Source organism: Sphingomonas sp. Leaf257 (assembly GCF_001422185.1).
GTDB lineage: Bacteria > Pseudomonadota > Alphaproteobacteria > Sphingomonadales > Sphingomonadaceae > Sphingomonas > Sphingomonas yabuuchiae.
Map to the genome: position 1 here is coordinate 110,128 of NZ_LMMH01000023.1, position 57,430 is coordinate 167,557.

At 65.3% G+C, this 57,430-nt stretch carries 53 protein-coding genes (2 of these 53 running past the window's edge); 32 read left to right on the forward strand and 21 right to left on the reverse strand.

All coding sequences use genetic code 11. From position 1 onward, the window contains the following. From ASF14_RS11405 to ASF14_RS11445, 9 genes are all read left to right on the forward strand, one after another. Positions 1–854: the 3' portion of a patatin-like protein gene (locus ASF14_RS11405; RefSeq protein ID WP_056434906.1), read on the forward strand. 1,429 nt of this gene lie to the left of the window's left edge; 854 of the gene's 2,283 nt are visible here — the last part of the coding sequence; the start codon falls outside the window, past its left edge; the stop codon is at positions 852–854. A 65-nt stretch (positions 855–919) separates the two neighbouring features. Then, positions 920–1,231, forward strand: a complete 312-nt coding sequence (locus tag ASF14_RS11410; protein WP_056434907.1) for a lipopolysaccharide assembly protein LapA domain-containing protein — start codon at positions 920–922, stop codon at positions 1,229–1,231. 7 nt (positions 1,232–1,238) lie between these two features. After that, entirely contained in the window at positions 1,239–1,913 is a 675-nt protein-coding gene (gene pyrF, locus ASF14_RS11415; protein WP_056434908.1) for an orotidine-5'-phosphate decarboxylase, read from the forward strand. A 36-nt stretch (positions 1,914–1,949) separates the two neighbouring features. Continuing rightward, positions 1,950–2,591 carry a phosphoribosylanthranilate isomerase gene (locus tag ASF14_RS11420; protein ID WP_056434909.1) on the forward strand — a complete coding sequence of 214 codons (642 nt, stop codon included), beginning with the start codon at positions 1,950–1,952 and terminating at the stop codon, positions 2,589–2,591. A gap of 47 nt (positions 2,592–2,638) precedes the next feature. After that, positions 2,639–3,871 carry a tryptophan synthase subunit beta gene (trpB, locus tag ASF14_RS11425; protein WP_056435346.1) on the forward strand — a complete coding sequence of 411 codons (1,233 nt, stop codon included), beginning with the start codon at positions 2,639–2,641 and terminating at the stop codon, positions 3,869–3,871. Beyond that, positions 3,868–4,680, forward strand: coding sequence for a tryptophan synthase subunit alpha (gene trpA, locus ASF14_RS11430; protein ID WP_056434910.1), 813 nt, complete (start codon positions 3,868–3,870; stop codon positions 4,678–4,680). The genes trpB and trpA overlap by 4 nt, the downstream gene beginning before the upstream one ends. Further along, complete coding sequence (accD, locus tag ASF14_RS11435; protein ID WP_056434911.1) at positions 4,677–5,531, forward strand: acetyl-CoA carboxylase, carboxyltransferase subunit beta; 855 nt, start codon at positions 4,677–4,679, stop codon at positions 5,529–5,531. Before trpA ends, accD begins: the two co-directional genes overlap by 4 nt. Positions 5,532–5,616: 85 nt before the next feature. Beyond that, positions 5,617–6,936 carry a bifunctional folylpolyglutamate synthase/dihydrofolate synthase gene (locus ASF14_RS11440; protein ID WP_056434912.1) on the forward strand — a complete coding sequence of 440 codons (1,320 nt, stop codon included), beginning with the start codon at positions 5,617–5,619 and terminating at the stop codon, positions 6,934–6,936. Positions 6,937–7,030: 94 nt separating this feature from the next. After that, positions 7,031–7,459: a DUF6628 family protein gene (locus ASF14_RS11445; protein ID WP_056434913.1), complete on the forward strand. Its 429-nt coding sequence runs from the start codon at positions 7,031–7,033 to the stop codon at positions 7,457–7,459. On the opposite strand, the gene ASF14_RS11450 is transcribed toward ASF14_RS11445, so the two are convergent. Both ASF14_RS11450 and ASF14_RS11455 read right to left on the reverse strand, forming a co-directional pair. Further along, entirely contained in the window at positions 7,449–8,777 is a 1,329-nt protein-coding gene (locus ASF14_RS11450; protein WP_056434914.1) for an AmpG family muropeptide MFS transporter, read from the reverse strand. The two genes, ASF14_RS11445 and ASF14_RS11450, sit on opposite strands and share 11 nt — an antisense overlap. 32 nt (positions 8,778–8,809) lie before the next feature. After that, entirely contained in the window at positions 8,810–9,280 is a 471-nt protein-coding gene (locus tag ASF14_RS11455; protein ID WP_056434915.1) for a response regulator, read from the reverse strand. Between the two features lie 108 nt (positions 9,281–9,388). On the opposite strand from ASF14_RS11455, the gene ASF14_RS20845 reads away from it, so the two are divergent. Beyond that, positions 9,389–10,954 carry a pseudouridine synthase gene (locus ASF14_RS20845; RefSeq protein WP_082442203.1) on the forward strand — a complete coding sequence of 522 codons (1,566 nt, stop codon included), beginning with the start codon at positions 9,389–9,391 and terminating at the stop codon, positions 10,952–10,954. Beyond that, positions 10,954–11,490 carry a 16S rRNA (guanine(966)-N(2))-methyltransferase RsmD gene (gene rsmD / locus ASF14_RS11465; RefSeq protein ID WP_056434916.1) on the forward strand — a complete coding sequence of 179 codons (537 nt, stop codon included), beginning with the start codon at positions 10,954–10,956 and terminating at the stop codon, positions 11,488–11,490. The genes ASF14_RS20845 and rsmD overlap by 1 nt, the downstream gene beginning before the upstream one ends. Here the strand turns inward: rsmD and ASF14_RS11470 are convergent. The 3 genes from ASF14_RS11470 to ASF14_RS11480 all read right to left on the reverse strand — a co-directional run bounded on the left by ASF14_RS11470 (position 11,481) and on the right by ASF14_RS11480 (position 14,882). Next, positions 11,481–12,755, reverse strand: coding sequence for an MFS transporter (locus ASF14_RS11470; RefSeq protein ID WP_056434917.1), 1,275 nt, complete (start codon positions 12,753–12,755; stop codon positions 11,481–11,483). The two genes, rsmD and ASF14_RS11470, sit on opposite strands and share 10 nt — an antisense overlap. 46 nt (positions 12,756–12,801) lie before the next feature. Next, the gene (locus ASF14_RS11475) at positions 12,802–14,442 is read right to left on the reverse strand and encodes an inorganic phosphate transporter (protein ID WP_056434918.1); all 1,641 of its coding nucleotides are present in this window, start codon (positions 14,440–14,442) and stop codon (positions 12,802–12,804) included. A 131-nt stretch (positions 14,443–14,573) separates the two neighbouring features. Next, positions 14,574–14,882, reverse strand: coding sequence for a UrcA family protein (locus ASF14_RS11480; protein ID WP_168371521.1), 309 nt, complete (start codon positions 14,880–14,882; stop codon positions 14,574–14,576). 213 nt (positions 14,883–15,095) lie between these two features. Here ASF14_RS11480 and ASF14_RS11485 point away from each other — a divergent pair, with 213 nt between their 5' ends. After that, the gene (locus tag ASF14_RS11485; protein ID WP_056434920.1) at positions 15,096–17,387 is read left to right on the forward strand and encodes an ATP-dependent helicase; all 2,292 of its coding nucleotides are present in this window, start codon (positions 15,096–15,098) and stop codon (positions 17,385–17,387) included. Positions 17,388–17,621: 234 nt separating this feature from the next. Continuing rightward, positions 17,622–18,182, forward strand: coding sequence for a glycine zipper 2TM domain-containing protein (locus ASF14_RS11490; RefSeq protein ID WP_056434921.1), 561 nt, complete (start codon positions 17,622–17,624; stop codon positions 18,180–18,182). Positions 18,183–18,233: 51 nt separating this feature from the next. Here ASF14_RS11490 and ASF14_RS11495 read toward each other — a convergent pair whose 3' ends face one another. Beyond that, on the reverse strand, positions 18,234–18,575 hold the full coding sequence (locus tag ASF14_RS11495; protein WP_056435349.1) for a hypothetical protein: 342 nt from the start codon (positions 18,573–18,575) through the stop codon (positions 18,234–18,236). 106 nt (positions 18,576–18,681) lie between these two features. Then, the gene (locus ASF14_RS11500; RefSeq protein WP_056434922.1) at positions 18,682–20,799 is read right to left on the reverse strand and encodes a prolyl oligopeptidase family serine peptidase; all 2,118 of its coding nucleotides are present in this window, start codon (positions 20,797–20,799) and stop codon (positions 18,682–18,684) included. Between the two features lie 219 nt (positions 20,800–21,018). On the opposite strand from ASF14_RS11500, the gene ASF14_RS11505 reads away from it, so the two are divergent. Continuing rightward, complete coding sequence (locus tag ASF14_RS11505; RefSeq protein ID WP_056434923.1) at positions 21,019–21,843, forward strand: alpha/beta fold hydrolase; 825 nt, start codon at positions 21,019–21,021, stop codon at positions 21,841–21,843. Positions 21,844–21,878: 35 nt separating this feature from the next. Here ASF14_RS11505 and ASF14_RS11510 read toward each other — a convergent pair whose 3' ends face one another. Continuing rightward, positions 21,879–22,160, reverse strand: a complete 282-nt coding sequence (locus tag ASF14_RS11510) for an FtsB family cell division protein (protein ID WP_089413591.1) — start codon at positions 22,158–22,160, stop codon at positions 21,879–21,881. Between the two features lie 65 nt (positions 22,161–22,225). Continuing rightward, positions 22,226–23,506, reverse strand: coding sequence for a phosphopyruvate hydratase (eno, locus tag ASF14_RS11515; protein WP_056434924.1), 1,281 nt, complete (start codon positions 23,504–23,506; stop codon positions 22,226–22,228). A 157-nt stretch (positions 23,507–23,663) separates the two neighbouring features. Between eno and ASF14_RS11520 the strand changes: the two genes are divergently transcribed. The 5 genes from ASF14_RS11520 (at position 23,664) to ASF14_RS11540 (ending at position 27,295) form a co-directional block, all read left to right on the forward strand. Beyond that, entirely contained in the window at positions 23,664–24,197 is a 534-nt protein-coding gene (locus ASF14_RS11520; RefSeq protein WP_156361157.1) for a hypothetical protein, read from the forward strand. Next, the gene (locus ASF14_RS11525) at positions 24,194–24,550 is read left to right on the forward strand and encodes a phage holin family protein (protein ID WP_056434925.1); all 357 of its coding nucleotides are present in this window, start codon (positions 24,194–24,196) and stop codon (positions 24,548–24,550) included. The genes ASF14_RS11520 and ASF14_RS11525 overlap by 4 nt, the downstream gene beginning before the upstream one ends. After that, positions 24,547–24,798, forward strand: a complete 252-nt coding sequence (locus ASF14_RS11530) for a hypothetical protein (RefSeq protein ID WP_056434926.1) — start codon at positions 24,547–24,549, stop codon at positions 24,796–24,798. Before ASF14_RS11525 ends, ASF14_RS11530 begins: the two co-directional genes overlap by 4 nt. A 52-nt stretch (positions 24,799–24,850) precedes the next feature. Then, on the forward strand, positions 24,851–25,324 hold the full coding sequence (locus ASF14_RS11535; RefSeq protein WP_236697029.1) for a hypothetical protein: 474 nt from the start codon (positions 24,851–24,853) through the stop codon (positions 25,322–25,324). A gap of 141 nt (positions 25,325–25,465) precedes the next feature. Next, entirely contained in the window at positions 25,466–27,295 is a 1,830-nt protein-coding gene (locus ASF14_RS11540; RefSeq protein ID WP_443025797.1) for a DUF885 domain-containing protein, read from the forward strand. Positions 27,296–27,312: 17 nt separating this feature from the next. Here the strand turns inward: ASF14_RS11540 and ASF14_RS11545 are convergent, their stop codons facing one another. From ASF14_RS11545 to cyoA, 7 genes are read right to left on the reverse strand one after another with little or no spacing between them, the layout of a single operon-like run. Further along, entirely contained in the window at positions 27,313–27,846 is a 534-nt protein-coding gene (locus ASF14_RS11545) for a response regulator transcription factor (RefSeq protein ID WP_056434929.1), read from the reverse strand. A 2-nt stretch (positions 27,847–27,848) separates the two neighbouring features. After that, entirely contained in the window at positions 27,849–29,159 is a 1,311-nt protein-coding gene (locus ASF14_RS11550; RefSeq protein ID WP_056434930.1) for an ATP-binding protein, read from the reverse strand. Next, complete coding sequence (locus ASF14_RS11555; protein ID WP_056434931.1) at positions 29,156–29,866, reverse strand: SURF1 family protein; 711 nt, start codon at positions 29,864–29,866, stop codon at positions 29,156–29,158. Before ASF14_RS11555 ends, ASF14_RS11550 begins: the two co-directional genes overlap by 4 nt. Beyond that, on the reverse strand, positions 29,866–30,273 hold the full coding sequence (gene cyoD, locus ASF14_RS11560; protein ID WP_076716231.1) for a cytochrome o ubiquinol oxidase subunit IV: 408 nt from the start codon (positions 30,271–30,273) through the stop codon (positions 29,866–29,868). Before cyoD ends, ASF14_RS11555 begins: the two co-directional genes overlap by 1 nt. Beyond that, on the reverse strand, positions 30,270–30,908 hold the full coding sequence (cyoC, locus tag ASF14_RS11565; protein ID WP_007403230.1) for a cytochrome o ubiquinol oxidase subunit III: 639 nt from the start codon (positions 30,906–30,908) through the stop codon (positions 30,270–30,272). Before cyoC ends, cyoD begins: the two co-directional genes overlap by 4 nt. A gap of 3 nt (positions 30,909–30,911) precedes the next feature. Then, the gene (cyoB, locus tag ASF14_RS11570; protein WP_056434932.1) at positions 30,912–32,906 is read right to left on the reverse strand and encodes a cytochrome o ubiquinol oxidase subunit I; all 1,995 of its coding nucleotides are present in this window, start codon (positions 32,904–32,906) and stop codon (positions 30,912–30,914) included. A gap of 11 nt (positions 32,907–32,917) precedes the next feature. Beyond that, positions 32,918–34,129 (reverse strand): ubiquinol oxidase subunit II, encoded by a 1,212-nt coding sequence (gene cyoA / locus ASF14_RS11575; protein WP_056434933.1) that lies wholly within the window; start codon positions 34,127–34,129, stop codon positions 32,918–32,920. Between the two features lie 171 nt (positions 34,130–34,300). Here cyoA and ASF14_RS11580 point away from each other — a divergent pair, with 171 nt between their 5' ends. The 3 genes from ASF14_RS11580 to ASF14_RS11590 all read left to right on the forward strand — a co-directional run bounded on the left by ASF14_RS11580 (position 34,301) and on the right by ASF14_RS11590 (position 36,530). Beyond that, positions 34,301–35,635, forward strand: coding sequence for an MFS transporter (locus tag ASF14_RS11580; protein ID WP_056434934.1), 1,335 nt, complete (start codon positions 34,301–34,303; stop codon positions 35,633–35,635). A 122-nt stretch (positions 35,636–35,757) separates the two neighbouring features. Next, complete coding sequence (locus tag ASF14_RS11585; RefSeq protein WP_236697030.1) at positions 35,758–36,189, forward strand: DUF2147 domain-containing protein; 432 nt, start codon at positions 35,758–35,760, stop codon at positions 36,187–36,189. Between the two features lie 68 nt (positions 36,190–36,257). Beyond that, complete coding sequence (locus tag ASF14_RS11590; protein WP_056434935.1) at positions 36,258–36,530, forward strand: DUF1488 family protein; 273 nt, start codon at positions 36,258–36,260, stop codon at positions 36,528–36,530. A gap of 99 nt (positions 36,531–36,629) precedes the next feature. On the opposite strand, the gene ASF14_RS11595 is transcribed toward ASF14_RS11590, so the two are convergent. Beyond that, positions 36,630–38,435, reverse strand: a complete 1,806-nt coding sequence (locus ASF14_RS11595) for a glycoside hydrolase family 15 protein (protein WP_056434936.1) — start codon at positions 38,433–38,435, stop codon at positions 36,630–36,632. A gap of 136 nt (positions 38,436–38,571) precedes the next feature. On the opposite strand from ASF14_RS11595, the gene ASF14_RS11600 reads away from it, so the two are divergent. The 10 genes from ASF14_RS11600 to ASF14_RS11645 all read left to right on the forward strand — a co-directional run bounded on the left by ASF14_RS11600 (position 38,572) and on the right by ASF14_RS11645 (position 53,019). Next, positions 38,572–39,705 (forward strand): Gfo/Idh/MocA family protein, encoded by a 1,134-nt coding sequence (locus tag ASF14_RS11600; RefSeq protein ID WP_056434937.1) that lies wholly within the window; start codon positions 38,572–38,574, stop codon positions 39,703–39,705. A 91-nt stretch (positions 39,706–39,796) separates the two neighbouring features. Beyond that, on the forward strand, positions 39,797–40,045 hold the full coding sequence (locus ASF14_RS11605) for a DUF2934 domain-containing protein (protein WP_056434938.1): 249 nt from the start codon (positions 39,797–39,799) through the stop codon (positions 40,043–40,045). Between the two features lie 107 nt (positions 40,046–40,152). Beyond that, positions 40,153–42,255, forward strand: a complete 2,103-nt coding sequence (glgX, locus tag ASF14_RS11610) for a glycogen debranching protein GlgX (protein WP_056434939.1) — start codon at positions 40,153–40,155, stop codon at positions 42,253–42,255. Next, the gene (gene treZ / locus ASF14_RS11615; protein WP_056434940.1) at positions 42,252–43,946 is read left to right on the forward strand and encodes a malto-oligosyltrehalose trehalohydrolase; all 1,695 of its coding nucleotides are present in this window, start codon (positions 42,252–42,254) and stop codon (positions 43,944–43,946) included. Before glgX ends, treZ begins: the two co-directional genes overlap by 4 nt. Then, the gene (gene malQ, locus ASF14_RS11620) at positions 43,943–45,829 is read left to right on the forward strand and encodes a 4-alpha-glucanotransferase (RefSeq protein WP_056434941.1); all 1,887 of its coding nucleotides are present in this window, start codon (positions 43,943–43,945) and stop codon (positions 45,827–45,829) included. The genes treZ and malQ overlap by 4 nt, the downstream gene beginning before the upstream one ends. Before the next feature lie 25 nt (positions 45,830–45,854). After that, the gene (gene treY / locus ASF14_RS11625) at positions 45,855–48,254 is read left to right on the forward strand and encodes a malto-oligosyltrehalose synthase (RefSeq protein ID WP_056434942.1); all 2,400 of its coding nucleotides are present in this window, start codon (positions 45,855–45,857) and stop codon (positions 48,252–48,254) included. Beyond that, positions 48,251–48,814 carry a DNA-3-methyladenine glycosylase gene (locus ASF14_RS11630; RefSeq protein WP_056434943.1) on the forward strand — a complete coding sequence of 188 codons (564 nt, stop codon included), beginning with the start codon at positions 48,251–48,253 and terminating at the stop codon, positions 48,812–48,814. Before treY ends, ASF14_RS11630 begins: the two co-directional genes overlap by 4 nt. A gap of 104 nt (positions 48,815–48,918) precedes the next feature. After that, the gene (locus ASF14_RS11635; protein WP_056434944.1) at positions 48,919–49,107 is read left to right on the forward strand and encodes a hypothetical protein; all 189 of its coding nucleotides are present in this window, start codon (positions 48,919–48,921) and stop codon (positions 49,105–49,107) included. Positions 49,108–49,196: 89 nt separating this feature from the next. Then, positions 49,197–49,823: a retropepsin-like aspartic protease family protein gene (locus ASF14_RS11640; RefSeq protein ID WP_056434945.1), complete on the forward strand. Its 627-nt coding sequence runs from the start codon at positions 49,197–49,199 to the stop codon at positions 49,821–49,823. Positions 49,824–49,911: 88 nt separating this feature from the next. Then, entirely contained in the window at positions 49,912–53,019 is a 3,108-nt protein-coding gene (locus tag ASF14_RS11645) for a PAS domain-containing protein (protein WP_236697031.1), read from the forward strand. A 318-nt stretch (positions 53,020–53,337) separates the two neighbouring features. Here the strand turns inward: ASF14_RS11645 and ASF14_RS11650 are convergent, their stop codons facing one another. The 4 genes in view from ASF14_RS11650 to ASF14_RS11665 are tightly spaced (at most 9 nt apart) and all read right to left on the reverse strand, a layout consistent with a single transcriptional unit that may run on beyond the window. Continuing rightward, entirely contained in the window at positions 53,338–54,666 is a 1,329-nt protein-coding gene (locus ASF14_RS11650) for an ATP-binding protein (RefSeq protein WP_201780579.1), read from the reverse strand. Beyond that, the gene (locus ASF14_RS11655; protein WP_056434946.1) at positions 54,663–55,373 is read right to left on the reverse strand and encodes a response regulator; all 711 of its coding nucleotides are present in this window, start codon (positions 55,371–55,373) and stop codon (positions 54,663–54,665) included. The genes ASF14_RS11650 and ASF14_RS11655 overlap by 4 nt, the downstream gene beginning before the upstream one ends. A 9-nt stretch (positions 55,374–55,382) precedes the next feature. Beyond that, on the reverse strand, positions 55,383–55,952 hold the full coding sequence (locus tag ASF14_RS11660) for a gamma carbonic anhydrase family protein (protein WP_056434947.1): 570 nt from the start codon (positions 55,950–55,952) through the stop codon (positions 55,383–55,385). Beyond that, positions 55,952–57,430, reverse strand: the 3' portion of a protein-coding gene (locus ASF14_RS11665; protein WP_236697032.1) for a malate synthase G. Its footprint extends 579 nt past the window's final position; the window shows 1,479 of its 2,058 coding nt (coding positions 580–2,058); its start codon lies beyond the right edge, outside the window — the gene reads right to left on this strand; its stop codon occupies positions 55,952–55,954. Before ASF14_RS11665 ends, ASF14_RS11660 begins: the two co-directional genes overlap by 1 nt.

Consider the following 57,430-nt stretch of genomic DNA (forward strand, 5'->3'; position numbering starts at 1 on the left):
ATGGCCAGCCGAGCCGCCACCGCCTCCGCGCGATGATCGAGCGGACCGTCGCGACCCGCCATGTCGGTGGCGAGGCGATCAGCTTCACCGGCGGATCGAGCAACGGCGCGCGGACCTTCCTGCGTGCCTTCGACCTCGGCTATCGCATCCGTCGTCTTCGGTTGCTCGCCCGGCGGCTCACCGAGCTCGAGGCGGATCATAGCGAGACGGAACTCGCGCCTGTCCGCGACGCCATCTACGAATCGCTGGCCGAGTTTCTGGAGCGCCAGAGCGGTATCGGTCTGACCGAATGGGCGGAGGATATCCGCGCGGTTCGCGACGATGGTGCCCCGATGCTCGATCGACTGGAGGCCCGGCTCGACCTGATCCGGCTGGACGGAGAGACCGACGACCGGCTGGCGGCGGCCTTTTCGGGGCTGCCGCGTGCCGCCCGGCGCACGTTACTGCTCACCTATCTGGGTTTCCCCTATTTCGACGTGGCGACGCTGCCATTGCTACAGGGCGAAGGGCTGGACGAGTTCGACCCGATCAAGGTCGACCGCATCTCCCCCGACGATGCCACCGCCATTCGGGCAGGCGGTGCCGAAGCGACGCTAAAGGGCATCCAGTTCCTAACCTTCGGCGCGTTCTTCAGCCGTAGCTACCGCGAGAATGACTATCTCTGGGGTCGCCTGCACGGTGCGGAACGGATGATTGACATCGCCGTCTCCACCCTGCCCTCGACCATCCGCCTGAAACCCGGCGCGGTCGCCGCGTTCAAGCGGCGCGCTTTCCTGGCCATACTCGACGAGGAAGAGGCGCGGTTGACGGCCATCGCGCCCCTGATCGCCTCGCTTCGCCGGGAGATCGGCTGAAGGCTGGTCATGCCCGGTCAACGCCGCTAGACCGCATCGCCGAACCCGGTGATGCGGAGAAACCCATGCAGTTCCTGAAAATGCTCTTCTGGTGCCTGCTGGCCTTTCTGGCCGCGGCCTTCACGCTGGGGAACTGGACGACCGTGCCGATCCGGCTGGTCGGCGGTCTGGTCGCGGACGTGAACCTGCCGCTGCTGCTGTTCCTGACCTTCCTGCTCGGGCTGGTGCCGACGCTGATCTGGCAGCATGCTGCGCGCTGGAGGCTGCGCCAGCGGTTAAGCGCCGCCGAGCGTTCGCTGGCCGCCGTGTCCGCCGAAACCAGCGCCTATGTTGCCCCGGCAGCCCCACTTACCACCAACACCCAGCCGACGGTCTGATCCCTTCATGAGCAATCGCATCTACGTCGCCATCGACACCCCCGATCTCGCTCGCGCACAGGCGCTGGCGCAGAAGGTCCGCCATCATGTCGGCGGGCTGAAGCTGGGGCTGGAATTCTTCTGTGCGCACGGTGCGAGCGGCGTGCGCGAGATGGCGCATATCGGCCTGCCCATCTTTCTCGACCTGAAGCTGCACGATATCCCCAACACGGTGGCCAAGGCGGTCCAGTCGCTGGGCCCGCTCGCCCCCGCCATCCTGACCGTGCATGCCAGCGGCGGCCGCGCCATGCTGGAGGATGCCAAGGCGGCCGCGCCGACCGGCACGAAGGTCGTCGCCGTCACCATGCTGACCAGCCTCGATGCCAGCGACCTGTCCGACACGGGCGTCATGGGCTCTCCGGCGGATCATGTCCGCCGTCTGGCCGACCTGGCCGCCGAAGCGGGCGTGGACGGGATCGTCTGCTCGGGCGAAGAGGTCGCCGCCGTCAAGAAGGCGTGGCCCAAGGGCTTTTTCGTCGTCCCCGGCGTGCGTCCGGCCGATGGTGTGATCGGCGACCAGAAGCGTGTCGTCACCCCGCGTGCGGCGGTCGATGCGGGCGCTTCGATCCTGGTCATCGGCCGTCCGATCACCCAGGCCGAGGACCCCGACGCCGCGGCACGTGCGATCGCGGCGACGCTCTGAATACGTTTTTCGGACCCTCCCATTCGGGAAACGACCATGCCGATCACTGCCAAGATCTGCGGATTGACGTCGCCCGCCACGCTCGACGCCGCGCTGGGCGGCGGGGCGAGCCATGTCGGCTTCGTCTTCTTCCCCGCCTCGCCCCGGCACCTGACCTTCGACGTCGCGGCGGGACTGGCGGGACGGGTGCCCGATCATGTCCAGCGTGTCGGCGTCTTCGTCGACCCCGATGACCAGTTGCTCGATGCGGCGGTGCGTGCCGGGATGCTCGACGCGATCCAGCTTCACCGCACGGCACCGGCGCGCGTGGCCGCGATCCGATCGAAGTTTGACCGCGAGGTCTGGGCGGCCGTCGCAATCAAGCTGCGCGGCGATGTCGAGAAGGCCCGCGACTATGCGGGGGCGGCCAGCCTGATCCTGTACGATGCCAAGACCCCGGACGACGCGTCGCTGCCCGGCGGCATGGGCCTGCGCTTCGACTGGAGCCTGCTCGACGGGGTTCGCCATCCGCTGCGCTGGGCCTTGTCCGGCGGGCTGGATGGCGGCAACGTCGCCGAGGCGATCCGGCGGACGGGCGCGCCCTTGGTCGATGTGTCCTCTGGCGTCGAGAGTGCGCCGGGCGTCAAGGATATGGACAAGATCGCGACGTTCCTTAAAGCCGTTGCGACAAATCAGTGACAGGATCGTTTGCAGGGGTCGCCCCGCAAATGCCCAAGGGAAACGAGATGAACGCCCCCAATTCCTTCCGTGCCCAGCCCGACGAGCGCGGCCATTTCGGTGATTTCGGCGGGCGCTACGTCGCCGAGACGCTGATGCCGTTGATCCTCGACCTGGAGCGTGAGTATCGCGCCGCGCAGGTCGATCCGGCCTTCAAGGCCGAGTTCGAGGATCTGATGACCCATTATGTCGGTCGTCCCAGCCCGATGTATTATGCCGAGCGCATGACCGAGACGCTTCGTGCGAGCGCGCCCGAGGGCAAGGGGCCGAAGGTCTATTTCAAGCGCGAGGAACTGAACCACACCGGCGCGCACAAGATCAACAACTGCATCGGCCAGATCCTGCTCGCCAAGCGGATGGGCAAGACGCGGATCATCGCCGAGACGGGCGCGGGCCAGCATGGCGTGGCGACCGCCACCGTCGCGGCGCGCTTCGGCCTGCCCTGCACCATCTTCATGGGCGCGCGCGATATCGAGCGTCAGGCGCCGAACGTGTTCCGTATGAAGCTGCTGGGTGCGGAAGTGCGTCCGGTCACATCGGGTGCGCAGACGCTGAAGGATGCGATGAACGAGGCGCTGCGCGACTGGGTCGCCAATGTCCACGACACCTTCTACATCATCGGCACGGCGGCCGGTCCTCACCCCTATCCGGAAATGGTCCGCGACTTCCAGTCGGTGATCGGAACCGAGTCGAAGGCGCAGATCCTGGAGGCCGAGGGCCGCCTGCCCGACCTGCTGATCGCATCGGTCGGTGGCGGGTCGAATGCCATCGGCCTGTTCCACCCCTTTCTGGACGACGCCGAAGTCGCGATGCTGGGCATCGAGGCGGCCGGGCACGGCCTGAACACCACCCAGCATGCGGCCAGCCTGACTGGCGGCAAGCCCGGCATCCTCCATGGCAACAAGACCTATTTGTTGCAGGACGAGGACGGACAGATTGCCGAGGCGCATTCGATCTCGGCCGGGCTCGACTATCCGGGGATCGGGCCGGAGCATAGCTGGCTGAACGATACCGGCCGCGTCGTCTATGAAGGCGTGACCGATACCGAGGCGCTCGACGCCTTCCAGCTCTGCTGCAAGGTCGAGGGGATCATCCCGGCGCTGGAATGCAGCCATGCGCTGGTCGGGCTGATCCGCCGTGCGCCGCTGATGGACCGGGACCAGATCGTGCTGGTCAATATTTCGGGTCGTGGCGACAAGGACATCTTCACCGTCGCCGACGCGCTGGGAGCCAAGATGTGAGCCGGATCGCCGATAGCTTTGCGGCCTGCGCCGATGCGGGCCGTGCCGCCCTCGTCACCTTCGTGACCGCGGGCGATCCGACGCCGGGCGACACCGCCGCCATCCTCGACGCGCTGGTCGAGGGTGGTGCGGACGTGGTCGAACTGGGAATGCCCTTCACCGATCCGATGGCCGATGGCCCGGCGATCCAGAAGGCCAATATCCGCAGCCTGGGCGCGGGCACCCGCACCGCCGACGTGCTGGCGATCGCCACGGCCTTTCGCGCCCGTCACCCGAACGTGCCGCTGGTCCTGATGGGCTATGCCAACCCGATGACGGTACGCGGCCCCGAATGGTTCGCCGAGGCGGCGGCACAAGCGGGCGTCGACGGCGTGATCTGCGTCGACGTACCCGCCGAGGAAGACGATGCGCTGGGCGTCGCGCTGCGCGGCAAGGGGATCGCCTCGATTCGGCTGGCGACCCCGACCAGCGATGCCGTGCGCCTGCCGACGATTTTGACGGGCGCCGACGGTTTCCTCTATTATGTCTCCGTCGCGGGCATCACCGGGCAGCAGCAGGCGGCGCAATCCTCGATCGAGGACGCGGTCGCTCGTCTGAAGGCGGCGACCCATTTGCCGGTCGCGGTCGGCTTCGGCGTCCGTACTCCGGAACAGGCGGCGGCGATCGGTCGCGTGGCGGACGGCGTCGTCGTCGGCTCGGCGATCGTCGACCTGGTGGGCGAGCATGGGGCCAACGCTCCCGCCCCGGTCCGCGCCTATATTCAAACCCTGTCGTCGGCACTGGCCGATGCACGCAAGGAACTCGCATGAGCTGGCTCAACAGCGTCCGCAACGTCATCCCCTTCGTCGTCAAGAAGGAGACGCCCGATCATCTCTGGCATAAGTGCAAGGGATGCGGGCAGATGGTCTTCACCAAGGAGCTGGAAGACAATCTGAACGTCTGCCCAAAATGCGATCATCACGACCGCATCGGGCCCAAGGCGCGTTTCCGCCATCTGCTGGACGAAGGGAGCTGCAACGAGCTGCCCGCGCCCAAGGTACCCGAGGATCCGCTGAAGTTCCGGGACTCCAAGCGCTATGCCGATCGCCTGAAGGCGGCACGGACCAGCGCGGCGGAGAACGACGCACTGGTCAATGCGCGTGGCACGATCCTGGGCCACAAGGTCGTGGTCGGCGTGCAAGACTTCGCCTTCATGGGCGGATCGATGGGCCTGGCGGTCGGTGAGGCGTTTGTGCGCGGCGTCGAGGCGGCCATTGCGGACAACTGCCCCTATGTCATCTTCACCGCCTCGGGCGGCGCGCGCATGCAGGAAGGCATTCTCAGCCTGATGCAGATGCCGCGCACCACCGTGGCGATCCAGATGCTGCATGATGCGGGCCTGCCCTATATCGTCGTGCTGACCGACCCGACCTCGGGCGGCGTAATGGCGGCCTATGCGATGCTGGGCGATGTCCAGATCGCCGAGCCGAAGGCGACCCTGGCCTTTACCGGCCGCCGCGTGATCGAGAACACGATCCGTGAAAAGCTGCCCGACGATTTCCAGACGTCGGAATATTATCTGGACCATGGGATGCTCGACATGGTCGTTCACCGCCGCGACCTGCGTGAGCGTCTGGCGACCGTGATCGGCTATCTGACCGGATCGCGTCAGGCCGCCTGAACCGTCGCCTTTTCCCATCGATCGCATTAGAGGGGCGGGCCGAGAGGTCCGCCTCTTTCATATCCGCTTTCCAAGAGACCGGCCGATGCCCGACCATGCCCGTTCCGACCATCCGGCCGTCCAGGCACAGCTCGACCGGCTGTGGAGTCTGTCGCCCGGTGCGGATGTCCTGGGTTTGGAGCGGATCACGACCCTGCTCGGGCGGCTGGGCGATCCGCAGCATCATCTGCCGCCGGTTTTCCATGTCGCGGGCACCAACGGCAAGGGCTCGACCTGCGCCTTTCTGCGCGCCGCGATCGAGGCGTCGGGCCAGAGCGTTCATGTCTATTCCAGTCCGCACCTCGTCCGGTTCAACGAGCGAATCCGACTGAACGGCCGCTTGATCACGGACGATGCGCTCGCGGCGGTGCTCGACGAAGTGCTGGGTCATGCCGAGGGGATCGGGGCCAGCTTCTTCGAAGTGACGACGGCGGCCGCGTTCCTGTCCTTCGCCCGCAATCCGGCTGCCGCTACGATCATTGAGGTCGGTCTGGGCGGCCGCCTGGACGCGACCAATATCCTGCCGCCGCCTGCGGTCTGTGGCATCGCGGCGCTGGGCATCGATCACGAGGCGTTTCTGGGCCGCAAGCTTACCGGCATCGCGCGCGAAAAAGCGGGAATCGCCAAGCGAGGCACGCCGCTGGTCACCATGGACTATGCCCGCCCGCTGCGAGACGCGATCGCCCAGGTGGCGGCCGCCGCCGGGGCTCCCGTCTTCGCAGGGGGACAGGCTTGGTCGAGCGCGTCCACACGCAGCGGCGTGTCCTACGAGGACAAGCGGGGTCAAATCGCCTTGCCCCGGCCGAGCCTGACAGGCGGGCACCAGTCGCGCAATTTGGCGCTGGCGGTGGCGATGCTGCGACATCAGCAAGCCGTGACCGTTTCGGATGAGGCTCTGAGGCAGGCGGCAACCGGCGCGCAATGGCCTGCACGGATGCAGCGTCTGAGGCATGGGCCGCTGACCCAGGCCCTGCCCGCCGGAACGCAATGCTGGCTGGACGGCGCGCACAACCCATCCGCTGCGACGCCGGTGGCGCGGACCATGGCGGGCTGGCGATCCGAAGGGCCGACCGCGCTTATTCTGGGGATGCTGGCGAACAAGGAAGCCGGGCCGGTCTTGGAAAAGCTCGGCGGGATGGTCGACCTGATCGTTACCGTGCCCGTGCCCGATCACGCCTGCCACGCGCCCGAAAGCCTTGCGCAACAGGCCCATGCCTTGGGCCTCAAGGCGATCTCGGCCGGGGACCCTTCGCATGCGCTTGCCTTGGTTGCCGAGCAGCTCGAAGCCCCGTCCCATGTCCTGATCGCGGGATCACTTTACCTGGCCGGACAGGTCCTTGCCCAGAATGACGAGGCGCCGCAATGATGCGATGAGCCGATCCCACCAACCGCTTTATTTGCGATTGACTATCAATAGCGACCGTTTAGCATGGGGACCGTAATCACGGAGTCCCCCGCCGATGGCCGAAACCACCACCCTCGCCGCAGCTTTGCCGCACATGCTGCCGGCCTGCCCCCACGCCCGGATTGCCCTGTTCGCGATACGTCGGATGGGCGCGCACGGGCTGGCGGATGCCCGTGCGTCGCACACGCTGTTCACCATGTTCGGACAGGATTTCCGACGTCCGCTGATCCTGATGCGGACGCTGATGGCCGATCTGGCCGCCCACGCCTCGGGCCAGATCGCCATTGCGCCTTGCTGCTGTGCGCGGATGACGGCGGCGGAGGCGGCGCTGATGACCATCCTCTCCCAGATGGAAGCGGCGCCGCAAAAGGCGCATTTCCTGATGACCGATCTGCTCGGCGTGCGGCGGGTCGATAGCGTCCTGGCGAGCGCCGCCGCCGTCTCGGCGGCCTTTGCGGACGAAGGGCGGCCGATCAGTTACTGACCGGTGCCTCGCGACGGGCGTCGCCCTCTCCGGCGACGCCTGCACTGCCGATCGAACGGTCAACCAGGCCCGACCGCGCCATCCACCAGAACAGCAGGACGCCCGGCACGGCGACGACCGTGGTCAGCAGATAGAAGTCGACATAGCCGAACTGCTCGACCAGCGCCCCCGCCGTCGTGCCGCTCAGGATACGCCCGACTACGCTCGCCGCCGCCGAAATCAGCGCATATTGTGCCGCAGTAAAGCGCAGGTCGGTCAGCGCCGAGAAATAGGCGACGACGGTGACGCCGCCGATCCCGCTCGAAAAATTCTCGAACCCGATCGCGCCCGCCATGCCCCAGTTGGAATGACCCAGCGCCGCCAGCCCCGCAAAGGACAGGTTGGACACTGCCATCAGCATCAGGCTGATCAGCACGGATCGCTTCATCCCCAGCCGCGCATAGAGGACGCCGCCGACGAACACGCCGATCAGCAATGCCCAAAAGCCGACACCGACATCGTACAGCGCGATTTCGTCCTTGCTGAACCCCAGGTCGTTGAACAACAGGCGGAAGGTCAGGTTGGCGAGCGTATCGCCGATCTTGTGGACCAGGATGAAGGCCAGGATGATAAGCGCGCCCTGACGGCGAAAAAACTCGGCAAAGGGGCCGACGACCGCGCGGACGATCCCCTCGCTCGGGCGCTTGGCGGTGATCTCGCTATGCCGCTTCGGCTCACCCATGAACAGCGCGGTCAGCACGGCGGGCAGTGCGAAGGCGCAACTGACTATATAGGCCACGCTCCATCCCGCGCGCGTCGCGATGACCAGCGAGAGCGAGGCGACGAGTGCCGAGCCGATCCGCCAGCCATATTGGCCCATGCCCGCCCCCACGCCCAGCTGGCGCGGCTCGAGCAGTTCGATGCGATAGGCATCGATCACGATGTCGAAGGTCGCCCCGGCGATGCCCAGCGCCAGGGCGGCCATCGCCGTCTGCGCCAATGACACGCGCGGGTCTGCCAGGCCCAGGCCGATCGCCGCTGCGCAGACCAGCGCCGCCACGACCAGCAGCCACGAGACGCGCTGGCCCAAGCGGTGTAGGACGGGGATCTTCACCCCCTCGACGATCCAGGCCCATAACCATTTCAGATTATAGGCCAGGATCACTAGCGCAAAGGCGGTGACGCTCTTCTTCTCGATCCCCGCTTCCGCCAGCCGGCTGGCCAGCGTCGCGTTGATCATGGTCAGCGGAAAGGCCGAGGATATGCCGAGCGCGAGCGAGGCCAGCGGTGCGGGCTCGACATAGGGCCGCACTCCATCCAACCAACGCGCACTCGCCATAGAACCGCTCACCCTATCGGAAAGCGGGGACCCTATAAGGCTTGGCCATCAGGGGCAACGGGGCCGGACGATGCTGCTCGGGCGAAAAGACGAAAGCCCGATGGCAGGCGACCCGGCGCCTTTCCCGCGCGGCGCTCCTCGATCGCATCGATCGCGCCCAACAGCTCGCGCGAGCCATAGGGCTTCATCAGCAGCCCCTCGGCAAGTTGCTCGACGCCATCGGGCGGCGTGCCGGTGATGAACAGGACGGGGATGTCGCGGGCATGGGCAGCCCGCGCCACATCGACGCCACTGCCGTCTGCCAGGCGCACATCCGCCAGAACCAGATCGATCCCGGCACCCCCGTCGATCAGGGTGACGGCCTTGCTGACGCGGTCGACCGTGGCGACCACCTCAAAATCGGCATCGGTCAGGACGTGTTCGGTGTCGAACGCGACCAACGGCTCGTCCTCAACAACGAGCAGCTTGACCAGCTGTCGTTTCTTTCGCCCGAAGAATCTCATCCCTCTATCGGCCTGTCCTGCTGTCCCGCTCGCTCGCGTAACGCTTTGTCTACGAGAAACGACGCAATTAATTTCCTTTGGTCGACACCCTCTGTATCAGCGTGGATCATGACACCAGATCAACGTATAGCAAAGCTGCTCGCGCGGGCAGGAGTCGCGTCGCGCCGAGAGATCGAGCGGATGATCGCCGAGGGCCGGATCGCCCTGAATGGCGTGACCATCGACACCCCTGCGACGCTTCTTTCATCTCTCGACGGCGTGACCGTGGATGGCGATCCCGTCGCCGCGCCCGAGCCGACACGCCTGTTCCTCTATCACAAGCCCACCGGCCTGCTCGTCACCGAGCATGACCCGGCGGGGCGGCCGACCATCTATGATCGCCTGCCCGAGGGATTGCCGCGTCTGGTGCCGGTCGGACGGCTCGACCTGAATACCGAGGGGCTGCTGCTGCTGACCACTGATGGCGGGTTCAAGCGTCAGCTGGAATTGCCCGCCACCGGCGTCGAGCGCACCTATCGCGCCCGCGCTTATGGCGACATCACCCAAGCGCAGTTGGAAGAGCTGATCCACGGGATCGAGATCGACGGCATCCGCTACGGCCAGATCGACGCCAATCTCGAGCGGCGGACCGGCGCGAACGTCTGGATCGAAATGACGCTTCGGGAGGGCAAGAACCGCGAAGTTCGCCGCGTCCTCGAACATCTGGGGCTTCAGGTCAGCCGGTTGATCCGATTGCGCTACGGTCCTTTCGTGCTGGACGAGCTGCCGGTCGGTGACATCGGCGAGGTCCGGGGTGCCGATATCGTCGAATTCCGGCGGTCGCTGGAGGGCGGCATCCCCGCCGACGCGGTCAAGCCTGCGAAGATCAAGCCCGGCTTCCGCACGCCGCCGACGCGCGCCGCAGGTGAGCGCCCGGCACGCGCTGGTGCAGGCGAGGCCTGCGGTGGAGCGAGTGACCGCCCCCGGTCGCAGGAGCGGATGGGGTCTGGCGACCGGCGCCGCCGGGACGACGCGCGCCCGTCGTCGGCCTATGCCCGAATCGACCGTCCGGCCCGTGAAGGCGCTCGATCCGACCGACCGCGTGAGGGCGCGAAGCCCTACGCCAAATCGCCGACAAACGAACGCTCCGGCTTTGGCGGACAACGCCCATCCCGCTTCGAGGATCGTACCGAACGCCCTGCGCGTGACGGTGTTCGGTCGGATCGGGCGCGGCCGGGGGCCAAGCCCTTTGCCAAATCCTCGACGGGCGAACGGTCGGGTTCCGGCGGCCAGCGGCCATCGCGTTTCGATGACCGGGCCGAGCGGCCTGCTCGCGAGGGCGGTCGTTCCGATCGGCCGCGTCGGGATGCCAAGCGTTTCGGCAGCGCTGCCACCGGCGAGCGCTACGGCTCCGGTGGACAGCGGGCGTCGCGCTTTGACGACCGGGGCGAACGCCCGGCACGGGACGGCGCTCGCTTCGATCGTTCGCGTGGCGACACCAAGCCCTTTGCCAAGCCTGGGGGTGGCCCACGCCAGCCGCGTGTCGACGATCGCGGTGACCGCCCCGCCCGTCCGTCGCGTGGTCCCCAGGGTTCGCCCGGACGCTCCGGCGGACCGTCGAGGCTGGACTCACGCGGCGGCGGACGTCCTAACGGTGGCGGCTCGCGTCCCGGTCGCCCGGGAGGGCAGCGCTGATGCGTGTGATCGCCGGACAATGGCGCGGACGCCCGCTGGTCGCGCCCAAGGGTGACGTGACCCGCCCGACCGCCGACCGAACGCGCGAGGCCTTGTTCTCGATGCTGACGGCCCGGCTGGGCGATTTCGAGGGGCTGGCCGTCGGCGACTTCTTCGCCGGTTCAGGCGCGCTCGGGATCGAGGCCTTGTCGCGCGGGGCGGCGTCCTGCCTGTTCGTCGAGCAGGACCGCGCCGCCCTCGATGCGCTGCGGGCCAATCTCGCCAAGCTGAAGGCGAAGGGCGATGTCCGGGCGTCTTCAGTGATGGCGCTGGGGCCTGCACGGGCGCCGCTCGACCTGATCCTGATGGACCCGCCTTATGGGACAAGCGCGGGCAGCGTCGCGCTCGACAAGCTGGCCCGGCTCGGCTGGGTTGGTGCGGGAACCTGGGTCAGCATCGAGACGGCCAAGCAGGAAGAGATCGAGCTTGCGGGCTTCACCGTCGATGCTTCCCGCGTCCACGGGAAGGCGCGGCTGACCCTGCTTCGTCAGGCCTGATAGGCACCGCGCCCGCGCATCAGGGCGAGCCCGGCGAGGCTGAGCAGACCGGCGGCGACCAGATAGCCGCCGACGAAGTTCAGCCCGCCGCGCTCGGTCAGCGCCTGTGCCGCGATGGGGGCGAGGGCGCCGCCAATGATACCGCCCAGATTGAACGTCATCGACACGCCGGTATAGCGCACGCCCGCCGGAAATAGCGCGGGCAACCAGCCGCCCAACGGGCCATAGGCAAAGCCCATCACGAACAGCGCTGCCGCCAGCCAGGCAAAGACGATGGCAAGCGATCCCGATCCGAGCATCGGTCCCATCGCGATCCCGATCAGCACGCAACCCGCAAAGCCCAGCCGCAGCATGGACGGCGCGCCATGCCGGTCGGCCGTCACGCTCGAGACGATGACGCCGAGCGCCAGGAACAGGATCGCCACCAGCTGAATGCCCAGAAACGCCTCGCGCGGATAGCCGAGCACCGTCGTCCCATGCCCCAGCGCAAAGGCGGTCGCGAGGTAGAAGATTGCGAAACAGGCGACCACCCCGCCCGTTCCCGCCAGCAGCGCGCGGCCATGCCCCTGAAGCAGCGTCGCGATCGGCACGCGGGGCAACGCCTCGGCCTTCTTCGCCTCGGCAAAATCGGGTGTCTCGGTCAGGCGCAGGCGGACCCACAGTCCCAACAGCACCAATACTGCACTCGCCAGGAACGGCAGGCGCCAGCCCCAGGCGCGGAACTGTTCGTCGGTCAGGATCAGCCCTAGGATCAGGAAGAAGCCATTGGCCAGTATGAAGCCCACCGGTGCGCCGAGCGGCGGGAACATGCCCCAGGTGTTGCGCTTGCCCGGCGGGGCGTTCTCCACCGCCAGCAAGGCGGCGCCGCCCCATTCGCCGCCCAGCCCCAGCCCCTGCCCCAACCGCGCGATGCACAGCAGCAGCGGCGCGATCCATCCCGCTTGCGCATAGGTCGGCAGGAAAGCGATGGCGACGGTCGATCCGCCCATCAGCATCAGGCTGACCACCAGGGTCGATTTGCGCCCAACCCGGTCGCCGAAATGGCCGAAGGCGATGGCCCCCACCGGTCGGGCCACAAAGGCGAGGCCGAAGCTGGCATAGGATAGCAATAATTGCGCCGTCGCCGAAGATGCCGGAAAGAACAGCGGCCCGAATACCAGCGCCGCTGCGGTCGCATAGATATAGAAGTCGTAGAATTCGACCGCCGTACCGGTAAGGCTGGCCAGCAGGATATGGCGGTGCGACGGAGGCGAGGCATGGGTCATGCCTCGCTCGTGCAGAAGCGGACGCCCGGCGTAAAGCCCTATCCGCTTACCCCTCCAACACGCGGGCCAGTTGCAGCAGCAGCCAATAGAGGGTGCCCGACAGCAGCATCGCGGCGGGCAGCGTCAGGACCCAGGCCAGCAGCATGTTGCGGATCGTCCGGAACTGAAGACCTGCGCCATTGGCGACAGACGCCCCGGCGACGCCGGAGGTCAGGATATGCGTGGTCGACACCGGACGGCCAATATATTCCGCACCGAAGATCGTCGCTGCCGTCATCAGTTCGGCTGCGGCCCCCATGCCATAGGTCAGATGCGTCTTGCCGATCCGCTCACCGACCGTCACCACGATCCGCCGCCAGCCGACCATGGTACCCAGGCCCAGCGCCAGGGCGACCGTGACCTTCACCCAGAGCGGGATATAGCGGGTGCCCCGCTCCAGCGACCCGGCATAGCCGTTGAGCGACTCGATCTCGGCGGCGGTGAAGCGCTGCTTGGCCGTCTCGCTCTTGGTCACCATGCGGGTGGTGTCGAGGACCAGATACATGTCGTTGCGCAGGTTGGGCACGACGGCGGCGGGGATACGGCTGAGCGCGCCGTAATTGCCGATCCGTTCGCCGATGTCGCGCGACAGCGCGGACAGGCCCGCATAGACTTTGGGCGTATCGATCGCCTTTTTGCGGACGGCGTCGACCACGTCCGCGCGCGCCTGATCGACCGAGGGGGTGCCTTGCGCACCATGTGCGGCATAGGCTGTCGCCGCAACCTGCGCGCTGCGCACGAAGGCAGGCATGGCGCTCTCGGGCAGCGTGCGGTTCAGCGCATAGGCGGTCGGCGCGCAGCCGATCAGGATCAGCATGATCAGCCCCATGCCCTTCTGCCCGTCATTGCCGCCATGCGCGAAGCTGACCGCCGTGCAGGTGAAGATCAGAAGCGCACGGATGCCGCGCGGCGGCGGCGTATCGCCCTCCGGCTCGCGATAGAGGCGCTTGTCGCGCAGGAAACGCTTCATGACGAGCAGCAGCATCAGAGCACCGGCAAAACCGATCAGCGGGCTGAACAGCAGTGCGGACAGGACCTTCCACACCTGCGCCATATCGACCCCGGAGGTGCCGGGAATGCTGGACAGCAACTGGTTGGCGAGCCCGACGCCCAGGATCGAGCCGATCAGCGCATGGCTCGACGAATTGGGCAGCCCTACCGCCCAGGTTGCCAGGTTCCAAAGAACCGCTGCCAGCAGCAGCGCAAAGATCATCGCGAACCCGCCAGCCGAGCCGACATGCAGCATCAGGTCGATGGGCAACAGCGTGATGATGGAATAGGCGACGGCTCCGGTCGAGGTCAGAACGCCCAGGAAATTGAAGAAACCGGACCAGACGACCGCCAGCGGGGCGGGCATCGAATGGGTATAGATGACGGTGGCGACCGCATTGGCGGTATCGTGAAACCCGTTCACGAACTCGAAGCCCAGTGCGATCAGCAGCGCCAGCCCCAGAAAAGCGAACACGCCCATCGCCATCGGCTCACCGACGCGGGCGGTGTCCACCGCAATGCTATAGCCGGCATAGGCGAGGCCGCCGATCAACAGGGCAGTGAACACCCAACGGCCCATCGGATGGAGCCCGGCATCGAGACGCGGCCCGCGAACGTGGGATTCGGATTGGCCACCGGCGAGCGCATAGGATGTCATGACCAATCGCGTTGCGCCTTTCTGGTGACATTTTCATGACGGCTGCCCGGTGCCCGCCGGTCCACGCCGTCTCACATCGGAACGCGACCGGGCGGTGTATCGGACCGCCCGGTCGAGTGCCGTTCATGATCTCAGTTGTTGCTGGCCAGCGCGACCGGCGCGGCGGTCGACAATGCCGCGACCTTGATCGCGGCGTCCGCCATCATCTCTCGGCGGCAGCGCGTGATGTCGGCGTTGCGGCGCAGATCGGCCGTTACATGGCCGCACGCCATGGTCGCGGCACGGCGGATACGCGCGTCGAACTGGGCGCGATCAGCGGCACGGTGCAGATCGAGATCGGCGTGACGAACGGTGACCGTGACCGGCTCGCGCATTTCGGCCTGAGCCGTTGCGGACGCAAACAGAGAAGCCGCAATGGCGGCTGCCGTAAACTTCTTCATCTTGTGGTGCTCCTGCATCGGATCGTGCCCTTCACGGCGGCGTGAGTGATGGGGTCACCCCGCCGCTCGTCGGCACGCGGTGCCTCTAGGCGGCGGACATGTCGCTTTCGCGTCGCACAAAAGACGCTATGATGACGCGTCCCGCGATGAAACAAGGCCGGGCCGAGATTACGGGTGGTTGCCCCCGCTGCAAACGTTCCCTAACTGTTCGCGATGACCGTGCCTTCTTCCGATCCCGCCGCTTCGCTGGCCGATTATCCCTATCTTCGGACGTTGAACCCCGCGCAGCGCGAGGCGGTGTTGACCACGGACGGGCCGGTGCTGGTGCTGGCGGGCGCGGGCACGGGCAAGACGGCGGCACTGACCGCACGGCTGGCGCACCTTCTCTATACGCGCAAGGCCTGGCCGTCGGAGATTCTGTCGGTCACCTTCACCAACAAGGCCGCACGCGAGATGCGCGAGCGCGTCGGGCGGCTGGTCGGTGACGCGGTGGAGGGGATGCCATGGCTGGGCACCTTCCATGCGATCGGGGCCAAGATGCTGCGCCGTCATGCCGAACTGGTCGGGCTGCAATCCAACTTCACCATCCTCGACACCGACGATCAGCTGCGATTGCTCAAGCAGTTGATCGTGGCGGCGGACATCGACGAAAAGCGCTTTCCGGCGCGCGCCTTGGGCGGCCTGATCGACGAATGGAAGAACAAGGGGCTGGTCCCCGGCGATATCGATGCGGGCGAAGCCGAGCGTTACGCCAACGGCCAGGGGGCCGAGCTCTACCGGCAATATCAGGACCGGCTGCGCAGCGTGAACGCCTGCGACTTCGGTGATCTGCTGCTCCACATGCTGACCATCCTGAAGACGCATCGCGACGTGCTGGAGCATTATCAGCAGCGCTTCCGCTATATCATGGTGGACGAGTATCAGGACACCAACAGCGTCCAGTATCTCTGGCTGCGACTGCTTGCCCAGGCGCGCAAGAACATCGCCTGTGTCGGCGATGACGATCAGTCCATCTATTCGTGGCGTGGCGCGCAGGTGGAGAATATCCTGCGCTTCGAGCGGGACTTTCCGGGTGCCAAGGTCATCCGGCTGGAACAGAATTACCGTTCGACGCCGCACATCTTGGGCGCGGCCTCGGGGGTGATCGCCAATAATGGCGGTCGGCTCGGCAAGACGCTTTGGACCGAGTTGGACGTCGGCGAGAAGGTCCAGGTGCTGGGCGTCTGGGACGGCCCCGAGGAAGCGCGGCGGGTCGGCGAGGAGATCGAATCGGCGCGGCGGTCGGGTACGTCCTACGACAATATCGCCATTCTCGTTCGCGCCTCTCACCAGACCCGCGAATTCGAGGATCGCTTTATCGCGATCGGTCTGCCCTATCGGATCGTCGGCGGGTTCCGCTTTTACGAGCGCGCCGAAATCCGCGATGCGCTTGCGTATCTGCGCATCGTCAACCAGCCGTCGGACGATCTGGCGTTCGAGCGAATCGTCAACGTTCCCAAGCGCGGCTTGGGCGACAAGGCGCTGGCGAAGATCCACCAACTGGCGCGGGCCGAAGGACTGCCGCTGACCATCGCCTCGGCGCGTATCCTCGACACCGACGAGCTGACCCCGCAGGCGCGCCGGAGCCTGGGCAATCTGATCGGCGACATCGCACGCTGGCGCGACATGGCGCGCGACCTCGCCCACCCGGAACTGGCGCGCCAGTTACTCGACGAGAGCGGCTATACCGCCATGTACCAGAACGAAAAGTCGGCGGAGGCGGCCGGGCGGCTGGAGAACCTGTCCGAACTCGTCCGCGCAATGGAGGATTACGAGTCGCTCGGCGCGTTCCTGGAGCATGTCTCGCTGGTCATGGACCGCGACGGCGACCAGCGCGAGCCCGAGGTGACGATCATGACGATCCATGCCGCCAAGGGGCTGGAGTTCGACACGGTGTTCCTGGCGGGCTGGGAGGAAGGCCTGTTTCCGTCGCAGCGTGCGATCGATGAAGGCGGCACGCGCAGCCTGGAGGAGGAGCGGCGGCTCGCCTATGTCGCGATCACCCGCGCGCGGCGAAAGGCGGTGATCCTCCACGCGGCCAATCGCCGTATCTATGGCCAATGGACGTCGAGCCTGCCCAGTCGCTTCGTCGGCGAACTGCCGCCCGAGCATATCGAGAGCGAGACGAGCATGACCGGCGGCGAAAGCCTGTGGCGTGCGAACTGGTCCGAACATGCCGACCCCTTCGCCAATGTCGGGCGCGGCACCGGGCGCGGTCCGGGCTGGCAGCGGGCTGCGACGGGGCAGAATGCGGCCCCTGCCCGTCCCGCTCGGATCGTCGAGTCGCGTTCGCCCTCCGTCGGATTGGGGCAGAAGGGGCGCGACGATCTGCGTGTCGGCGAGCGCGTGTTCCACCAGAAGTTCGGCTATGGCGAGATCGCGGCGATCGAGGGCAACAAGCTGGAGATCGATTTCGAGCAGGCCGGGCGCAAGCGGGTGATGGACAGCTTCGTCACCAAGGGGTGAAAAGCCTCCGCATTCCTCCCCTGCAAGGGGTGGTGGCAGGGCGAAGCCCTGACGAAGGGGTGTCACCGTTGAAGAGATCGGGCAACTTACGATCGGTTACACCCCTCCACCATGCTGCGCATGGTCCCCCTCCCCTTGCAGGGGAGGAATGGTTGATGTCGTTCAGGAACCATATCCTTTCGTGGCCGTATCGCTCGCCTCCCCCGATTGTCGGGGTATGGAGGGATAGGAGCGATGGGCTTTCGTCGTCTGACCATCTTGGCGATCACCACCGCCGTCACTGCAACGGCCATTCCTGCGACGGCACAGACCGCCGCACAGGATGCGCGGTTCCGGGCGGCGCAGGCGCGCTTCGATCGGGAATATCAGATCTATCGTCAGGAAGTGGACCTGTACCAGTCCGAGCGGAGCCAGGGCGGCTATGACGATGGCGACTATCGCCCCGCCCCGCCACAGGCTGGTCCCGGTGGTTATCGGGTCGCACCGCCGGTTCCGGCCGATGGCTATGACCGCAACGCCGAACCTTATTACGATCCGGTGGGCGACTATCGCGACGGTTCGCAATATCGCGAGCGCGTGCTGCAGCCGCAGGATCGGGTCTATGCGGGGACCGATGGTCGCTATTATTGCCGTCGCCCGGACGGCACGACCGGCCTGATCATCGGTGGCGCAGCCGGTGGCGTGCTGGGCAATCTGGTCGGCGGGCGGAGCAGCACGATCGCGACGCTGCTCGGGGCGGCAGGCGGCGCCTTGGCCGGTCGCTCGATCGAGCAGAACCAGGTCCGCTGCCGCTAAGGCTCCAGGTACCGCGTTTCTATCGAAGCGCGGTACCTGGCTTTTCCAGGATCAGCCCGGCTCGACCATCATCAGGGCCGCACCCTGATATTTCTCGGCATCGCGCTCGAACAGGGCGCTTGCCGTGAACCGCCGGGGCGTCAGGCGCAGCGCGCCAAGTCCGGCAAGCTTGAAGGTGCCCATCTTTTCCTCGCGCGGCGGCTTTCCGTCCCGCTCGATCGTCGTCGCGTCGACATATAGTTCGTCGTGTCGCGTGAAGATCACATGGGGCGCCAGCACCACTTCGCCGCGATTATACATGGCGGACACCGCCTGCATCTTGACGATCGCTTCGAAGATGATGGCGGGAGCGCCTGCCGCCGGTTCAGCCGGACGGCGCTCGGTCGTCGTCATATCGGTCATCCCCTGCATTTGCCGATCCTGTCGCGGTGCAGCAAGAGCATAATTGCCGCATGGGGCATTGGAAAGGCCGGGCGTGCGAGACACCCGGCCCCTTCGGCTATCGTTTCGGCGCGTCCATCAGCTTCTGGGCGAAATATACCATCTGCTGCGCACTCAACCGCGCACCTTGCGCAATGTCGGCATCGCCCGAGTGCCCACCTGCCGTATCTTCGTAAAAAAGATAGGGTATGCCATATTCCGACAGGCGCGCGGCGAATTTGCGCGCATGCTGCGGCCCGACGCGGTCATCCTTGGTCGTGGTCCAGATATAGGGCTCGGGGTAAGCGACGCCCTTGCGGATATTGGCATAGGGCGAAATCTTGCGCAGGAACGCAGCCTCCTCCGGCACGTCGATCGAGCCATATTCGTCTTTCCACGAATCGCCCGCCGCGATCTTCTGATACCGCACCATGTCGAGCAGCGGCACCTGGATCGTCACCGCCTTCCACAGCTCGGGATGCTGGGTCAGTTCGACACCCATCAACAGGCCGCCATTCGATCCGCCATAGATGCCCAGCTTCTGCGGATTGGTAATCCGCCGCGTGAAGAGGTCCTTCGCCACGCTCGCGAAATCGTCATAGATGATCTGCCGCTTGGTCTTGCGGCCCGCATCATGCCATTTCGGGCCGAACTCGCCGCCACCCCGGATATTGGCGAGCACGAACGCACCGCCCCGCTCGGTCCAGATCTTGCCGGTCGAACCGAGATAATTGGGCAGGCGGGCAATCTCGAACCCGCCATAGGCCGTCATCAGCGTGGGCGTCGTTCCGTCCAGCTTCGCGCCCTTGGGCAGGACGACGAAATAGGGGATTTTGGTCCCGTCGGTCGAGACGGCTTCATATTGATGGACCGTCGTACCCGCGGCATCGAAACGGGCGGGCAGCGTCTTCAGCACTTGCGGCGCGGCCGGACGGCTAGCGTCGAAGCGCGACAACACGGTCGGCGTCGTGAAGCCCGAGGTCGACAGATAGACGGTGTTCGACCGGTCGCTGGTGCTGACCACATCGACCGCCATATTGTCCGGCACCTGCACGACCGTGGCCGCCCAGCCGTTGCCGGTCGGGGCAAAGACGCTCGCCCGGCCCCGGACATTGTCGATATAGGTGACGACGACGCGGTCCTTCGTGGTCGAAACCCCCTCCACCGCCTGTCGGTCGGTCGGCGTGAACAGCGCGCGTGGGGTGATCTGCCCCGCTTGCAGCTCGGACAGCGGTGCCCAGACGACCGAACCCGCCGGGTGCTGGCCCCAGGCGTCGCTGCTCTGGAAGATCACCTTGCCATCGACCATCCCGGCCGGAAAGGCGCGGGCGGGCATCGCGATAGGCTTGGCCCCGCCGCCTGGCGTCCAGAACAGCTTGCTGCCGCCGAAGAACGTCTGTCGCCGCTCGATCACGACCGCCCGAGTGCCCTTCGCATCGGTCAGGACACTGGCATAGGTGCCCAGTTCGTCGGTCGGCGCGCCACGGAAAATCTCGGTCGCCTGTTCCAGCGGTGCTCCGCGCTTCACCATCTTCACGACGAAGGGATAGCTCGACTTGGTGAGTGTCCCCTGCCCCCAGTCACGACTGACCAGCAGCGTATCCTTGTCGAGCCAGGCCGCGCCCTGTTTGGAGGTGGAGAGACGAAAACCGTTCGGGACGAACTGACCGGTCTCCAGATCGAACTCGCGATATTCGATCGCGTCCTCGCCACCCTCGGACAGGGCGATCAGGCACAGCCGATCCTCCGGGCTGAGGCAGGACAGGCCCTTCCAGACCCATTTCTTGCCCTCCGCCTTGCCGAGTGCGTCGAGGTCGAGAAGCGTCGTCCATTTCGGCGCGGCGGAAGCGTAATCGGCTTCGGTCGTCCAGCGCCATAGCCCTTGCGGATGATCGGCATCGCGCCAGAAATTGACGATGCGGCCATAGATCTGGCCCGGCATCGGAATGCGATCCTTGGCAGAGGCGATGGCGAGCGCTTCGGAATAGAAGGTTTGATAACGCGGATCGTTCTGGAGACGTGGCAAGGTCTTGGCATTCTCCGCCTCGACCCAGCCGAGCGCCTTCGCGCCGTCCTTGTCCTCCAGCCAGATATAGGGATCGTTCTCGGTCATCGGACTGGTCTGCGCCATCGCATGCCCCGCCACAAGCTGCCCGGCCAGCATCGTGCCCGCCAGCAGTCCACGCCATCCCCGCATTCCGTCACGCTCCGTCTCAATCGCGAATGATGGGAATGTGACTTCATCACGTAACGAAGGCAATGCGGGACTGCCGCTTTATTACCCTCCAGATCGGCCCCATCCAAGTCGATGGGATCGTTGGACTCCATGACGCTCTGCAATCGCCGGGGATACGGAACGGCCGCACGACCGGCCCGTTCACCTCCCACCTTATCGCCATATGCGCAGGAGCAGACGATGCCTTATGTGAAGACCCGCGACGGAACCGACATCTACGTCAAGGACTGGGGTGAGGGACGCCCCGTCGTGCTGCTCCATGGCTGGCCGCTCTCGGCGGACATGTGGGACGCCCAGATGATGGCGCTGGCCGAGGCCGGGTTCCGCGCCATCGCCTATGACCGGCGTGGCTTCGGACGCTCTGGCCAGCCGTGGTCGGGGTACGACTATGACACGCTGTCCGATGATCTGGCCGATGTGCTGGAGGCGACGGGCGCGCAGGACGCGGCGATCATCGGCTTCTCGATGGGCGGCGGTGAAGTCGCCCGCTATATGAGCCGCCATGACGGCAAGGGCGTGGTCGCGGCCGGGCTCATCGCCTCGGTCGTGCCCTACATGCTCAAGACCGACGATAATCCCCACGGCACCGACCAATCGGTGTTCGACCAGATCGGCCAGGGCCTGCGCGACGACCGCGCCAACTTCCTGCGCCACACCTTCTTCAAGCAATTCTTTGGCGTGGGCTTCATCAGCAGCCCGGTCAGCGACGATGTGCTCGACTGGGCGACGAGCATGGCGATGCAGGCGGGGCTCAAGCCGACGCTGGCCTGCGCCGAGTCGTTCAGCCAGACGGATTTCCGCCCCGACCTGTCCGCGTTCCGCGTGCCGACGCTGATCGTGCATGGGACCGGCGATCAGACCGTTCCGATCGATGCGGCGGGCCGCGCCGCAGCGGCGGGCATCGCGCATTCGCAGCTCGTCGAATATGACGGCGCGCCGCACGGGTTGAACGTCACGCACAGCGACCGTCTGACCAGCGACCTGCTGACCTTCATGGGTCGGTGATACGGAAAAGGGCGGCCTTGCGGGGCCGCCCTTTTTCATTTCAGGGGAACGATAACCTCGTCCGGATGGGCGACGTTCAGTTCCTTACGGACCATCTCGTCGACCATGTCCGGATTGGCATGGTCCGGATCGAGCAGCGCCACCCTGTTCTTCAACACCGTCCGTCGCTTGTCGAGCGCGGCATAGTCATGCTCTCGCTTGACCAGCTGGCGCTGATACTCGCCATAAGCGAGCAGGCCGTTGCGCCCCAGCACCGCATAGGCACCGAAAAAGGCAACGATCGTCAGACCAAGGGCGGGCAGCGCGGCACGCCGCATGGTCCGGATGAAAGGCGACGGTTTCTTGGTCACGGCAACCATAATCGTCCCGTCGCCTTCCGATTTCAAGCGCGGATGAGAATATCGCGACCGGCATAGCGCGCCGAGTCACCCAGCTCTTCCTCGATGCGGATCAGCTGGTTGTACTTGGCGAGCCGGTCCGAACGCGCCAGCGAGCCCGTCTTGATCTGACCGCAGTTGGTGGCGACCGCCAGGTCGGCGATGGTCGCGTCTTCGGTTTCGCCCGAACGGTGCGACATGACGGCGGTGTAGCGCGAACGCTGCGCCAGCGACACGGCCTCCAGCGTCTCGGTCAGCGTGCCGATCTGGTTGACCTTCACCAGCAGCGAGTTGGCATAGCCGCCCTCGATGCCCTTCTTCAGACGCTTGGGGTTGGTGACGAACAGATCGTCGCCGACCAGCTGCACCTTGTCGCCGATCAGGTCGGTCAGCGCCTTCCAGCCCTCCCAGTCGTCCTCGGCCATGCCGTCCTCGATCGACAGGATCGGGTACCGGCGGGTCAGGTCGGCGAGATACTCGGCCATCTCATGGCTCGACAGGACCTTGCCCTCGCCCGAGATATTGTACTTGCCGTCCTTGAAGAACTCGGTTGCCGCGCAGTCGAGCGCGATCATCACGTCGTCGCCCGGCTTGTACCCGGCCTTCTCGACGGATGCCATGATGAAGTCGAGCGCTTCGGTGGTCGAGGCGATGTTGGGGGCGAAGCCGCCCTCGTCGCCCACGCCGGTCGCCAGGCCCTTTTCGTGCAGCGCCTTCTTCAGCGTATGGAAGATTTCCGAACCGCAGCGGACCGCTTCCATGATGTTCGCCGCACCGACCGGCATGATCATGAATTCCTGGAAATCGATCGGATTGTCCGCATGCTCGCCGCCATTGATGATGTTCATCATCGGCACCGGCAGCAGATGCGCCGAGACGCCACCGACATATTTGTAAAGCGGCAGGCCCCGCGCTTCGGATGCGGCCTTGGCCGCCGCCAGGCTGACGCCCAGGATGGCATTCGCGCCCAGGCGGCCCTTGTTCTCGGTGCCGTCCAGTTCGATCATGACGCGGTCGAGATCGGCCTGATCCTCGGCATCCATGCCCAGGATCGCGTCGGTGATCTCGTCGTTGACCGCTTCGACCGCGGCTTCGACGCCCTTGCCCATCCAGCGGCTCTTGTCGCCGTCGCGCTTCTCGACGGCTTCATGCGCGCCGGTCGATGCGCCCGAGGGAACGGCGGCGCGGCCGAAGCTGCCGTCTTCGAGCAGCACGTCGACTTCGACGGTGGGATTGCCCCGGCTGTCCAGGATTTGACGCGCGTGGATGTCGATGATTGCGGTCACGTAACGATGCTCCTACATCAGCCTAGTGGTCTCGGCGCGGCTCTACCGTGTGACTGTGTGAAGGGCAATTGCGGTAAAATCATGGAACCGTGCTTCCATTGCCGGGGTTAAGACGCAAACCGCCCGTTCGCCCGGGCCGTAACGAAAGGGTTTTTCGATGGCTGACACCGACAGCACCTTCCCCGCCGCTGATACCGCGACGCCCGGTTTCGGCGCCAACATCGCGGTCGCGCCGGAAGTGGCCGCCCCGAACGCCCCGCTGGTATCGGACACCGATGCTTCGACGACGAAGGCCGGTCTCGCCGACGCCAAGCAGCAGGTGAAGGACGGCGCCAGCAAGTTCCAGCAGCAGGCGGTCGACAAGATCCAGGCGCTGGCCGGTGACGGCAAGGCCAAGGCCGGGTCGGCGCTCGATCAGGTTGCGCAGCTGCTGAACGACGCGGCCGGGCAAGTCGACGAAAAGCTGGGCAATCAATATGGCCAATATGCCCGCTCGGCGGCCGACACCGTGACCTCGCTGTCGGGTGCGATCAAGGACAAGGACGTCGAGGAACTGCTCGACGACGCCCGCGCCTTCGTCGCCAAGAGCCCGGCGGTCGCGATCGGCATTGCAGCCGCCCTCGGCTTCGCACTGGCGCGCGTCGTCCAGTCGGGTGTCGAAACCCGCCAGTCGGTCGACGCCTCCGCGTGACCCGCGTCGTCGAAACCCTGCGGACGGCGGTATCGCCCGAGCCGGAGACGCTGACTTCGCTGGTGTCGCAGCTCGTCGATGATGGGCGGACTTTCATCACCGCCGAGATCGATCTGGCGAAGGCCCGAGCGACCGACAAGATCGGACGCTATCGCAGCGCGGCGATCTTCTTCGGGGTCGCAGCGGTGCTGGGCCTGTCGGCGCTGATCGCGTTGCTCGTCGGCCTGATCTTCGCATTGGCGCCGGCGACCGGGCCTTTCGCGGCGACGCTGATCGTCGTCGGCGTGGTCGTCATCATTGCCGGCATCTTAGCGATGATGGGCAAGTCCCGTCTGTCGGGAGGTGGCGCATGACCATCGCAGAAGCGGAAATTCGCGCGGCCGAGGCACGCGAGCGGCTGAACGCCACCGCATCGCGCATCCAGGCGAAGCTGGAGCCGCAGGCACTGGCCGCGCAGGCACGTGAGGCGAGCGTCACGGCCGCGAAGTGCGGCCTCGAGTCCGCGAAGAGCAACCCTGCTGCCGTCGCTGGCGGCGTGGCCATGCTCGGCCTCTTCCTCAATCGTCGGCGGATCGCCCGCCTGTTCAAGCGTAAACGCTGATTTGGTTCGCGGGGGGCGCGCCCTCGCGACACGGCCCAGAAGGATGTTCGCAATGACCACCGAAACCCACCAGGATCAGCAGACTGCCCTCCGCGAAAAGATCGACCACACGCGCCAAACCGCGTCGCAGGCCTATCATGATGCGAAGGACAAGGCCGCAACCGCGCTCCACACGTCCAAGGACAAAGCAGGCGAGCTGGCGCACAAGACGGCCCGTTCGATCGAATCCAATCCGCTCGGCATCCTCGTCGGCGGCTTGGTCGTCGGCGTGATCGCGGGCGCGCTGATCCCGCGTTCGGCGCGCGAAAAGGAATTGCTCACCCCGCTCGGCAAGAAGCTGGGCGAGACGATTCGCCAGGCGACCCAGGCCGCGCGCGAGACGGGTCTTCGTGAATTGGAGGAAGCCGGTCTGACCAAGGACGCCGCCAAGGACCGCGCCAAGTCGCTGTTCGACGATGTGGTCAAGGTTGCCAGCAATGCCGGGTCGGCCGCGGCCAAGGCGGCGACGAACAAGACGTCGGTCTAAGCTCGCCCCCCATGGCGAGCAGACGGCGCCCCGCGATCCGATGGTGATCGCGGGGTGCTTCTTTTTTGGGGTTATGCCGCAACGGCTTGCGGGTGCGAACGGGGCTTTCTACCAAGATCGCTCCAACGCTCTCACCGGGATATCCGCTTGCGCTCTTCCTCCCTCGCCATCGTCCTCGCCGCCCTCTCGCTGAGCGCCCCCGCCACCGTCCAGGCGCAGGCCACGCCCATCGCGGCCCCTCAACCCGGTGAGGGCAAGGAGGACGCCCGGCTCAAACAGCTTTTCCACGACAGCGACGAAGCGAGCCTGGCGCGCAACCCGATCAGCGGCATCTTCCGAGGCGACATGCGCCGGGCCGACCGGATCGGCGATTTCTTTTCCGACGCCTATATCGCGGCCGAGCGCGCGGCGACCGAAAAGGACCTGAAGGCCCTGGGCCAGATCGATCGGGCCAGGCTGACCCCGACCAACCAAGTCGCCTATGACGTCTTCAAGCAGCAGGGCGAGACGACGCTGAGGGGCTTCGATCCGGCCATCGTCGCGCTGACGATCGTACGACCCATGGATCACTTCTACGGCATCCAGACCTTCTACCCCGAATTCGCCTCGGGCCAGGGCGCCGCGCCGTTCAACACGGTGGCCGATTACGAAAACAACCTGAAGCGCAACGTCGAATACGCCCGCCTGTTGGACGAAGCGATCACCCGCTTTCGGCAGGGCATGGCAAGCGGCATCGTCCAGCCCAAGCTGGTCGTGCGCAACATGATCGCCCAATTCGACAATCTGCTCGCCGTGCCGGTCGAGAAGTCGACCTTCTACGGTCCGGTCATGAATTTCCCCGCCACCGTCCCGGCGGCCGAGCAGGCACGACTGAAGGCCGCCTATGCCGCGCAGATCCGCGACGTCATCGTACCGGCCGAGCAGCGGATGCGGACCTTCCTGGCCGACACCTATCTGCCTGTGGCGCGCGATACGGTCGGCCTGTCGGGGATGCCGGGCGGCGACAAGCTCTATGCCTATCTGATCGAGCAGAACACCACCCTGCCCCTCAAGGCCGAAGACGTGCATCAGCTCGGCCTATCCGAGGTCGCGCGTATCCTGAAGGCGATGGAGGTTCAGAAACAGGCGGTCGGCTTCAAGGGTAGCTTGGCGGAGTTCTTCACCTTCCTGCGCACCGACGCGCGTTTCGCGCCCAAGAGCGCGGCACAACTCCGCGAAGGCTATGAGGCGATCGGCCGCCGTGTCGATGCGCGCATCCGCGAACAATTCTCGCTGATCCCCAAGACACCGCTCGAAATCCGTCCGGTCCCGGCCTTCAAGGAAAAGACCGATGCCGGTGGCTCCTATCAGGGCGGCACCCCGGACGGGACGCGGCCGGGCGTCTTCTACTACAACACCTATGACCTCCCCTCACGCTATATGTGGGAGATGGAGACGCTCTATCTTCACGAAGCGGTGCCGGGCCATCATTTCCAGATCAGCCTGGCGCAGGAAAATGCGGCGCTGCCCGCCTTCATGCGCTTCGGCGGCAACACCGCCTATGCCGAGGGCTGGGCCCTCTATGCCGAGACGCTGTGGCCCGAACTGGGCATGGAAACCGATCCCTATCAACGGATGGGCGGGCTGAACGACGAAATGCTGCGCGCGATGCGGCTGGTCGTCGATACCGGCATCCATGCCAAGGGTTGGACCCGCGATCAGGCGATCGACTATATGCTCGCCAATTCGCCTATGGCGCGCACCGACGCGACCGCCGAGGTCGAGCGTTACATCGCCATTCCGGGCCAGGCCTTGGCCTATAAGATCGGCCAGCTGACGATCAGCCGGTTGAAGGCACAGGCCAAGGCCGAGCTGGGTGCGAAGTTCGATCCCCGCCGTTTCCATGCCGAGGTACTCGACACCGGCGCGCTGCCGATGCCGGTGCTGGAAAAGAAGATCGCCGATTGGATCGCGGCCGAAAAGCGCCGCTGATCGGAGCAAGCGCCACGTCAGGGGACGTGGCGCTTCTCCAGTTTCCGCGCGAGGGTGCGACGGTGCATCCCCAGCCGTCTTGCGGTTTCCGAGATGTTGAAGTTCGTCTCGGCCAGCGTCTCGTTGATCCGCTCCCATTCCAGCGTCTTGATCGAGCTGGGGCGGTCGGTGATCGCCGTCGTCGCGTCCCCGCTTGCCTTGTGGAACGCAGCCTCGATATCGTCGGTATTGGACGGCTTGGCGAGATAGTGGCACGCGCCCAGCTTGATCGCCTCCACCGCCGTCGCGATGCTGGCAAAGCCGGTCAGCACGACGATCAGCATCTCGGGATCATGTGCGTGCAGCGTCTGCACACAGGCCAGGCCCGACGCCTGCCCCAGCTTCAGGTCGACCACCGCATAACGCGGCGTGGTCGTGCTCAACACCTCGCGCAGCGCATCCGGACTGGCGGCCACCCACACGCGGTAGCCGCGACGCTCGAACGAACGCTGCAGGGTCCGTGCGAAGGTCTCGTCATCCTCGACGATTACCAATGAACGGTCTTCGTCCATCTCTACTCCCGATCCGATACGCCGATCATACTCAAAGGTAGGGTTAGGGTGACGATAGCGCCACCCTCGACCCGGTTTGCCGCCTCGACCCGGCCGCCCAATTTGCGGACGACACTGGACACGAGGAAAAGCCCGACGCCGTGGCCCTCGCCCTTGGTCGATTGTTGTGGCCGCCCGACCTGCGACAATGTTGCCGGGGTAAAGCCCGGCCCGCGATCGGTGACGCGGACCGCCACTGCCCCGCCCTCTCGCGCGACGGTCAGGCCGACCCACTGCGGCGAGGCTTCGGCCGCATTGTCGAGGACGTTCCATACCGCCTGCTTGATCGCGGGGTCGGAGACGATCGCGGCGTCATCGTCGCTCCGCTGATAATTGAGCGCGACTTGGGCGTGGCTCTGTCGCCATTCGTCGACGATGGTGTCGATGAAGCGCCCGACCTCCGAGAGTTCGGCCGCCTCGCCGCGGGGTTCGCCCGCCGATTGCAGGATGCGGGTGACGATCGCCTTGCAGCGTTGCACCTCGGCCTGCATCTCGGCGATCTCGCCCATCAGTTCGGCATCGTCGCGCAGCTTGGGGACGCGCCGCCAATCGCTGAGGATCACCGACAGGCTGGCCAAGGGGGTGCCCAGCTCATGCGCCGCGCCCGAGGCGAGCAGGCCCATGCGGACGATATGCTCCTCCTCCGACGCCTGCTGACGCAGGTCCGCCAGCCGTGCGGCGCTGAGGCGCATATTGTGGCTGATCCGGGTGACGAACAGGATCAGCAGCCCCGTGACCAGCGCAAAGCCCAGCCAGTTGCCCAGCGTATGCAGCCCGGCAATATCGCCGAACAACCAGGGCGGAAAGGCAAGCGGCCGGTGGTGGAGCGACAGCAATCCAAAGCAAAGCCCGGTAATCCCCGCCAGCGCCCAGGCCGACCACGTCTCCAGCAACACCGCGCCCAAGACCACCTGGATCAGATAGAGCGAAATGAACGGATTGGTCGCACCGCCCGCTAGAAACAGCTGAAGCGTCAGCGTGCCGACGTCGAACATCAGGGCGAACAGGAGTTCGGTGTTGGTGATCCGGTGGAAGCGCAGCCGGAAATAGCTGAGCAAATTGATCGCGGCCGCCATCACCAGCACGCCCATCATCGCCGGAATGGGGAGCTGAACCCCCATGAGGCGGTTGACGAACAGGATCGTTATCAACTGCCCCGCCACCGCCATCCAGCGCAGGTGAATAAGCTGGCGCATATTGGCGGTGCCCGCAGCCGCGTCGGGCTCGCGTGGGCGAACGGTAAAGGGCAGGAAGGGCGGATCGCCCGAGGTCACTCGCGACCTCGCCGCCAGAGGATGACGATGCCGACCACCGTCAGGATCGCCAGCGCGAACCAGGTCAGGGCATAGGAAAGATGGCTGTTCCGGAACGCCACGACCGTCAGCCCGCCGACGGGATAGCCGCCGGGATTGGCCGTTTTGTCGGCGTCGATGAAATAGGGCGCGACCGGGCCAAGCCGCTTGGCCTCGGCAATCGCGGCGACATCGCGCGAGTACCAGCGATCGGCAGCGGGATCGTTCGACCGGAGGAAGGCACCACCCGGCTCCGTAACGCGCAAAAGCCCGGTGATACGAACGGGGCCGTCAGGGCGACTATGATCGGCCCGCTTCTCGGCGGGCACGAAGCCGCGATTGACGATTACGGTGAAGCGGGGGCCGACCAATGGGGTCAGTACCCAGAAACCCGGCCCGCGCTCGGTCACGGCCTGGACATAGGTTTCGCGGTCGTTGCGAAAACGCCCCTCTGCCGTCACGCGGATATAGGCGTCGGAGGCCTGAGCCGTGGGGGGAGCCGCGACGGGAGGGGCCTGGAGCCTCGCCTCCACCGTCGCGATCAGGTTCAGCTTCCAAACCCGGCGCTGCAACTGCCACAGCCCGAGCGAAAGAAAAGCCGCGATCAGCGCCACGCCGATCGCGGTCAGGATCGCCAGCGTCAGTGGCGAACGGCCACGCCGCTCGCCGCTCACGCCAGCATCGGCCATTACATGCCGCCGCCCAGCTGGGCGGCCATGTCCGGCATCATGTTGGTGTTCATGTGATACATGACCCAGATCGATCCGCTGAGCGTGATGACGACCAGCACGGCCGTAAAGACCAGCGCCATCATCGTCCAGCCACCCTCCGACTTGGTGTTCATGTGGAGGAAGTAGATCATGTGGACGACGATCTGGACGAAGGCCAGGCCCATGATGACCAGCGCGGTCGTCTGGGTATCGCCCAGCGCGCCGGTCATGACCGCCCAGAACGGAATGGCCGTCAGGATCACCGACAGCACGAACCCGATCATATAGCCCTTCATCGAGCCATGACCGTGCGTGTCGCCATGCGAGTGGAGATCATGGTCCAGATTGGCGTGATCGCCGTGACCGTGGGGCTTGTGCGCGCTCACCGGAGAACTCCGAGCAGATAGACAAAGGTGAAGACGCCGATCCAGACGACGTCCAGGAAGTGCCAGAACATCGACAGGCACATCAGGCGGCGCTTGTTCGCCTCGATCAGGCCGAAGCGACCGACCTGCACCATCAGCGTGACCAGCCAGATCGAACCGAAGGTGACGTGCAGACCGTGCGTGCCGACCAGCGTGAAGAAGGATGACAGGAAGGCCGAACGCTGCGGACCCGCGCCCTCATGGATGAGGTTGGCGAATTCGTAGAGTTCGATCGACAGAAAGGCGAGACCGAACAGGCCGGTGATGCCCAGCCAGATCAGCGTGTTCGACTTCTGGTTCTTCTCCATCGCGATCATGGCGAAGCCATAGGTGATCGACGACAGCAGCAGCATCGAGGTGTTGAGCGCGACCAGCGGGAGCTCGAAAATCTCCCGCGGGGTCGGACCGCCCGCATAGCTGGTGCCCAGCACGCCGTAGGTGGCGAACAGGATGGCGAAGATGAGGCAGTCGCTCATCAGGTACATCCAGAAGCCGATGGCCGTCGAGCCACCGGATTCGTGATGATGATCCTCGTCCTCGACCAGATAATAGGTTGGGTTCTTGGCCGGATCGGCGCTCAGAACGTCGGTCGACATGGATCAGGCCCCCTGCCCGAGCAGACGACGCCGCTCGCTTTCCGTAGCCACGACTTCCTCGACGGGAATGTAATAGTCGCGGTCATAGTTGAACGTGTGCCAGATGGCGACGACGACGACACCGATCAGGCCGAGGGCGGCGAGCCACCACATGTACCAGATCATGCCGAACCCGGCGGCCGTTGACAGGGCGGCGATGATGACGCCGGTGCCCGTGTTCTTCGGCATGTGGATCGGACGGTAGCCGTCCATCGGCGCCTCGGCCTTCTTGTCCTTCATGTCGTACCAGGCATCCAGCTCATGGATGACGGGCGTGAACGCGAAGTTGTAGTCCGGCGGCGGCGACGAGGTCGCCCATTCCAGGGTGCGGCCGTCCCAGGGATCGCCCGTCACGTCGCGCAGCTCTTCCTTCTTCCAGATCGACACGCCGATCTGAACCAGGAAGGCGCCGATGCCGCCCGCGATCATCAGCGCACCCAGCAGGGCGACGATGAAGTAGATCTGGAGCGACGGGTCCTCGAAATGGTGCAGACGACGCGTCACGCCCATCAGGCCCATGATGTAGAGCGGCGTGAAGGCGACCCAGAAACCGACGACCCACAGCCAGAACGACACCTTGCCCCAGAACTGGTTGAGCTTGAACCCGAAGGCCTTGGGCCACCAGTAGTTGATCGCCGCGAATGCGCCGAACAGCACGCCGCCGATGATCACGTTGTGGAAGTGCGCGATCAGGAACAGCGAGTTGTGCAGCACGAAGTCGGCAGGCGGAACGGCCAGCAGAACGCCGGTCATGCCACCGATCGAGAAGGTCAGCATGAACGCGATGGTCCACATCATCGGCAGCTCGAACCGGATGCGCCCCTTATACATGGTGAACAGCCAGTTGAAGATCTTTGCGCCCGTCGGGATCGAGATCACCATGGTGGTGATGCCGAAGAACGAGTTGACGCTGGCACCCGAACCCATGGTGAAGAAGTGGTGCAGCCAGACCAGGTACGACAGGATCGTGATGACGATCGTGGCGTAGACCATCGAGGTGTAGCCGAACAGACGCTTGCCCGAGAAGGTCGAGGTGACTTCCGAGAACACGCCGAACAGCGGCAGGATCAGGATGTACACCTCCGGGTGACCCCAGATCCAGATCAGGTTCACGTACATCATCGGGTTGCCGCCGAGGTTGTTCGTGAAGAAGTTGGTGCCGACATAACGGTCGAGCGACAGCAGGACGAGCGTGGCGGTCAGCACGGGGAAACTGGCGACGATCAGGACGTTCGCACACAGCGAGGTCCAGCAGAACACCGGCAGCTTCATCATGGTCATGCCCGGCGCGCGCATCTTGATGATGGTCGCGATCAGGTTGATGCCCGACAGGGTCGTACCGACACCCGCCACCTGCAACGCCCAGATATAATAGTCGACACCGACATCGGGACTGAAATCAAGCTCCGACAAGGGCGGGAAAGCCAACCAGCCGGTGCGTGCGAACTCGCCGATGAACAGCGAGGCCATGACCAGCACCACGCCGCCCGCCGTCATCCAGAAGCTCAGATTGTTGAGATACGGGAAGGACACGTCACGTGCGCCGATCTGGAGCGGCACGACATAGTTCATCAGGCCGGTGATGATCGGCATCGCCACGAAGAAGATCATGATGACGCCGTGGGCGGTGAACACCTGATCATAGTGGTGCGAGTTCAGGAAGCCCTGGTTCTCGCCGAACGCGATCGCCTGCTGCCCGCGCATCATCAACGCGTCGGCAAAGCCGCGCAGCAGCATCACGATGCCCAGGATCATGTACATGATCCCGATCCGCTTGTGATCGACGGTGGTGAACCACTCCTTCCAGAGATAGCCCCACAGCTTGAACTTGGTGATGAGCGCCAGCACCGCGATCCCGCCGACCGCGACGCCCAGGAAGGTGCCGACGACGATGGGCTCGTGGATCGGCAGCGACTCGATCGATAGCCGTCCGAAGATGGTCTTTATGATGTGTTCCATGATGGCGTGCCTCAGCCGAGACCCGCACCGGCATGACCAAAGGTCTGCGGGCCGGGGGTCTGCGGGATGGAAAGGAAGGACATGCGACGGTTCTTCATGTCACCCGGCTGCTGCACGCCGTTCGACGGCAGCGGCTCCTTGCTCTGGTGGGGCGAGGTCTGGATTTCCTCGGGCGACTTTTCGAGCGCACCCTTTGTCCGCTCACCGTGCATCGGGCCGGTATTGTTGACGGGCGGATTGCCCTCGCCGACCTTCATCTTGTGCGGATCGCCGCCACCGGTCATGCGGTCGTGCATCATCACGTCCGACATGCAGGGGGTATTGTCCGCGACGCAGCGGTTGACGACGCGGTCGAACAGGCCGCCCTGAACGCCGCTATAGTACATCGCCGGGACATACTCGCTCGGCTTCTCGACGGTCAGGAAGGCGGCGCGGGTCAGCTGACCCTGGCCCTTGCCCTGCCCGGTCTGCGACGTGCGGACCTTCTCGACCCACTGATCGAAGCCGCTCGACTGAAGCGCGAAGACCGGGAAGTTCATGCCCGAGAAGCCCGCGCCGCTATAGTGCGACGACAGCCCCCTGAACGTGCCCTCGCGGTTCATGACCGCGTGCAGCTTCGTCTCCATGCCGGGCATGGTGTAGATCATGCCCGCCATCGCGGGGACGTAGAAGGCGTTCATCACCGAGGTGCCGGTCAGGCGGAACTCGACGGGCCGGTCGACGGGCAAAGCGAGCTCGTTGACCGTCGCGATGCCCTGCTCAGGATAGATGAACAGCCACTTCCAGTCGAGCGCGACGACCTGGACCTCCAGCGGCTTGACGCCCGCCGCAACCGGCTGACCCGGCGCGGTGCGCTCGATCGGACGATAGGGATCGAGCAGATGGGTGCTGGTCCACGTCACCGCGCCCAGGCAGATGATGATGAGCAGCGGCGCCGACCAGATCACCAGCTCCAGCATGGTGGAGTGGTCGAATTCCGGATCATATTCGGCTTCGGTATTGCTCTTGCGATAGCGCCACGCGAACAGCACCGTCAGCGCCATCACCGGAATGATGATGAGCAGCATCAGGGCCGTCGCGATCAGCACCAGATCGCGTTGCTGCACGGCGACGTCACCGGCAGGGTTGAGCACGACCGCGTCGCATCCCCCCAGCATGGCCAGGAGGGGCAAGGCGGCCCAGCGAAGAGGGCGCAGGCGCGCAAGGCTCGACGAATGAGACATATGGCAGGGGCCGCTACGCCTTTGCTGCACCTGCGCACATTGGACAGTTTGTCCAATCCCCCCATCGCCTGGAAAGGCGCATAGGCGCAGCACAATGGCGGTCATGCGCGGTCTTTTTGCACTGCAACTGATCCGCTTCAATAACTTGGAAGAAGTCAGGACTGGCAGCTGATGAGCGCAGAGTTAACCGCATCGACCTCGACGCCCCTTGAGCGGGACGCGCGGCTGGTCAATGCCCGCGATCCGCACCATGTCGCGCCGGGCGACATCGCCATCGGCGTCATCATCGGGCGCACGTCGGAGTTCTTCGACTTCTTCGTGTACGCCATCGCATCGGTGCTGGTGTTCCCGTCGCTGATCTTCCCGTATGTCGATGCGCTGACCGGCACGATCTATTCGTTCGCGTTGTTCTCGCTGGCGTTCATCGCGCGTCCGATCGGCACCTTCATCTTCATGGCGGTTGACCGCAATCTGGGTCGTGGCGTCAAGCTGACCATCGCGCTGTTCCTGCTCGGTGGCTCGACCATGGCGATCGCCTTCCTGCCCGGCTATGCGCAGATCGGCACCTCGGCCGCCGTGCTGCTCGGCATCTTCCGCATCATGCAGGGGCTCGCGCTGGGCGGCGCCTGGGACGGCCTGCCCTCGCTGCTGTCGCTGAACGCGCCGGAGCGTCGTCGCGGCTGGTATGCGATGATCCCGCAGCTGGGCGCACCGCTCGGCCTGCTGGTTGCCAATGGCCTGTTCGCCTTCTTCCTGACGACGCTCAGCACCGCCGACTTCCTCGACTGGGGCTGGCGCTACCCGTTCTTCGTGGCGTTCGCGATCAACGTGGTGGCACTCTTTGCCCGCCTGCGTATCGTCGCGACCCCCGAGTTCCAGCGCCTGTTCGAAACCCGCGAGCTTCAGCCCGCGCCGGTCGGCGAGACGCTGAGCACCGAGGGTCGTACGGTGTTCCTGGGTGCGTTCGCGCCGCTGGCCAGCTTCGCGATGTTCCACATCGTCACCGTGTTCCCGCTGTCCTGGGTCGTGCTGTTCAACAAGGAACGCCCGCAGGACTTCATGATGATCGAGATCATCGGCAGCATCGTCGGCGTGTTCGCGATCCTGGCGTCGGGTAAGATCGCCGACCGGGTTGGTCGCCGTACGCTGCTGGGCCTGTCGGCCGCCGCGATTGCCGCCTTTGCGGGCTTTGCGCCGTCGCTGCTGGATCAAGGCGGCACCGGCGAGACGATCTATATCGTGCTGGGCTTCCTGCTGCTCGGCCTGGGCTTTGGCCAGTCCTCGGGTGCGATCAATTCGGGCTTCTCGCCCCTGCGTCGCTACACGGGTGCGGCGATCACGTCGGATCTCGCCTGGCTGATCGGTGCTGGCTTCGCGCCGCTCGCCGCACTGTTGCTGTCGAGCCATTTCGGGCTGGTGGCGGTTGGCGCCTATCTGCTGTCGGGTGCGATCGGCACGCTGGCGGCGTTGGGCATCAACAAGGAGCTTGCCAAGCGCGCGTCGTAATAGGACCGGCTCTGGTTTGATCGAAGCGGCCGGCGGGGCGACCCGTCGGCCGTTTTGCTTCCATACAGGCGGCTTCCCATATTCCTGTCCTGACAAGGACTTGCATCGGGATAGGACTGGCAATGAGCATGGGTGTTTTACGCGCGACGGGTATGCTGGCGGCCGTCATGGGTATCGGGTTGACGGCAAGTGCCGCGGATGCGCGGGTTCCGGCCGGGACCTGGGCCAATCCGTCGAACACGGTGCAGGTCCGCTTTGCGCCGTGCGGACGCGGGCTCGATGCCGAACTGATGTGCGGGACGGTCGTCTGGGCGAGTGAGCAGGCCAAGGCGGACGCCGCGCGGGGCGGCTCGCCACGACTGGTCGGCACGCAGCTGTTCAGCGATTTCGAGGAGGAAGAGGCAGGCCGCTGGTCGGGTACGGTCTATGTTCCCGATATCGGCCGTGAGGTTCAGGGCACGATCACCCAGATCGACGCCCGCACGCTCGTCGGCGAGGGATGCCTGCTGGGCAGCCTGGGTTGCCGCGAACAGCGCTGGCGCCGGGTCAAATAAGCCGGAGTTCAGGGAACCCGACGCCGTTTGCGGCGTCCCCGACGCAGCCACTTTTGGGAAGGAATGCCATGGCGGAAGAAGCGCTGACGATCGTAAGCGGCACGGTCGAGGACAATGTGTCGGACCGGCAGGTCGAGTTTGTCGGAGAACTCGACGGTGAGGAATATCAGTTTGCGGTCCAGTATGACATGCTGGAAGCGCTGAGTGGGGACGTGCCCGAAGGCGACGCGGTCGAGCTGTTCGAGCGCTATTCCGACGATATTCTCGAAGCGGCGCTGACTGCGCTCGGCCGTGACATGCAACAATCGCTCGTCGTCGTCAGTGAGAACGACCTCGACTGAGAAGACCAGTCGGCCGAACCGCTGACCATCCCGCTGCGCAAATCCCGGCAAGGTACAGGATTTGCGCAGCAGGGCTGTGACACGGATTAGGCGCCACCACTATAGTTCCTCGCCAGCCAAGGTTGCTGCGGCCTGGATGACCGCAAGATGGGTAAGCCCCTGCGGCATGTTTCCCAGATAATGCCCCGTCTTCGGGTCGATCATCTCAGCATAGAGCCCCGCCCCATGGCTGTCCAACGCCTCGGTCGCGGCATCGAACGCAGCTTGGGCGACCTCGTGCTGGCCAAGGATCGCGCGGGCCTCGATCATCCAGAAGGTACAGGCGAGGAAACAGCCCTCTTCCTTCTCCACGCCGGTGTAGCGGTAATGGAAAGCGCCCGACGCAAGCTCCTCGTCCAGCGCGTCCAGTGTCCGCGCCAGACGATCCTGCCCATCAAAACGGAAGCGTACGGCCAAAGCCAGGCTGGCATCCAGCGCGTCGCTGTCGGGATGCATCAGATAGGCCCCGCGCTTTTCCGACCAGCAATGTTCGCCGATCCATGCCTCGATCCGGTCGCGCTCGCGCGCCCAGCGGTCGCGGCAGGTGGTCGGAATCTGTCCTTCGTCCGCCAGCTCGACCGCACGAGCCAGCGCCTGCCAGCAGCTGATCTTGGACATGGTGTAATGCCGTTCCTCGGGCAGCTCCCAGATGCCCGCATCGGGAAGCCGCCAGTGATCGGCGCAGGCATCGGCCAGATGCGACAGCGTCTCGGCACTGGAGGTGTCGAGGAAATTGCCGCACGCGACGAAGCGGCTCGCAGTCTCGAAAATGTCGCCGTAAATGCCGTGCTGGTGCTGGCCGCCTGCCAGATTGCCGACGCGCACCGGCTTGGAATGTCGATAACCACTGACGGCGATCTCGCGCTCCGCCGGGACAGGACAGCCGTCCAGTGTGTAGCAGACCTGCGGATCTCCCTCGCCTAGGCGCTTGAGCAGCCAGGTAAAGGCAGCCTTGGCCTCGCCATGCGCGCCGATGCGCAGGAACGCCTTGATCGTATAGCCTGCGTCGCGAACCCAGGCGTAGCGATAGTCGTAATTCTTCTCGCCGCCGATCCCCTCTGGCAACGAGGTGGTCGCCGCCGCCGTGATCGCGCCCGTGGGAGAATAGAGCAGCAGCTTGAGCGCCAGCGCGCTGCGCAGGATGCGGTCACGGTACATCTCCGGCACCTTCAGCCCCTGGGTCCATTGCCGCCATTCGAAATCCGACAGGTCAATCCGCGCGTCGATCTGCTCGATATCCTGGCAGACCAGTGGCTCGTCCTCGCCTGCGATGATGGCGATCCGGGCGCGATCCCCCGGCCTGACCGCTGCCGTGCCGGTGACCAGGCCGTCCTCGACCGTATCGATCGTCACGCCCCCGCAATGGCGGAACACGCCCAGCACCCGGTCGACGTGAAAGACGTTGTGGCCACCCGCAGGCGCGAAATAGGGGCTGACCGTATCGGCCCGGCGGCTAAAACGCAGGGTGATGGCGAAGCGGACAAAGCCGTCCAGCCCCTCCACCCGCCGCGCCAGTTCCGCCCAGGGCAGCCGACCCGCCGGGCCGCTATTCAGCGATTCGACCAGCTTGGCTCGGCCGCTTGCCGTGATGAAGATCGTCTCCAGCACATTGCTGTCCGGCCGATAGCGTCGCTCGACGGTAAACGGCTCGACCGGCGTGATGGAAAACGTGCCGCCGCGTTCGCCGTCGAGCAGCCGGTCGAACAGGGGCGCGGAGTCCATATTGGGTACGCACCACCAGTCGATGGCTCCATCCGCGCCGCTCAAAGCGATGCTGCGCCCGTCGCCCAGCGCGGCATAGTTTTCGAGGTCCAGAAACCCGTCGGCGTCACGAAGCGGCTCGGGATGCTGATCGGGTAAAGTCACGAGGGCGCGTCTCCGTTGATGCAGGTTAGGCGATGGAAACTCGCCAAAACCATAATATCTCCGTGGGACCTTCCCCGGATTGGCGCGTTGCAGCAATCGTTACGAGATTTGACGTTTTATATTTGGGAGAACGGCCATGAGCCTGGCATCGGCATTCGGTTTCGGCACGAAGAAGGTTCGCTATGCGGTCGTCGGCGCGGGCGACATCACGCAATCGGCGATGCTGCCCGGCATCAAGCACACCGGCAATTCGGAGCTGACCGCGATCGTCACGGGCGATGCGGAAAAGGGCAGGCTGCTGGCCGAAAAATACGGCGTCGAGCATGTCTATTCCTATAACGAGTTCGACAAGCTGCTGACCGCCGGGGTCTGCGATGCCATCTATCTCGGCACGCCCAACTGGCGCCATGCGGAGTTCGCCATCCCCGCGCTCGACGCCGGTATCCATGTCCTGTGCGAAAAGCCGCTGGAGATTTCGAGCGAGAAGGCGCGTGCGATCCAGGATGCCGAGCGGCGTTCCAATGCCAAGCTGATGACGGCCTATCGCCTGCATTTCGAGCCGGGCACACTCGATGCGATCGAGAAGATCCGCAATGGCGAACTGGGCGAGTTGGTCGGATTCACCTCCTGTTTCGGCCAGAAGCTCGATCCCGATAATCATCGGGCCAAGCACGGGCTGGAGGCCGGGCCGCTGTTCGACATGGCCCCCTACCCCATCAACGCCATCCGCTATCTGTTCGGGGCCGAGCCGGTCGCCGTCGAGAGCGCAGTCGCCACGCGCCAGCCGAGCGCAGGCCTGGGCGATCTGGACGATACCTTCGCGGTCATACTGCGGATGCCGGGCGACAAATTGGCCAGCTTCACGGTGAGCTATGCGATGAACAATATCGACAGCCTGATCGTCGCGGGCATGAAGGGTTCGATCCATATGAGCCCGGCCTATGGTTTCCAGTCGGCGATCGAGCAGAACCTGACCATCGGCGACAAGCAGAGCCACGAGAAGTTCAAGCATACCGACCATTTCGGCGGGGAGATGCGCTATTTCTCGGATTGCATCCTGAACGACCGCGACCCCGAGCCTGACGCCGAGGAAGGCCTGTCCGATTTGCGGGTCATCGAAGGGATCGTGACCGCGATGAAGACTGGCGGACGCGTCGAATTGCCGCCCTTCACCCGCACGCGCCGGATCGACCCTGCCACCCAGCTCCAGACCCTGTCGGCCGTCACCCCGCCCGAACAGGTGAAGGCGAAATCCCCGACGGGCGACTGATCCGCATCAACGCGTTTTTCGGGGAGCGTTATGGCCGATCCAATCGTTACGCTCGCGATAACAGTTTGCGAGTCACGATAGGGAGGTGACGATGAACGACCGGGAAGAACAGCTTCGGCAACGCGCATATGGCATCTGGCAGTCGGAAGGCGAACCACATGGTCGTGACCGCGATCATTGGGAGCAGGCCGAACGAGAGCTGACCGAAGTGGTCCCGGACGAACCCGCCGCCCCCGCCAAACCGGCCATACGGCGGAAAAAGGCCGATGCCGCGCCGCAGACCATCGCGGCGGAGCCGAAGCCCAAGGCGCCCCGAAAGCCCCGCGCCAAGACCGCATGACCTATGTCCGGTGGCTTCCTTTCGCGGGATGCCACCGGGCCATAGCACCCCGCTTCCTATCAAAACTGCCAGACGCATAGTCGTTCGACTTTTGCCGGAGAGCCCCTTTGACCGATTTGCCCGAACAGATTCTGCCCGGCTCCGCCTATCCGTTGGGTGCCAGCTTCGACGGCGAAGGGGTCAATTTTGCCGTTTTTTCCGCCAATGCCGACCGGATCGAGCTGTGCATCTTCGACCCCCAGGGGAAGCGTGAGCTCAAGCGCTACACGCTCCCCGAATGCACCGACGAGGTTTGGCACGGCTATCTGCCCGATGTCGGGCCGGGTCTGCTCTACGGCTATCGCGCACATGGTCGCTACGAGCCGGAGGCCGGGCATCGTTTCAACCCGAACAAGCTGCTGCTCGACCCCTATGCGCGCAAGCTGCACGGCGAGATCAAGTGGACCGACGCGCTGCATGGCTATCAGATCCGGTCGAAGAAAGAGGATTTGAGCTTCGACAAGCGCGACAGCGCCGCCGCCATGCCCAAGGCCGTGGTGGTCGACGATCATTTCGACTGGTCCCGCGACGTGAAGCCGAACACGCCCTGGTCGGAAACGGTCATCTATGAGGCCCATGTGAAGGGCCTAACCAAGCTGATGGAACTGGTTCCTCCGCGTGAGCGGGGCACCTATGCGGGGCTCGGCCATCCGGCGGTCATCAAGCATCTGAAGCGGATCGGCGTCACCGCGATCGAACTGCTGCCGATCCACAGCTTCACTCAGGACCGTTTCCTTCAGGAAAAGGGCCTGCGCAATTATTGGGGTTACAATACCCTCGGCTTCTTCGCGCCCGAGCAGGCCTATTTCGCGACCGATACCCAGGACGAGCTGCGTCGCGCGGTCCACAAGCTGCACAAGGCGGGGATCGAGGTCATTCTCGACGTCGTCTACAACCACACCTGCGAGGGGTCGGAGAAGGGGCCGACTCTGTCGTGGCGCGGGCTGGACAATGCCAGCTATTACCGACTGGTCCAGGATCAGCCGCGCTATACGATCAACGATACCGGCACCGGCAACACACTGAACCTGTCCAAGGCGCGGGTGATCCAGATGGTGACGGACTCGCTGCGCTATTGGGCGACGAGCTTCGGGATCGACGGCTTCCGCTTCGACCTCGGCCTGACCTTGGGCCGCGAGGCGACGGGTTTCGATCCGGGCGCGGCGTTTTTCGACGTGCTGCGGCAGGACCCGGTGCTCGGGCGCCTCAAGCTCTTGACCGAGCCATGGGATGTCGGGCCGGGCGGCTATCAGCTAGGTAATTTCCCGCCGGGCTTTTCGGAATGGAACGACAAGTATCGCGACACGGTGCGCAAATTCTGGCGCGGTGACTCCGGCCAGCGCGGCGATCTGGCGGCACGGCTGTCGGGCTCGGGAGACTTGTTCGACCGTCGCGCGCGGCGTCCCTGGGCCAGCCTCAACATGCTCGCCGCCCATGACGGTTTTACCCTGGCCGATACCGTCATGTACGAACAGCGTCACAACGAAGCGAACAAGGAAGACAATCGCGACGGCCATTCGGAGAACTACTCGCGCAACTGGGGTGCCGAGGGGCCGACCGACGACGAGAATATCAAGGCGGCGCGTGGCCGTGTGATGCGCTCGATGATGACGACCCTGCTTGCCTCGCTGGGCACGCCGATGATCGTGGCGGGCGACGAGTTCGGACGTACGCAACACGGCAACAACAACGCCTATTGCCAGGATAACGAGATCAGCTGGCTCGACTGGAAGGCTGCCGCATCGGACGAGGGTGAGGGGATGATCGCCTTCACCGCGCGGCTGGCCGAATTGCGCCGCCGCTATCCCGTTCTGCGCTCGCCCAGCTTCCTCTATGGGCAGGACACGCCCGGCCATGGCATCAACGACATCGAATGGTGGGACGAGCGCGGCGAGCAGCTGAGCCCCGAGGATTGGGATAATCCCGAGGGTCGTGCCCTGATGATGCGGCGCGCGTCCGCGACCGAGGACGGCGGCGTCGAGGCGGTTTCGCTGCTGCTCAATGCCTCGCCTGATCCGATCACCTTCACCCTGCCCCCGCCCCATGCCGCGCGCACCGTCCTGATCGACAGTGCCAAGCCCGAACAGGGCGAGGTCGAGATCGGCGACAGCTATGAGGTCGGACCGCAGAGCGCGGTGCTCATCACCTGGCGGGACACGGTCGAGGCATGACGAACTGGGGGCCTGAACTGCGCGAGGGCGCGGATACGCTGTTCCGGCTCTGGGCGCCGGATCGTGACGCGGTGACGCTGGAGATCGACGGCGCGCCCTCGGTGTCGATGGATCGCGACGAAGAGGGATGGTTTTCCGCCACCGCCCCAGCCGCCGCGGGAAGCCGCTATCGCTTCGGCCTGGACAAGGAGTTGGCGGTGCCCGACCCCGCCTCCCGGCTTCAGGCGGGCGGTGTCCATGGCTGGAGCGTGGTGGTCGACCCGGCCTTTGCCTGGAGCGCCACGGAATGGCGTGGGCGGCCATGGGAGGAAACGGTGCTGCTCGAAGTCCATGCCGGGACGCTGGGTGGCTTCGAGGGCATTCGACAGAAGCTGCCCGCCATCGCGGCTTCTGGGATCACCGCGATCGAGCTGATGCCGGTCAACGCATTCGGCGGCACCCGCAACTGGGGCTATGACGGTGTCCTGCCCTATGCCGTGGCCGAGCCCTATGGCTCACCCGCCGAACTGAAGACGCTGGTCGACACGGCGCATGGCCTTGGCCTCTCTGTCTTCCTCGACGTGGTGTATAATCACTTCGGGCCGGACGGAAATTATCTGAATGCCTATGCCAGCGCCTTCTTCCACAAGGAGGTCGACACGCCCTGGGGCGGCGCGGTGGCGGTCGATGCCGATCCGGTACACCGTTTCTTTGTCGACAATGCCCTGATGTGGCTGCGCGATTATCGCATCGACGGCTTACGCTTCGATGCGGTTCACGCCATCGAGAATGACGGCTTCCTCGACCGGATGGCGAGCGAGATTCGCACTGCCCTGCCCGAACGGCACGTCCATCTGGTGCTGGAGAATGAGAAGAACGACGCCGATCGCCTGCGCGCCGGTTGTTATGACGCCCAGTGGAACGACGATTTCCACAACGTCCTGCACGTCCTGCTGACCGGAGAGACCAGCGCCTATTATGGCGACTTCGCCGATCATGCGGCCGAGCGGTTGGCGCGCTGCCTGAAAGAGGGTTTCATCTATCAGGGTGAAGGATCGCCCAATCATGACGGCAAGCCTCGTGGCAAACCATCGGGCGATCTGCCCAGCACGGCCTTTGTCGCCTTTCTGCAGAACCATGATCAGGTCGGCAACCGGGCGATGGGCGACCGGCTGATCCGCCTGACCGATCGCGAGCGGCTCCGCGCGGCGACCGCGTTGCTGCTGCTCGGTCCGCAAATCCCGCTGCTGTTCATGGGCGAGGATGAGGGAAGCGAAAGCCCGTTCCTGTTTTTCACCGACTTCCATGACGAACTGGCCGATGCGGTTCGTGAAGGGCGCCGACGCGAGTTCGCCAAGTTCGACGCATTCGCCGACGAGGAAGCGCGTCAACGCATTCCTGACCCCAATGCCCGCAGCACTTTCGACAGCTCGATCCCCGAGCCCGGTCCCCAGGCCGGGGAGTGGCGTGCGCTATACCGCGAACTGCTTGCGCTCCGGCAGGTGCATATCATGCCGCGCTTGAAGGGTGCGGTGGGTCTGGCGGCCGATGTGATCGGGCCCGCACGGGTCAAGGCGCGCTGGCGCATGGCTGATGGCGCGACGCTGACCATCCTGATCGATCTGGGCGAAGCGCCCGAGGCGATCGCCGCGGATGAAGGCCAGTTGATTTACCAGGAAGGCGATCGCTTCGCCGCATGGATCGCCGAATGAGCGACCTCCACACCCGCGCCGAAGCCGCCGGGCTGTCACGTCACTGGCAGGACGCCAAGGGACAGGACCAGACCGTTTCCGACGAGGCGCTGGCGGCGATCCTGGATCGGCTTGATACCGATGTCGGCGAGCCCGTGTTCGTCTCGGGTGAACTCGGCGAGCAAATCCCCCTTCCCGACATCTGCCGTGACGGGACAGCGCTGCTGACGCTGGAGGGTGGTGAAACGGTGTCGCTTTCGGTCCAGGGCCAAATGCTGCCGGCCATTCTCCAGCCCGGCTATCACCGGCTGGAACAGGGCGATCGGCAATGGACGGTCGCCATCGCCCCGCCCCGCTGTCCGGCCCCACCGTCGGGCAGGCACTGGGGCAGCGCCGTTCAGATACCATCCTTGCGCGAAGGTGGTGGTGCCTTTGGCGATTTCGCCAGTCTAGCAGGCGCCGCCAAGTCGCTGGGCCGAGCCGGTGCCGCCGCTCTGGCGGTCAGCCCCGTCCATGCGCTGTTCCCCGCCGACGCCGCGCGCTTCAGTCCCTATGCCCCGTCCAGCCGGTTGTTCCGCAACGTCTGGCTGGCCCCGGGTGGCGAGCCGGTGCCTGACACCCCTGCCCTGATCGACTGGCAAAGCGCCGCGCCGGATCGGATGCGGGACCTGCGCATCGTTTACGATCAGCTCGACGAGGTGCAAGGCCAAGCCTTCGAACGCTGGCGGGCGGAGGGCGGCGAACGGCTGGAATCGCAGGCGCGGTTCGATGCGCTCCATGCCTATTTCCATGGCCGCGACCGGGCGGGCGGCTGGCCTGACTGGCCGGAAGAATATCGCGATCCCGGCAGCGAAGCGGTCGCGCGTTTTGCCGCCGAGCATGTCGACGCCATTCGCTTCTACGCCTTTGCCCAATGGTGGGCCGACCGGGCGCTTCGCGACGCGGCGGACACGGCGCGGGGCAATGGCATGGCGATCGGACTGATCGCCGACCTCGCCATCGGCGTTGCCACGAACGGCGCGGACGGCTGGAGCCGACGCGGCGAGTTGCTGAGCGGCCTGTCGATCGGTGCCCCGCCCGATCCGCTCGGCCCCGATGGCCAGAATTGGGGGATCACCGCGCTGTCGCCCTTCGCGCTGCGGCGGCAGAGTTTTGCGCCGTTCATCGATACGCTGCGTGCGGTTTTCGCGCATGCTGGCGGCATCCGCATTGACCATGCGTTGGGGCTATGTCGCCTTTGGGTCGTGCCGGACGGCGCTCCGGCCGATCAGGGTGCGTATTTGGCGATGCCCTTTGCCGACATGCTGCGCATCCTGCGGATCGAGGCGCATCGGGCCAATCAGGGGCGCGGCGCGATCGTGATCGGCGAGGACCTGGGCACCGTGCCGCCCGGCTTTCGCGACATCATGGCGAAGGCCGGAATGCTCGGCATGCGCGTCCTGCCGTTCGAGCGGGATGCGGACGGCGCGTTCCTTCCGCCCGAGACGTGGAGCGAGCAGGCGATCGCGATGACCGCGACCCACGACATCGCGACCGTTGCAGGATGGTGGAAGGGCCGCGATCTGGAATGGCGCGCGCGGATCGCCGGGCGGCCCGTCTCGCCGGATGACAGCGCCGATCGTGCCCGGGAACGCACCGCCCTATGGCAAACAATCGGCAACGGCGCCCCGGAGCCCGACGAACCCGCCGCCGCGGTCGATGCCGCCATCGCCGCCGTCGCGGAAACGCCGTGTCCGCTGGCCATCGTGCCGGTCGAGGATCTGCTGGGGTTGGACGAGCAGCCCAATCTCCCCGGCACCATCGACGAGCATCCGAATTGGCGTCGCCGCCTGCCCGATACGCTCGATCGCTCGCTTGCCACGCCCGAGGTCGCGACGCGCATCGCCATACTCAACGCCCGCTGACCCGCTTTATCGAAGGACGTCGCCCATGACGCCGCGCGCCACCTATCGCTTTCAGTTCCACAAGGACATCCCCTTTGCCCGAGCGGAAGCCCTGCTGCCCTATCTCGACACGCTGGGGATCAGCCATGTCTATGCCTCGCCGATCACCACGGCGGCGGCTGGATCGATGCACGGATACGACGTCATCGACCCGACGCGGATCAATCCGGAACTGGGCGGCGAAGAAGCCTTCCGGCCCCTCGCCGAGGCCGCCAGGGCACGCGGCATGGGGGTCATCATCGACATCGTGCCCAATCATATGGGCGTGGCGGGCGGCGGCAATGGCTGGTGGAACGACGTGCTGGCCAAAGGTCAGGCAAGCCGCTTCGCACGCTTTTTCGACATCGACTGGTCCCGCAAGCTCGTCCTGCCGATCCTCGGCGATCCGCTGAACAAGGTGTTGGCGGACGGTCAGATCGTCGTCGAGCGCCGCGACGGCCGTGCCGAGGTCGTCGCCTATGGCGAGCATCGTCTGCCGATCCGGGATGAGGATCAGGACGGGGCCGAGACGCAGACGCTTGCGGCCTTGCTCGACCGCCAGCATTATCGCCTGGCGTCGTGGCGGGTATCGAACGACGAACTCAACTGGCGGCGCTTCTTCACGATCAACGACCTGGCGGGGCTGCGCGTCGAAGACGATCAGGTCTTTGAGGAAACCCACGCCCTTTATTTCCGGCTATATGAGCAAGGGTTGATCGATGGCGTCCGGATCGACCATGTCGACGGACTGACCGACCCGATCGGCTATTGCCGCAAGCTGCGCGCGCGCTTCGACGCCATCACGCGGGACGATGGCAACCGCGCCTATATCGTCGTCGAGAAGATCCTCGCGGCCGACGAGCCCATGGGCAATGATTGGGGCGTCGACGGCACCAGCGGCTATGACTTCATGGAGGAGGTATCGGCCCTGCTCCACGCGCCCGAGGGCACCAGGCCACTCGCCGAGCTCTGGGCACAATTGAGCGGCCGTTCGGATCAGTTCGCGCCGGAGGAACTCCAGGCGCGACAGGACCTGCTCGCGTGGCAATTCGCCGGACAGCTGGACCAGTGCGTCTCGGCCTTCGCAGCGCTGACCGCTTCTGGCCCGAAACTGGATGGGGCGATCACCACCCCGATGCTGCGCCGGGCGATCGAGCGTCTGCTCTGGGTCTTTCCGGTCTATCGAACCTATGGCCCTGATGCGCCTTCGTCCGATGCAGCCATCCGCCGAATGGCGCGCGAACGGGTGGAGCCGCTATTGCCCCCCGGAGAGGCTTTTGTCGTCGACCAGATGCTGGAATGGCTGGCAGGGTCCGGTCCTGGTGATCGCGAACTGCTTGGAGAAGCGGTCAGGCGTTTTCAGCAGCTTTCGGCCCCCATCGCGGCCAAGGCGGTCGAGGACACCGCCTTTTATCGTCATGCGACCTTGCTCTCTCGCAACGATGTCGGGTTCGACGCAGCGCGGCTCAGCCTGTCGATCGCAGCCTTTCATGACCGGATGAAGGGCCGTGCGGATCGCTTTCCGCTGGCGATGCTGACCACCGCGACTCATGACCATAAACGTGGAGAGGATGTCCGCGCCCGACTGGCGGTCCTGAGCGCGATGCCGGAGGATTGGCGACGTCAGGTCGAGGCGTGGCGGATGCAGACGCTGGACCTTGCCGAAGGGGTCGATCCGGCCGACTGGTACATGCTGATCCAGACGCTGGTCGGGACCTGGCCCGAGCCCAGCGAATTGGGCGACTTCGCCGAACGGATTGCCGCTTGGCAGGAAAAGGCGTTGCGGGAGGCCAAGATTCGTTCGTCGTGGGAAGACCCCGACACCGATTATGAGGCGCTCTGCAACCATCTTGCGAAGACGTTGATCGATGGCGACGAAGGCACGGATTTCCGGGAAGGAATGGCCGCACTCCTCCATCGCATCCGTCCGGCCGCCGACGCGAATTCGCTCGTCCAGGTCGCGCTGCGCTATACGGTGCCGGGTGTGCCGGACTGCTATCAGGGGACGGAGTTCGCCGATCTGAGCCTGGTCGATCCCGACAATCGCCGCCCCGTCGACTATTCTGCGCGGGAGGCGGCCTTGGGCGACGGGTCTGCGCCCAAGCAGAAGCTCATGGCCGAACTGCTAGGCCTGCGTCGCCAGCATCCCGACCTGTTCACGCACGGCACCTATCATCCGCTTGCCGTCACGGGCCATGGTCGCGACCGGGTCATCGCCTTTGAGCGGCGGCACGGTGAGGCCGTCCTGACCTGTGTCTTCGGTTTGCGACTTGAGCCGTTGATGGACGAGCGCGGCACCATCGACTGGCGCGATACGGCCGTCGTCCGTGATGACGTAATGCTGCGTCTCGGCGACCTTCTGGCAGACGGACCGGTCTGGTACGATCTACGCGCGGGAGAGAAATGACACCGCTCCCCCTCGGCTTCTACCAAGGCGATGTGGAAGACGTGGCGCGCGCGCTCATCGGCGTCACGCTCACCGTCGACGGCGTCGGCGGGGTGATCGTCGAAACGGAAGCCTATGACGCGGCCGACCCCGCCTCGCACAGTTTTGCGGGGCGAACGGCGCGGAACGCGGCGATGTTCGGACCGGTCGGCCACGCGTATGTGTATCGCATCTATGGCCTTCATCACTGCCTGAATGTCGTATGCGGTACTTCGGGCAGCGCTGTCTTGATCCGGGCTTTGGAGCCCCTGCATGGTCTGGATGTCATGCAGGAACGGCGTGGTTCCGGGCTTCCGATAAGACAATTTTGTTCGGGACCCGGCAAATTGTGCAGCGCCCTTGGCATCGACCTGAGCCTGAACGGCGCGTCGCTTCTGGAGTCCCCTTTCGCGCTGACGGGAACGCCGAACGCTGCGCCGGTCGTGGTCGGCACGCGGATCGGCATCACACGGGCGGCGGAACGGCCACGCCGCTTTGGCTTAAAGAATTTTCCGTGGCTCAGTCGGCCCATGGGCGATTGAATACGGCATTGCAGCATAAAACTACTGCGATGCAGCGACGTATTTACTTGATATTGACCACAACAACGGCGAGCCTCGACTCATAATAGATAAAGGGCGAGTCGATGGAGTGGATCAAGGTCCTGGCGCTGGTTGCCATGGTCTATGGAATCTGGGCGGCCTATCGGTCACTGGGCGCACCAGTTCTTCATGAAGGCTCGCGTTATTTCCGCCAACCGGATGGAAGTTTTCGCCGCTGGTATGGCGGCCGTCGATTCAGCGCATCCGAAGTCGGGATGACCGAACAGGGCTGATCCCGCACGGTCAGCAACGGTAAAGACGGACGCCTCTATGTCCCGGCCCTCGCCCTTCCCATATGGGAGGACGAAGGAATGGAACCACAATGTTTGCCGATCTGGGCGTCCCCCTACCCCTGCTGGCCGTCGTCCTTGCCGTCGTGCTGGCGGGCATCATCGCTCGCCGCGTGCCGATCTTGCGGGTGGCGATCAGCTTGTTGTCCTGGCTTTTGCTCGGCGGATTATTGTTCGTCCTGCTACAGCAACGCCAGCAATTCGACCCCTATATCCAGCGCGCGATGCAGATCCTGAATTTGCAGGACCAGAGCGTCGTCGGGGACACGGTGCGTATCCGCATGGCACCGAACGGCCATTTCTGGGCGCGCGTCACCGTCAACGGCGTCAACCGGCGGATGCTGGTCGACAGTGGCGCGACGCTGACCGCCCTGTCGAGCGCAACGGCACAGGCGGCTGGCCTGAAGGCCAGCATGCCCGCCTTCCCGGTCGTGCTCAACACCGCCAACGGGATGATCCGGGCGGAAACGGCGCGTGTCGACTCGCTGCGCATCGGCACCATTCGTGCCGACAAGGTGCCGGTGGTCGTCTCGCCCGCGTTCGGCGAAACCGACGTGCTGGGCATGAACTTCCTGTCGCGCCTGAAAAGCTGGCGGGTCGAGGGCTCGACCCTGATCCTGGAGCCGCACCACCCCCAGCCATTAACCGGGCGGTCATGACCGCCATGATAGGCAAAGTGATACAAATCAACGCGATCGGTGCCGTCGCCGATTGACTTGACGGTACAGCTTACCCATGCGTCAACCCATGATGACTCCCCTGTCGCGAATGCTGTCGCTCCCGCCGCAGCTCGAACGATATGTTGCCGAAGCCGTGGATGCGGGCGACTTTCCCGACGAACAGGCGCTGCTGCTCGCCGCGATCGAGCGGATGCGGACCGATGGGCCGGTGTCGGACGTCGACACCTGGCTGATCGGCGGGGGTGAGTGCGGCCAGCGGGTGCGGGACATCGACTGGTCGGCAAGCCCGCTGGGTTCGATCGGCGGCTGGCCTAGCGTTTTGCGCACGACGGTTGCCAACATCGTCCATTCGCCGATCGCGAAGGTGCTGATGTGGGGCCCGGCTCATGTCATGATCTACAACGACGCCTATCGCAGTATCGCCGGGCCGCGCCACCCGGAGGCGTTCGGCGGGCTGGTTCCGGACGTCTGGCCCGAAATCTGGGACTGGAACCGTGACATCCTGGACCGTGGCTTCCGCGGAGAGGACATCGCCTATCGCGACCAGGCGCTGATCGTCACGCGCGCAGGTATAGAGGAGGAGGTCGTATTCGACCTCTATTATACCCCCGTCTATCTCGAATGCGGCAAGGTCGGCGGCGTGATGTGCACCGTCGTCGAGAATACCGGCCGCGTCGCCGCCGAACGGCGGTTGGCCGAGAGCGAGGCGGAACTGCGGATCATCACGGACTCGCTGCCCGTGCTCGTCGCCTTTGTCGATCGCGAAGAACGCTATCGCTTCGCCAATGATTATTACCGCGAGTTTCTGGGCACCGATCCCGAGGGAATGCTGGGCCAGCGGCTCAGCGACGTGCTGACCGCAGAGGATTATGCCGAGCGTCGCCCGCTGATCGAGCGAGCGCTGGCCGGGGAAGCCATCGTCGCCGACGTGCACCTGCATCACCGCGACGGGAGCCGACGCCGGGCCGAAACCCGTTATATCCCGCGCCGTAACGATGATGGCGAGGTGATCGGTTTCCATATCCTGGTCTTCGACGTCGATGAGCGGACCCGCCATGCCGAGGCGATCGAGCGCAGCAACCGGCGTTTCCGGGCCGCAATGGATGCGGTGCACGGTGTGCTCTGGACCAACAGCGCCGACGGCCGGATGGTTGGCGAGCAGCCAGGCTGGGCGGCGATCACCGGGCAGACATTCGACGAGTATCAGGGCTTCGGCTGGTCGAACGCCGTCCACCCCGACGACGCCGCCGCCTCGGTCGTGGCATGGAACGAGGCGGTTGCTGCGAAGGGGATGTTCATCCACGAACATCGCGTCCGTCGCCATGACGGGGAATGGCGGACGTTTGCGATCCGTGGCCTGCCGATCATCGCGGCCGATGGCGAGCTGATCGAATGGGTCGGCGTCCATACCGACATCACCGAGCAGCGAGCCGCTGAACAGGCCCTGCGCGATCAGGCCACGCTGCTCGCCCGTCAGGTCCATCACCGTGAACGTGCCGAAGCGCAGCTTCGCCAGCTCAACGAAACGCTGGAAAGCCGCGTCATCGAGGAGATCGCCGAACGCCGTCAGGCCGAGATGAAGCTCGCCCAGGCGCAGAAGATGGAAACGATCGGCAAGCTGACCGGCGGCGTCGCGCATGATTTCAACAACTTGCTTCAGGTCGTGTCGGGCAATCTTCAGCTGCTGGGCAAGGACGTTGCGGGCAACCAGCGCGCCGAACAGCGCGTCGCCAACGCGATGGCGGGCGTGTCGCGCGGATCGAAGCTGGCCTCGCAGCTGCTCGCCTTCGGGCGGCGTCAGGCGCTGGAGCCCAAGGTCGTCAACGTCACCCGCTTCGTGCAGGGCATGGACGACATGCTCCGCCGCGCCATCGGTGAGGGCGTGGAGATCGAGACGATCGTCGGCGGGGGTCTCTGGAACACCTTCATCGATCCGGCGCAGATCGAGAATGCGCTGCTGAATCTTGCGATCAACGCGCGCGATGCGATGGACGGCCAGGGCAAGCTGACCATCGAACTCGGCAACGCCCATCTCGACGATGACTATGCCCGCACGCATGACGAGGTGACGCCGGGCCAATATGTCATGCTGGCCGTGTCCGACACCGGCAGCGGCATGTCCGACGACATCATCCACAAGGTCTTCGAACCCTTCTTCTCGACCAAGAGCGAGGGCAAGGGATCGGGCCTGGGTCTGTCGATGGTCTATGGCTTCGTCAAACAGTCGGGCGGCCATGTGAAAATCTATTCCGAGGTCGGCCACGGCACCACGATCAAGCTCTATCTGCCGCGTGCCATGGAAGCGGAGGATGTCGAGGTTGCCGTCGATACCGGGCCGATCACCGGCGGTACCGAAACCGTGCTGGTCGTCGAGGATGATGCCGAAGTTCGCGCCACCGTCGTCGAGCTGCTGTCCGACTTGGGATACCGGGTTCTGAAGGCGGTCGATGCCCAAAGCGCGCTGAGCGTCGTCGAGAGCGGTATCCCGATCGATATCCTTTTCACCGACGTGGTGATGCCCGGCACGCTGAAGAGCCCGGAACTGGCCCGCAAGGCCCGCGAACGGCTTCCCGACATCGCTGTTCTCTTCACCTCGGGCTATACCGAGAATTCGATCGTCCATGGCGGGCGGCTGGACAAGGGTGTCGAGCTGCTGTCCAAGCCCTATACCCGCGAGGCGCTGGCCCGGAAGTTCCGGCACGTGCTCGCCAATCAGCGGCAGCGCCAGATGCCGAAGGCCGAGGGTTCCGGTCCGTCGCGGGACATGCAGTCGAGCGAACCTGCGGCGCAGCCCATGCACGACGGCCGCACGATCCTGTTGGTCGAGGACGATGACCTGATCCGTGCCAACACCGCCGAGACGCTTCAGGATGCGGGCTTCGTGGTGGTTCACGCCGTCACGGCGGAGGAAGCGATGACCGCGCTTCAGACGGCACAGATCGACGTTCTGGTGACGGACCTGAACCTGCCGGGTGAGTCGGGCGTGGAGCTGGCGCGGCGGGCGCGGCAGTTGCGGCCGACCCTGTCGATCATCTTCGCGACGGGCGACGGCGGCATGGCGGCCGAGGCGGCGAACATGGATGCGGCGCTTCTGACCAAGCCCTATTCGGCGGCTCAGTTGATCAATGCGATCCGCGGTCGGTTGGAAATCGTAGAGCAGGCGACCCGGCGCTGAGCCGAGCCGCCTGCTCCATTCCGGTCAGGCCCATGCCGGAGGGGACAGCAGAGGAGCCCTTGCGAAACCAGTAAAGCGGGTTAGCGGGCCTTCCAGCCCTCGATCGCGGCGAAGGTGATGATCACCGCGAGCACGAGCAGGGCACCCTGCAATTCCAGTGCGGTCAAATCGAACTCCATCGTCATCGGTCATTCTCCCGACTGAACTTGTCTAAACTCGTCAGAGAAGGGGCCGCCCCGTTTTGCGGAGGCCGTCTCTTCCTCTGGGTTCAGGATATACGCACCCTTTTTTGCTGCCGTGCAGCGAGTGCGTGACAAATCATGTCCGACAATGCGGAAGACGGATTTCGGCGCAAAGCCCCCCTTCGGGGCGGTTGGCAAGGGTCAGTTCGCCGCCCTCCGCCGCGACCACGCGGGCGACGATCGACAATCCCAGGCCAAATCCCACCGTGTCGCGGCGACGTGCGGTATCCAGGCGCACAAAGGGCTCTAGCACCAGTTCGAGCGATTCGTCGGGAATTCCGGGTCCGTCATCCTCGACCCGGATACGCACATCATACCCCGGATCGGCACGCAGGGTGATGATCGCATGCTCGCCATAATGGAGTGCATTCTCGACCAGGTTGGTCAAGGCGCGCTTCATGCCGAAGCGGCGGAGGCGGCAATCGAAATGGTCCGGCCCGACATAACGCACGTCGCGGCCATGATCGGCGGCGTCGTCGGCCAGATTGGCGCACAGGATCGCCAGGTCGGTCAGCTCGGGCTGCTCGACATCGCCGTCGCCGCCCAGAAAGGCAAGGAGCGAGGAGACCATCGCCTCCATCTCCTCGATATCGGTACCGATCGCCTCGCGCACCTCGTCGTCGCGGATCGAGTCCGCGCGCAACCGCAGACGGGCCAGCGGAGTGCGAAGGTCATGCCCGACCGCCGCCAGCGCGCGGGTGCGCTCGTCGATCAGTCGCCCGATCCGCGCCTGCATCCGGTTGAACGCGCGCGTCACATGTCGCACCTCGCCCGGTCCACGCTCGGGCACGATCAGCGCGGCCCCCTGCCCGCCTTGCCCCCGGCCCAGCTTGTCGGCGGCGCGCGCCAGCATCCGCAAGGGATGCAGGATGCGCCCGATCAGCGCACCGCTGAGCAGCATCAGCGCAATCGCCGGGATCAGCGCGAGCAGCACCCGCCCGAGTGCGAGGTCGAGCGTACGAACCCCTTCACGCATCCGGAAACTCAGCAGCGATCCGTCATCCAATCGCAGATCACCCGACACGACCGAGGTCCGCCCCGGCGAGGTCAGCCGCAAATGGATGTCGGTCGCCGCCAGCGAAGGTTCCCAGTCGACGATCTGACGACGCATGCTGTCCATCGCGGGGGCGATCTTCGGTCGCGGTGGGGCCACGGGTGACCAGCTGACGATATAGCGATCGGTCGTCAACTCGTCCGCCACCTCCGGACGTTCGTCGGCGGGCCGTTCGTTGAGCACGCGACGGGCGACGATCAGATGCTCAGCTAGCCGCCGGGCTTCGTCGTCACGCACCGAGACATGGCTGGCGCGTTCGTAGAGATAGGTGGAAATCGCGAACTCGATCGTAACCGCCAGCAGCAGGATCGCGACGATCCGGCCGAGCAGGCCGACCGAAGGGCGGATCACCGCCGTTCCACCGGCACGTTCAGCATATAGCCGACGCCGCGCACCGTGACGATCGGCGCGGCCCCGCCCGCCCCCGACAGCTTGCGGCGGAGGCGGCTGACCAGCACGTCGATGCTGCGGTCCGAGCTGTCCCCGATCCGCGCCCGCGACAATTCGATCAACCGCTCGCGTGCGACGACACGCTGCGCATTGTCGAGAAAGGCAACGAGCAGATCGAACTCGGCGCCCGTCAGCTCAACCTGTGCGCCCGAGGGCGACATGAGCTCGCGGCGAGGCAGATTGGCGGTCCAGCCGTCAAAGCCCAATATCCCGGCCTCGCGCTCGCCCGGCGTGTTCTCCAGGCCGCCACGACGCAGGACGGCGCGGATGCGCGCGACCAGCTCTCGGGTACCGAACGGCTTGGCGAGGTAATCGTCCGCGCCCAGTTCCAGCCCGACCACCCGGTCGACCTCGCTGCCCTTGGCGCTGATGAAGATAATGGGAACCGCGCTTTTCTGGCGAACCTGGCGGCAGAGATCGATGCCGCTCGTGCCGGGCAGCATGATGTCGAGCAGGATCAGGTCGATCTGCCCGACCTCCAGCGCCTGCCACATTTCGGGGGCGGCATTGGCCAGCTTCACGGCGAAACCGTTCTCCTGAAGCGCGCGTGCGGTCAGGGTGCGGAGGGCGGGATCGTCCTCGACGATCAGGATGGTGGGCGGCGTCACCCCCTTTGGCTAGGCAGGTCCCGTCCGCGCGTCAACGTTTTCGCCCGGCAGGCCCGCGTCCAGCCGCGTCAGCCCTTCAGCATATCGCACGGCCCGCCCGGCATAGCCTGTGGCGGAGGCGCGCAGCCGCATGATCTGGTCGGGTTCCAGTGTCCGGACGGCGCGGGCTGGTGCACCGACGATCAGGCTGCCGGGCGAAAACACCTTTCCCTCCGTGACCAGCGCGCCTGCACCGACCAGCGACCCGGCCCCGATCACCGCATCGTTCAATACGGTCGCGCCCATGCCGATCAGGCACCCATCCTCCACCGTACAGCCATGCAGGATCGCGCGGTGCCCAACAGTGCAGTCCATCCCGATGGTCAGCGGGCTTCCCGGATCGGAATGAAGGACCGCGCCGTCCTGAATGTTCGTCCGCGCGCCGATATGCACTGGCCCGTTATCGGCCCGGACCACCGCCCCGAACCATAGGCTGACCTGCTCGCCCAGTAGCACCTCGCCGATCACATCCGCCGAGGGGGCGATCCAGGCGGTGTCATGAACGACCGGCTGGCGTTCCTCCAGCGCGTAAAGCGGCATCAGGCCATCTCCTTCGACTTGGCCTTCGCACGATAGCGGTGCAGCAGCGGCTCGGTATAGCCATTGGGTTGCGCCAGCCCCTCGAAGATCAGCGCGCGCGCCGCCTGCATCGCCAGCCCGTCTTTCACCATAGGCCGGTAGAGGGGATCGCCCGCGTTCTGCGCATCGACCTTGGCCGCCATGCGCGTCAGCGCCTCCTCAACCTGATCGGCCGAGACGATGCCGTGATGCAACCAGTTGGCGATATGCTGCGAAGAGATGCGCAGCGTCGCCCGGTCCTCCATCAAGCCGATATCGTGGAGGTCGGGGACCTTGGAACAGCCCACGCCCTGATCGATCCACCGCACGACATAGCCGAGCAGCCCCTGCGCATTATTGTCGAGTTCCGCCGCGATCTCCTCGGGCGACCAGTCGGGCGTCTCGGCGATCGGCGGGGTGAGCAGCCGTTCGAGCGACGCGACGGGCTCGGCGGCACGCTCGGATTGACGGGCGGCGACGTCGACCCGGTGATAATGGGTGGCGTGCAGCGTGGCTGCGGTCGGCGACGGCACCCAGGCCGTCGACGCGCCCGACAGCGGATGCGCACCCTTTTGAGCGAGCATGTCGGCCATCCGATCGGGCGCCGCCCACATCCCCTTGCCGATCTGTGCCCGCCCCGCAAAGCCGCAGGCCAGCCCGATCTGGACGTTGCGATCCTCATAGGCCGCAATCCAGTCGCATTCCTTCATCGCCGCCTTGCGCACCACCGGGCCGCCCAGCATCGCGGTGTGGATCTCGTCACCGGTACGGTCGAGGAAACCCGTATTGATGAAGACAATCCGGTCTCTTACCGCATGGATACACGCGGCCAGATTGGCTGACGTACGCCGTTCCTCGTCCATCACGCCGATCTTGATGCGATGGCGCGCCAGGCCCAGCATGTCCTCGACGGCGTCGAACAGACGGTCGGCGAAAGCGGCTTCCTCCGGCCCGTGCATCTTGGGTTTGACGATATAGATCGAGCCACCGCGCCGCATCGCGATCAGGCTGGTGACGATCGCGTCGAGGATACCCTCGGGCGCTTCGCCACCGTCCGCCAGTTGGAGCGCGGGCGTGGTCATGAGATGGCCGACATTGCGGACGAACAACAGGCTGCGTCCGGGCAGCGCGAAGGCAGTGCCGTCGGGTGCGCGATACTCGCGATCGGCGGCAAGCGTTCGCGTGATGGAGCGGCCGCCCTTCTCGACCCGAGCCGACAGCGTGCCGTCGATCAGGCCGAGCCAGTTGGCATAGCCCGCAACCTTGTCCTCGGCATCCACCGCCGCAACCGAGTCCTCCAGGTCGCAGATGGTGGTGAGTGCCGACTCCAACACGACGTCCGCGATCCCGGCCCGGTCGGTACGGCCGATCGGGTGGTCGGTATCGACCATGACTTCGATATGCAGGCCATGATGGCGGAACAGCCAGCCCTTCTCGCTCCGCCCCCGGAACAGCGATGG

Bases quoted from the DNA above. Each gene is read 5' to 3' on its own strand.
- ASF14_RS11410 (WP_056434907.1), top strand. From the start codon at position 920: ATGCAGTTCCTGAAAATGCTCTTCTGGTGCCTGCTGGCCTTTCTGGCC.
- pyrF (WP_056434908.1), top strand. From the start codon at position 1,239: ATGAGCAATCGCATCTACGTCGCCATCGACACCCCCGATCTCGCTCGC.
- ASF14_RS11420 (WP_056434909.1), top strand. From the start codon at position 1,950: ATGCCGATCACTGCCAAGATCTGCGGATTGACGTCGCCCGCCACGCTC.
- trpB (WP_056435346.1), top strand. From the start codon at position 2,639: ATGAACGCCCCCAATTCCTTCCGTGCCCAGCCCGACGAGCGCGGCCAT.
- accD (WP_056434911.1), top strand. From the start codon at position 4,677: ATGAGCTGGCTCAACAGCGTCCGCAACGTCATCCCCTTCGTCGTCAAG.
- ASF14_RS11440 (WP_056434912.1), top strand. From the start codon at position 5,617: ATGCCCGACCATGCCCGTTCCGACCATCCGGCCGTCCAGGCACAGCTC.
- ASF14_RS11445 (WP_056434913.1), top strand. From the start codon at position 7,031: ATGGCCGAAACCACCACCCTCGCCGCAGCTTTGCCGCACATGCTGCCG.
- ASF14_RS11450 (WP_056434914.1), bottom strand. From the start codon at position 8,777: ATGGCGAGTGCGCGTTGGTTGGATGGAGTGCGGCCCTATGTCGAGCCC.
- ASF14_RS11455 (WP_056434915.1), bottom strand. From the start codon at position 9,280: ATGAGATTCTTCGGGCGAAAGAAACGACAGCTGGTCAAGCTGCTCGTT.
- ASF14_RS20845 (WP_082442203.1), top strand. From the start codon at position 9,389: ATGACACCAGATCAACGTATAGCAAAGCTGCTCGCGCGGGCAGGAGTC.
- rsmD (WP_056434916.1), top strand. From the start codon at position 10,954: ATGCGTGTGATCGCCGGACAATGGCGCGGACGCCCGCTGGTCGCGCCC.
- ASF14_RS11470 (WP_056434917.1), bottom strand. From the start codon at position 12,755: ATGACCCATGCCTCGCCTCCGTCGCACCGCCATATCCTGCTGGCCAGC.
- ASF14_RS11475 (WP_056434918.1), bottom strand. From the start codon at position 14,442: ATGACATCCTATGCGCTCGCCGGTGGCCAATCCGAATCCCACGTTCGC.
- ASF14_RS11480 (WP_168371521.1), bottom strand. From the start codon at position 14,882: ATGAAGAAGTTTACGGCAGCCGCCATTGCGGCTTCTCTGTTTGCGTCC.
- ASF14_RS11485 (WP_056434920.1), top strand. From the start codon at position 15,096: ATGACCGTGCCTTCTTCCGATCCCGCCGCTTCGCTGGCCGATTATCCC.
- ASF14_RS11490 (WP_056434921.1), top strand. From the start codon at position 17,622: ATGGGCTTTCGTCGTCTGACCATCTTGGCGATCACCACCGCCGTCACT.
- ASF14_RS11495 (WP_056435349.1), bottom strand. From the start codon at position 18,575: ATGACGACGACCGAGCGCCGTCCGGCTGAACCGGCGGCAGGCGCTCCC.
- ASF14_RS11500 (WP_056434922.1), bottom strand. From the start codon at position 20,799: ATGCGGGGATGGCGTGGACTGCTGGCGGGCACGATGCTGGCCGGGCAG.
- ASF14_RS11505 (WP_056434923.1), top strand. From the start codon at position 21,019: ATGCCTTATGTGAAGACCCGCGACGGAACCGACATCTACGTCAAGGAC.
- ASF14_RS11510 (WP_089413591.1), bottom strand. From the start codon at position 22,160: ATGCGGCGTGCCGCGCTGCCCGCCCTTGGTCTGACGATCGTTGCCTTT.
- ASF14_RS11520 (WP_156361157.1), top strand. From the start codon at position 23,664: ATGGCTGACACCGACAGCACCTTCCCCGCCGCTGATACCGCGACGCCC.
- ASF14_RS11530 (WP_056434926.1), top strand. From the start codon at position 24,547: ATGACCATCGCAGAAGCGGAAATTCGCGCGGCCGAGGCACGCGAGCGG.
- ASF14_RS11535 (WP_236697029.1), top strand. From the start codon at position 24,851: ATGACCACCGAAACCCACCAGGATCAGCAGACTGCCCTCCGCGAAAAG.
- ASF14_RS11545 (WP_056434929.1), bottom strand. From the start codon at position 27,846: ATGGACGAAGACCGTTCATTGGTAATCGTCGAGGATGACGAGACCTTC.
- ASF14_RS11555 (WP_056434931.1), bottom strand. From the start codon at position 29,866: ATGGCCGATGCTGGCGTGAGCGGCGAGCGGCGTGGCCGTTCGCCACTG.
- cyoC (WP_007403230.1), bottom strand. From the start codon at position 30,908: ATGTCGACCGACGTTCTGAGCGCCGATCCGGCCAAGAACCCAACCTAT.
- cyoB (WP_056434932.1), bottom strand. From the start codon at position 32,906: ATGGAACACATCATAAAGACCATCTTCGGACGGCTATCGATCGAGTCG.
- cyoA (WP_056434933.1), bottom strand. From the start codon at position 34,129: ATGTCTCATTCGTCGAGCCTTGCGCGCCTGCGCCCTCTTCGCTGGGCC.
- ASF14_RS11580 (WP_056434934.1), top strand. From the start codon at position 34,301: ATGAGCGCAGAGTTAACCGCATCGACCTCGACGCCCCTTGAGCGGGAC.
- ASF14_RS11585 (WP_236697030.1), top strand. From the start codon at position 35,758: ATGAGCATGGGTGTTTTACGCGCGACGGGTATGCTGGCGGCCGTCATG.
- ASF14_RS11590 (WP_056434935.1), top strand. From the start codon at position 36,258: ATGGCGGAAGAAGCGCTGACGATCGTAAGCGGCACGGTCGAGGACAAT.
- ASF14_RS11600 (WP_056434937.1), top strand. From the start codon at position 38,572: ATGAGCCTGGCATCGGCATTCGGTTTCGGCACGAAGAAGGTTCGCTAT.
- ASF14_RS11605 (WP_056434938.1), top strand. From the start codon at position 39,797: ATGAACGACCGGGAAGAACAGCTTCGGCAACGCGCATATGGCATCTGG.
- treZ (WP_056434940.1), top strand. From the start codon at position 42,252: ATGACGAACTGGGGGCCTGAACTGCGCGAGGGCGCGGATACGCTGTTC.
- malQ (WP_056434941.1), top strand. From the start codon at position 43,943: ATGAGCGACCTCCACACCCGCGCCGAAGCCGCCGGGCTGTCACGTCAC.
- treY (WP_056434942.1), top strand. From the start codon at position 45,855: ATGACGCCGCGCGCCACCTATCGCTTTCAGTTCCACAAGGACATCCCC.
- ASF14_RS11630 (WP_056434943.1), top strand. From the start codon at position 48,251: ATGACACCGCTCCCCCTCGGCTTCTACCAAGGCGATGTGGAAGACGTG.
- ASF14_RS11635 (WP_056434944.1), top strand. From the start codon at position 48,919: ATGGAGTGGATCAAGGTCCTGGCGCTGGTTGCCATGGTCTATGGAATC.
- ASF14_RS11640 (WP_056434945.1), top strand. From the start codon at position 49,197: ATGTTTGCCGATCTGGGCGTCCCCCTACCCCTGCTGGCCGTCGTCCTT.
- ASF14_RS11645 (WP_236697031.1), top strand. From the start codon at position 49,912: ATGATGACTCCCCTGTCGCGAATGCTGTCGCTCCCGCCGCAGCTCGAA.
- ASF14_RS11660 (WP_056434947.1), bottom strand. From the start codon at position 55,952: ATGCCGCTTTACGCGCTGGAGGAACGCCAGCCGGTCGTTCATGACACC.